The following is a 55,485-nucleotide window of genomic DNA, read 5'->3' on the forward strand; positions in this document are numbered from 1 at the left end:
GAGCAATTGCCCGCTATGCACGTCGCGCAGATAGAGATTGATGTTGAGGATGAGGTTGGAGACCTTCTGGACCACGCCGGTGATCTCGAGATCGGCACCGAGCTCGCCCGCCAGTTTCAGGTCGCAGCCGCCGCAGGCCTGAAGATTGCTGCCATGCGCCGCAGCATTGACGGGCGCGATGTCGAGAACGCGGAACTTGCCCGACTCACCCAGCTCCTTCCGAACCTGATCACCGACATGCATGAGACGCGCCTGCTCGTCAGCCCGCGGCCCGCTGACTTCACCCTGCAGGCTGGTATCGATCATCTCGAGATCGAACACCGCAAGCTTCGGCGGTTCGGCACGGGCGGTTGCCGACATCAGCAACAAGGGAACGACGAGGATCAGCAACGATCTCATGATTGTGAACCGGACGAAATTTGTAACCTCACGACGGCCGAAGGCAGGGGTTGCAAGCTAGGGCAATTCAGTCATCTTGCAAGCCAAGAGAAGGATGATGTGACGGGAGGAGTCATGTTGCGATGGCTGATCGGCACGATTGCGTTCGGCATGATCGCCTCCCGGGCGCTCGCTGCCGATCCGGTCGAAATCCATATCGGCTATCTCGGCCATGCCGGCGTCAAGTCGACGCTGTCGCTGGTCGAACAACCCGCCGACAATGACGGCCTCGCCGGCGCCCGCCTTGCGCTCGAGGACAACAATACGACCGGCAAGTTCCTCAACCAGCACTTCGTCCTCGATGAGGTCAGGCTGAAGGACGGCGACGACGTCGCCAAGGCCGCGAGCGATCTCGCCGGCCGCGACGATTACATCATCACCGACCTGCCGGCCGACGCGCTGCTCAAGGTCGCCGACACCTTGCGCGATCGGGGCACGCTGCTGCTCAATGCCGGCGCGATCGACGACCGGCTGCGCGAGCAGGACTGCCGCGCCAACGTCATCCACGTCGCGCCGACCCGCACGATGCTTGCGGACGCGCTCGCGCAATACCTGATCTGGAAGCAGTGGAAGCGCTGGCTCCTGGTGGTCGGCTCACATGATCCGGACAAGCTTTACGCCGACGCGCTGCGCCGCGCGGCCACGCGCTTCGGCGCCAAGATCGTCCAGGAACGCACCTTCGAGGATACCGGCGGCGCGCGCCGTACCGACTCTGGCGTGACCTTGATCCAGCGCCAGATGCCGGTGTTCACACAGCAGGCGCCGGCCTATGACGTGCTCGTCGCGGCCGACGAGAGTCAGGTGTTCGCGGACTATCTGCCCTACCGGACCTGGGATCCGCGACCGGTGGCCGGCTCGGCCGGCCTGGTGCCGACGAGCTGGGACGCGGCCCATGACCAGTGGGGTGCGATCCAGATCCAGAACCGTTTCGCGAAACTGAACATGCGGCACATGACTGCGCTCGACATGCAGGCCTGGACCGCGGCGCGCATGATCGGAGAAGCAACCTCGCGCACCAATTCGGGCGACCCGAAGAAGGTCGTCCCCTTCATCAAGAGCCCGGGCTTCTCGGTCGCCGCCTTCAAGGGCACGCGGCTGACCTTGCGGGACTGGAATTGGCAGCTCCGCCAGCCGATCCTGCTGTCCGACGGGCGCATGGTCGTCTCGGTCTCGCCGCAGGAGGGCTTCCTGCATCAGGTCTCCGAGCTCGACACGCTCGGTGTTGACCGGCCCGAGACGAAATGCAAGCTGCAGTGAGGGAGAACCAGGGAATGTGGCGCCGTTGTCTGCTCGCTGGAATGTTCGCGTGGCTCGCCGCGATGGCGCCGGCATCTGCATTCGTAGCCTATGTCTCCAACGAGAAGGGCAACACCGTCTCGGTGATCGACTCCGACAGCTGGACCGTGACCAAGACCATCAAGGTCGGCCAGCGGCCGCGCGGAATCGAGTTCTCGCGCGACGGCAAGTTCGTGTGGGTGGCGGTCGGCGATGACGACACCATCCAGGTGATCGACACCAAGACCCAGGAAATCGTCGACACCCTGCCCTCCGGTCCCGACCCCGAGCTGTTCACCCAGGATGCCGCGGGCAAGACCATGTATGTCGCCAACGAGAACGACAATACGGTCACCGTGATCGATCTGGCGACGCGGGCGCGGGTCGGCGACATCCAGGTGGGTGTCGAGCCCGAGGGCATGGCGGTCAGCCCGGACGGCAAGATCCTGATCAACACGTCCGAGACCACCAACATGGCGCATTTCATCGACACCGCGACGCGCAAGATCGTCGCCAACGTGCTGGTCGATTCGCGGCCGCGGTTCGCCGCGTTCAAGCGCGACGGTTCCGAATTGTGGGTCTCGTCCGAGATCGGCGGAACGGTGTCGATCATCGATCCCGTCAAGCATGAGGTGACCGGCAAGATCAATTTCGAGATTCCGGGCCTGCGCAGCGAGGCGATCCAGCCGGTCGGCATCGGCATGACGAGGGACGGCAAGACTGCGTTTGTCGCACTCGGCCCGGCCAACCGCGTCGCGGTCGTCGACGGCGCGACGCACAAGGTCATCAAATATCTGCTCGTGGGCCAGCGGGTCTGGCACATGGATTTCACGCCCGACGAAAAATACCTGCTGGTCACCAACGGCGTCTCCAACGACGTCTCGGTGATCGACGTCGCCGCCCAGAAGGTGATCAAGACCATCCAGGTCGGTGAGTTACCCTGGGGAATCACGATCGCGCCCCAATGACCGCAACCGACGCACATATCGCGAGCCAACCGTTGCCGGACGCCGCTCCCGCCGGGCAGCCGGCGCTGTCGATCGGCAATGTCAGCCACAGCTATGGTCCGCGCCGCGCGCTGATCGATGTCGACTTCACCGTCGCGCCGGCGAGCTTCACTGCGCTGCTCGGCCTCAACGGTGCGGGAAAGAGCACGCTGTTCTCGCTGGTGACGCGGCTGTTCGGCATCCAGACCGGCCGGATCAGCATCTTCGGCCACGACATCAGCCGCGCGCCGGGCGAGGCGCTCCGGCTGCTTGGCGTCGTGTTCCAGCCGCGAACGCTCGATCTCGACCTCTCGCTGACGCAGAACCTGCTCTATCACGCCGCGCTGCACGGCATCTCGCGGCGCGAGGCGCGGTTGCGCTCTGCCGAAGTGCTGGACCGCATCAAGCTTGCCGACCGCGCCGCCAGCAAGGTGCGCGACCTCTCCGGCGGCCAGATGCGGCGGCTCGAGATCGCCCGCGCGCTGCTGCACCGGCCGCGCCTGCTGCTGCTCGATGAAGCTACCGTCGGCCTCGACGTCAAGGCGCGTGCCGACATCCTCGACCATGTCCGCCAGCTCGTCACCGAGCAGGGCATCGGCGTGCTCTGGGCGACGCATCTGTTCGACGAGATCATGCCGAGCGACGACCTCGTCGTGCTGCATCAGGGCCGCATGCTCGCGCATGGCAAGGTGTCGCGCGTGATCGCCGAGGCCGGTGCCCAGGACGTCAACACCGCCTTCATGCGCCTGACCGGGACGGCGACACTCAACGGGAAGCCGGCATGACCAGCACGACCGCCACACCAGCGCGAACCGGCTTCTCGCCGTCGGAATACATCGTCTGCCTGAACGGCATCGTCTGGCGCGAGGCGCTGCGCTTCCTGCATCAGCGCGAGCGCTTCGTCTCGGCGCTGGTCAGGCCGCTGGTCTGGCTGTTCATCTTTGCCGCCGGCTTCCGCCAGGTGCTCGGCATCTCGATCATCCCGCCCTACGAGACCTACATCCTCTACGAGGTCTATATCGCGCCGGGCCTGATGGCGATGATCCAGCTCTTCAACGGCATGCAGTCCTCGCTCTCGATGGTCTACGACCGCGAGATGGGCAACATGCGCACGCTGCTGGTGAGCCCGCTGCCGCGCGGCTATCTCCTGTTCTGCAAGCTGCTGGCCGGCACCGCCGTCTCGCTGCTCCAGGTCTATGCATTCCTGGTGATCGCGTGGTTCTGGGACATCGCACCGCCGACGATCGGCTATCTGACGGTGTTGCCGGCGCTTGTGCTGTCCGGCCTGATGCTCGGCGCATTGGGCATGCTGATCTCATCGGGCATCAAGCAGCTCGAGAATTTCGCCGGCGTGATGAACTTTGTGATCTTTCCGATGTTCTTTGCATCGTCGGCCCTCTACCCGCTCTGGCGGGTGCAGGAAGGCAGCCCGATGCTTTATTATGTCTGCCAGTGCAATCCCTTCACGCATGCGGTGGAACTGATCCGCTTTGCGCTCTATGGCAAGATGAACTGGGTCTCGCTCGCGGTCGTCGGGGGCTGCACGGTGGTCTTCATGGCCGGTGCGATCCTGGCTTACGATCCATCGCGCGGCCTGGTGCGCCGCGGCCCCGGCGGAGGTGAAGCATGATCACAGCCTGGCGGATCGCAATCGGCGCGGCGTTCGCTGTCGCACTGTCGAACCAGCCGGCGCGGGCCGCGGATCCGCGCTATCCGGATTGGCCTTGCGCGCAGGCCAAGGTGCCCGAGATCTCGGTGGCTGCCGTCTGGGCCGGGCCGCCGCTCGGCGACGCCGCAAACCAGTGGAAGGACGATCCGAAGATCAACGCGCTGGTGACGAAGGTCGCGGCGCGCCGCCTTCCGCTGGAGGACGCCGAAAAGGAGATCGCCGGCTTCCTGTCGGCTGCGGCGGCGAACAAGGCGACTGCAGGAAAGCTGCTGTTTGCCGGCCTGTTCGACACACTCAACGCACAGCGTGCCTCGGTCATGAACGGGCTCGAGCGCGTGATGCGCAAGCAGCGCGAGGCCGCGGAGAAGATCCGCTCCGATACGGTCGCGCTGCAGGCGCTGCAGGACGCGACGCCCCCCGATCAGGCCAAGGTCGACGAGCTCGGCAATCAACTGGTCTGGGAAACGCGGATTTTCGAGGACCGCCGCCGCGTGGTCAAATTCGTCTGCGAGGTGCCGACCACCATCGACCAGCGCCTGTTCGCACTGAGCCGCGCGATCCAGCAGGAACTCGACTGATCCTGCGGCAAATCGCCTCTGACGTCACCAAAGTATCGCGGCGACAGCGATCCGGAACCAATCGCGCGGTTCGCCCGTTGCCTCCGACTTACCTGTGAAGTGGGAGGCTTCGATGAGAGCAGCCAAGATCGTCCTGACCGGCCTTGCGGCCGCGAGCCTGGTCACGTCAGCGGCTTTGGCCGAGCAATCCATGTCAGGAATGGTCACCAAGATTGACCGATTGGCCGGAACGATCACCATCCAGCCAATTCAAGCCGGCACCGTCGGTGCGGCCGGCGGCTCCGCTCAGGAGTACAAGGTTCCGAAGGGGCAATCACTCGAAGAGGTCCACGCCGGCGACAAGGTGACCTTCACCACCTCGGATAGCGGCAAGGCGATCGACAAGCTCGAAAAGCAAAAACCCTGATGCTTGAAACGCGCGAGCGCGGAGATCATTTCTCCCCGCTCCCGCGCGGCTCCGGCTCCGCATTCGCGAGCGGCAGCAGGGCGCGCTCCCAGCCGTCGGTTCCATCCGGATACCAGGCGACGTTGCGGTAGCCATAGGACAGCACGCGCTTGGCGGCGTTCCAGGACATCCAGCAGTTCTCCTGGCAGTAGATCACGAGCAGTGTCGAGATATTGCCGTGAGAGGCGCGGGACACACCGTCGCGCAGATACGTCTCCGTTGCGGCAGCGAGCTTGCCGTAGCCGGTATCGGGCAGCCAGATGCTGCCGGGAATATCGGGCCGCGGCTTGTCACGCCACACCGTGCCTTCAGGCAGATTGGCAGGCTTCGGCGCACGTGGCAGCACGTCGATGAAGACGCCGGACTTGTCGCGCCAGATTTTTTCGGCGTCCTCGGTCGTGAGCACCCGCGCCCCTGAAAGCGTCGCGGGCACCGGGGAACGATAGTCCTCGGTGCGATAGCCATCGGGCTCGGCAGGCTTGTCCTGCGCGAAAGCCGGTGCGAGGGCCGCGATCATCGCGGCCAGCACGCCTGCGGGCAGGCACCTCATGGCGATTTGTTGGCGGTCTCCGCGCCGATCGGCCGGTCATTCTCGTCGAGCAGCGGGACGCCATAGTCGAGCAGGATCTTGTTGATCGCGCCCTGGTTCTCCTGGATCAGGCGGTTGAGCTGCCGCTTCCAGTTCTGATCGGCCGCGCGCACGCCCATGCCGATGCGATAGATCAGCTTCGGTCCGGTGGTTTCCTTGACCAGCGGCGTGACATGCAGCGGCGGATTGGCCTTTTTGGCATAGAAGCCCGCCATCGGGCCCCACAGGATGCCGGCGTCGATCTCACCCTTGGCGAGATCGTTCATCATCGCCTCCGCCGAGGAATCGTAGCGCGTATCGATCACCAGCGGATACGGCTTCGCATTCGCCATCAGGCCCGCAAGGGCCATATTGGTCGCCGGCGGCGTTCCCGCGACGATGCCGATATGCTTGCTCCTCAACCTCTCGTCTTCCAGCGTCGTGACATCGCCGAGTTCGCTGCCAGGCTTGGTGACCAGCGCATAGGCTGTCCGGTAATAGGGATTGGTGCCCTGCACGAGATCGTCGCCCTGCGGGTATCCCATGATCACGTCGCAGCGATGCGACCCGAGCGTCATCCGCACGAAGCCGGTCGCCTGCGGAAAATACATGTAGTCGAGCTTCTTCTGCAGCTTCCCGGCGAACAGCTCGCCGAGCTTGTTCTCGAAGCCTTCGCCCTTGTCGTTGGAGAACGGCAGATTGCGGGGATCGGCGCAGACACGAAGCACCTTGGGATCGACGAGTTCGATCGAGAGCTCGCCCTGATCGTTGACCTGCGCGCGCGCAGCGTCGCGCCCGACGAGGCAGGCGACGGCGGCGACAAGCGCAAACAGGATGCGGCGGCGTCCGACAGGTCTCATCACGCGGTCTCCTCTTCACCGGATGGGTCGCCGCCATCCATCAATTGCCCTGTCGGCCATGACGTGCAACAGGAATAACCCTCCCGACAGGAACGCGTTGCTTGCTGCAATGCAAACCGGATGGTGAGGCAGTCGACCTCGCGTACCGGTGAAACTGAGGCGGAAACATGGCTCATGGCGGATCAGTGCTCGCACTCGTCCTGATGATCGGGGCGACGACCATAGCGCGAGCACAAGAGCGCGAATTGCCTGTAAGCGAAGTCGCACCGGGAATCTTCGTACACAGCGGGGTGACCGCGCTGATGACGCGGGAGAACGAAGGCGCCATCGCCAATGTCGGATTCATCGTCGGCAACGATGCGGTTGCGGTGATCGACACCGGCGGCAGCGTCCGCGAAGGACGGAAGCTTTTGGCCACCGTCCGCAGCCATACCGACAAGCCGATCCGCTATGTCATCAATACCCACGCCCATCCCGACCACAGCTTTGGCAATGCGGCTTTCGTCGATGCCGGAGTCAGCTTCGTCGGCCACAAGAACCTGCCGCGCGCGCTGGCAACACGCGGGCAATTCTATCTCGACGGCTTCCGCCGTACGATGGGCGATGCGCTGATCGACGAGGTGCGGATCATTCCGCCGACCGTGCTGGTGGAGGAGACGCTGACGCTGGACCTCGGCGGACGGCCGCTGTTGCTGAAGGCATGGCCGCCGGCCCACAGCGACAATGACCTCACCGTACTCGACGAGCGAACCAGGACCCTGTTCGCCGGTGATCTGGTGTTCCTCAGCCATATTCCCGTTGTCGACGGCAGCCTGAAGGGCTGGTTGCATGCCCTTGATCAACTGGCCGCGATCCCGGCGCGGCGGGTGGTTCCCGGTCACGGAGCCGTGAGCGAATGGCCTTCGGCGCTTGCCGATGAGCGGCGTTATCTCGAGACGCTGGCGTCGGATGTGCGCGCACTGGTCAGGAGCGGCAAGCCGATCACGGAAGCGGCCGAGCACGCCGCAGCCTCCGAGCGATCGCGCTGGCAGTTGTTCGACGACTACAACGCCCGCAACGCAACTGCAGCATTCTCGGAAATTGAATGGGAATAGCCGGTGCCTTATAGTGACCCTGCTTCTTAGGATTTGCGACCATGTTGCGACATCGCATTCGCCTGCTCTGTGCTATCGGCCTGGTCTCGATTGGGCTGGCCGCGCCCGCCGCCGGCACCGAGGCCTACGACCCCTGGCCGGGCCTCGTGCAGGACATCTTCAACAACCGTCCGATGAACGACGGCAGCGATGTCATCGGCATCGAGATGCCGGCGCGCGCAGAGGACGCCGCAATCGTTCCCGTGACGCTGCGCACCAGGCTGTCGCCCGGCGACGGCCGGCGCGTTGTGGCCATCACGCTCGTGATCGACCAGAACCCCTCGCCGATGGCCGCGAAATTCACGCTCGGGTCCGACGCCAACGTCACCGAGATATCGACCCGCGTCCGCGTCAACAATTACACCGACGTCCACGCCGTCGCCGAACTCAGCGACGGCAAGCTCTACGTCACCAAAACCTACGTGAAGGCGTCCGGCGGCTGCTCGGCGCCGGCGGCCAAGAATGCCGAGGAAGCCAAGAACCGGATCGGCCAGATGCGCTACCGCCAATTCGCAAGGCCGGAGCAAGGACCCGCGAGCAACACCCGCGAGGCCCAGATCATGATCGGCCATCCGAACAATTCCGGCCTGCAGATGGATCAGGTCACCCAGCTCTATATTCCGGCCTTCTTCATCAACGACCTGCATCTGTGGCAGGACGACAGCCTGGTGCTGGCGATGGAGGGCGGCATCTCGATCTCGGAAGATCCCAATATCCGCTTCACCTACGTGTCAGATGGTGCGAAGCACTTCCGGGCCGAGGCCAAGGACACTGACGGGCACGTCTTCCAGCATGAATGGAAGACCGACGATCCCGGGACCTGAACCAGGCTAGAAACACCGGACCTCGGCCTCGGCCTGCGCTCGCCTGAGATCGTTGAGCGCGTTCGAGGCCTGCTCGGACGAGCGGAACTGGCCGCCGAGATTCCCGCGCACCTGCGACATGCTCAAAACCGTCTCGGCCGTGACATAGCGATCATAGGGGATGATCGACGCGACGACGTCGATCGAGCAGGAGCACTGCTCGATCGACTGCCGGGTCTCGCCATTCGCCTTCATGCAGCCAAAAACATATTCGGCCCGCGCCGAGGTCGGATAGTCGTTGGCCTCCTCGGCCCGCGCGCCCATGCTCGTCGCCGCAAGCACAGCCAGGGCGGCGACAATCGGTCCTAGCATGTCAGCTCGTGCCATGGTCGTGGTTCCTCTTGCCATGCGGCAGGCTATGCTATGAGTGTCGCACAGAAAAGAAGACATTTGGAGAAGTGGCTCACAAGACAATGACAGGTTTTGCTCGCACGCTGCTCGCGATCGCTGCTTTGGCCATGATGCAGATCAGCGCCTCCTGTCGCGCGGACGTGATCCGCGTTGCAGCGCAGAAGACCGGGACGCTGGCCTGGGAGCTGGCCGTCATCCGCTCGCACGGTCTCGACAGAAAGGCCAACCTCTCGATCGAGATCGTCGATCTCGCCAGCCCCGAGGCCGGCAAGGTCGCGCTCCGCGCCGGCACCGCCGATGTTATGGTCTCGGACTGGCCGTGGGTGTCGCGCGAACGCACCCTCGGCGCGAAGCTGCAATTCTACCCCTATTCGAGCGCGCTCGGCGCCGTGATGGTGGCGGCATCGTCGCCGCTGAAAACCCTCGGTGACCTCAAGGGGCACAAGCTCGCGGTTGCCGGCGGACCGATCGACAAGAACTGGCTGCTGCTGCAGGCCGCGCTGAAGCAGGACGGTATCGACCTGAAATCGCAGTCGAGCATCGTCTATGGGGCGCCGCCTCTGCTCGCGGCGAAGACCCTCGACGGCGAGATGGACGCGACTCTCAACTACTGGAATTTCTGCGCCGCGCTCGAAGCCAAGGGCTTTCGCCGCCTCGCCACCATGGAGGACGTCCTGCGAAAGCTCGGCACCAGGGGACGCATAGCGATGATCGGCTACGTCTTCGACGAGGCCTGGGCCAATGCCAACAAGGACGCAGTCGCCCGCTTCATCGCGATGACGCGCGAAGCGAAGGAGATCCTCGCCGCGTCGGACGATGAATGGACAGCAATCGCACCGCTCACCGGCGCGCCGGACGCAGCAACCCTGCACGCCTACCGCGACCGCTATCGCGAAGGCATTCCGCGCCGCCCGATCGCCGACGAGGAAGCGGACGCACGCGTGCTCTACAAGGTGCTGGCACAGGTCGGCGGCCGCGATCTGGTCGGAGCCGCGACCGAGCTCGATCCCGGCACGTTCTATCAAGCGATTCCTGGAGACTGACGTGCTGCGCCTGCTGTCATTCGCGCTGTTCATCGCGACCTGGTGGATCGCCTCGCTCCTGGTCGGAGATGCCAAGCTGCCGCCGCCGCCCGTGGTGCTGGCGGCGATGACGGCGGAAGCCAGATCCGGCGCGCTGTTTCTCAATCTCGGCGCGACCCTGGCACGGGTTGCACTCGCCTTCACGCTCGCGATGACCCTCGGCTCGGCAATCGGCTATCTGATGGGCCGGGTGCGCCTCGCCGATCGGCTCGGCGATCCCTGGCTGATCCTGCTGCTCAATCTGCCGGCGCTCGTCGTCATCGTGCTTGCCTACATCTGGGCCGGGCTGACCGAAGTCGCCGCAATCTTCGCCATCGCCATCAACAAGCTGCCGACGGCCGTCGTCACCCTGCGCGAAGGCGCGCGTGCGCTCGACCCGGCACTGGACGAGATGGCAACGGCGTTCGCCTTTCCGCGCGGCCGCACCTTCCGCCACGTGATCCTGCCGCAGCTTGCGCCCTATATCGCGGCCGCGGCGCGCTCCGGGCTGTCGCTGGTCTGGAAGATCGTGCTGGTCGCCGAGTTGCTGGGCCGGCCGAACGGCGTCGGGTTCGAGATCGGTGTCGCCTTCCAGCTGTTCGACATCCCGCTGCTGCTGGCCTATTCGCTGAGCTTCGCGGCCGTCGTGCTCGTCATCGAAACCCTGCTGGTGCAGCCGTTTGAAACCAGGCTATCGCGGTGGCGGCTCCGTGCAGCTTGAGGTCGATATCAAGGGCAAGAGCTTCGAGAATGCCGCCGGCAAGCGCCACGACGTGCTTGATCGCATCGCCTTCACGCTGAGCGCCGGCGAGGTCGGCGTGGTATTCGGCCCTTCCGGTTGCGGCAAAAGCACCTTGTTGAAGATCCTTGCCGGGCTCGATCGCAACTATCTGGGCCGGGTTGTCCACTCGGCCGGCGCGCGACTCGGTATGGTGTTTCAGGAGCCGCGGCTGTTGCCCTGGCGCTCGGTCGAGGAGAATGTGCGGCTCGCTGCGCCTGACGTCGCTGACGGGACCCTGTCGACCCTGTTCGACGTGCTCGAACTGAGCGCCCATCGCAGCCATTTCCCCGGAGAATTGTCGCTCGGCCTTGCCCGCCGCGTGGCGCTGGCGCGCGCGTTTGCCGTCGAACCCGATTTCCTGATCCTCGACGAGCCGCTAGCCTCACTCGACAATGCGCTCGCAGGTCGCCTGCGCGACCAGATCGCAGCGCTCGTGGCCAGTCGGGCGATGATGACGCTGCTGGTCACCCATGATCTCGATGACGCGGTCCGGCTCGGCGACCGTCTGCTGTTTCTGTCGGCGCGACCGGCGCGAATCCTTCATGTCGAGACGATCACGACGCCGCGCGCTGCTCGAAGCGAGCAGGACATCGAGGCTCTCAAGTCCCGCCTCTCGCAGCTGGACCTTGCAAATATGTGAGAGGCGTTCATCCTTGCGCAAATTCCGGGGAGGTTTTTCCAATGTCGCGTGCGCTAATCGTTGCTGGAGTCCTGCTGCTTGCGATACCGGGCGCAGCCCTCGCCCAGAGCAAGGGTAAAGGCGTCCGGTTGTGGAATCTGACCAGCGCGACGATCACGGGCTTCGAACTGTCGCCGGTGGGCAAGAACGAGTGGGGTCCAAACCAGACGCTGAACGACAAGGACAAGGAGGTCGACCACGACGAGCGTCTGCGCATCACCGGCGTCGAGCCCGGCCGCTATGACGCCAAGGTCAGCTATGGCGGCTCGAAGCAGTGCTTCGTCCGCGACATCGAGATCAAGGCCGATGCCGTGTTCTCGGTCTCCGACAAGGACTTGAAGGACTGCAACAGGTAGCGGCCAATAGCGTTTTCGAGCGGATTCCGGTTCGCGTGAAGAAAACGCGTCAAGCAATGATCTGGAGCTATCGGTTCCGATTCCCTCGGAACGCTCTGGCTAGCCAGCCGGCGTATCGCCGTCCAGTCCCGCACGATCGTTGGGGTGCGGATATTCGCAACGCCACTTCACCGCGGTCCATTTCGGATGTTCGCCGACCCATTGGGCGATGTAGGGCGGCGCGGCCATCGCACATTGTTGCAGCGAGCCGTTCCAGTTGAACAACAAGTGCTGCTCCTCGCAGGTGGTGGGCGAGAGCACGGCACATACGGTGACGATCAGGTCGATCGGGTTCATGCGCAATCCTTGAAGCGTGCCCCTCGAAAGATGGTACGACGAAATACGTAGTCAGGCCATTCAGGGTTTCACAGACCATGGCGGAAGGGAACTCGTCCAAGTAGAGATATTTCCGCACCGATCAAATCGGAACGGAGCTCCGGATTCCTGTTTTGACGCTCTTGATGCGAACCGGTATCCGCTCGAAAGGGTTCTGGACTAGAAGTTCACGCCAAATACCAGGCGAGCCTGGTGACGTTCGAAATTGACGAGGTCGAGCGCGGCATTCGAACCGGCCTGCTTGCCCCAGGCCTGGACACTCCAGGTCGCCGTCAGGCGTGAGCGCTCCGAGAGCTGGAAATAGGCCGTCGGCCCGACAAACAGCGCCTGTCCGGCGAAGGCGTCGAGGCCGATGCCGTCATACTTCCTGAAGTAGCGCACCTCGCCGCCCAGCAGGATGTCCGGTCGCACGCGGGCCATCAGGCCGAACGCGGCACCAATGGTGGCGTCCTGCTCCGCGGCGCCTGTCAATGCGAGGCGCGTCCATTCCGGTTCATAGGACAGGTTGAAGGCCGCGATCGCGACATTCGGGATCACCTCGCGGTCGAAGGCAACGGTGAATTCGGTGCCATAGCTGCGGACCACAGCCGCCGTCGTCTCGTCGACGCGGTCCGCATGCGTCTCCATCGCCACCGTCATGCCGAACGGTCCCGACTCGCGCGCGAGAAAGCGATAGCGGAGGTCTAGCGCGACACCCTGCCATGACAACTGCCTGCGGTCGTCAAAACCTGGAACGCCGTTGATGTCATGCGCCATGAACGTGGTCGCCAGCTCCGCACGGAAGTTCGGCACCGGAACAAGCTCCAGCTCCAGTTCCTGGTTGAGCGCGCGATAGGTGCCGCCATTCTTGGCGAAGTGTCCGGTGGTCTGGCTCTGGAATTCACGCTCGCCGGGGTCGCCGACATCGGAGCCGATCATGAAGCCGAAGATGTGCTCGGTATCGATGTCCTCGGCTTGCACAGCCAGCGGTAGCAGCGCAGCGGTGCCGATCACCGCAGCGCACAGCTGCTTCGCCTGACGACGCATCTTGATTCCGAGAGCCATTGACCCGATGTCGACCCCGCACCGCTGCCGGGACCGCACCCTACGGCAAACCGGCACAGGTTCGCAAATCGCCGCGATCGCGAGACGCTTTCAGCGCGAGCGGTGTGTCGGTTCGAACTATGTGTCAGTGCGAGTGATGTCTATGGCACAAATTCAAGGCGGGACGCCTGCCGCGGCTCGATGCAGCAAGCTGCACGAGCCGGGCAGATCGCCTCAAGTCACTTGCGCGCTGCGCAGGCGTACATGTTGATTTCCATGCCCACCGGCACTTCGACGATCTTCGGAGTTTTCCAGGTCATTCGGGTGCTCCCAAGCAATTTGGCGCGAACCCCGCGCCGGCCCGGAAGCTAGGGCCGCCTCCGGCGCAGCGCAAGTTGGCGTGCCCAAGGCCGACTTCCCTGCTGGACATGCCAGTTTGCCGGACGGCCCTCCGGCATTCGCCTGGATTCAGGCCGGCCAGGAAAGCCGGACATTGTTAAATCTGGGCTTTTCGCAGCGGCGATCCCGCAGAGGATCTTCACCAGACCTGCTCATTCCAGCCGCGTCTTGCCCAAGAGGGAAATCGCAACTTTTTTTCTCAAGGGCCGCGCCAGCGCTCTGAAACCCGGCTCCCGAGGGGCTGGGGCGCTTGGGGCACTATTTGAGCAGCCGCAACAAAGCCCGGCCGGCACGTGAATTCAATTCCTTCGCATCCAGCGTTCCGTCCTTGTCAGGATCGGCGGCATTGAAGCGCTGTTGGACGACCGCAAGATATTCGTCGAGAGTGAGGGTGCCGTCGTGATCGGGATCGGCAGCCGCGAGTTCCTTTGCGGTCAGCCGCCCTCTCAGTTCGCGCACGTCAAGCGTGCCGTCATGGTCGGGATCGAGCTTTGCAAACAGATCAGCCGCCGCCTTCTTGGCTTCGGCGAGATCGACCGTGCCGTCATTGTCGGGATCCAGCGCCTTCAGTGCGTTGCTGCGGTGGGAGGCCGCCAGAGCGGGACCGGACAGAACGGCCACGGCCAGGGTCAGAGCGAGCGATCGGCGCGATATCATCGTTTTCTCCCCTTTGCGGCTCCGACAAAGACGGAGCTGCCTGCAAGTCATGACCGACCATAGCAGTTTCAGCGAACGGTGGAATGCCCGGATCCTTGTCGGGATTCGGGTGGATGTGCGCGGCGCCTGTGGTGATGTCTGGCTTCCGACGATTGCATCGCACCATGAGAAGGAGCGACCGATCATGCGCCGCATTGATCACAAGGCCTTTGAGCTGATGTTGAAGAGCGCCGCTATGGGAGCCTGCTTCGCGGCGCTCTGCCTGATCGCGTCTGCGTCTGCCCAGAACGGTCAGTCCGCGCCATCCACGAATGCAAGCGTCCGGCAAGGCACGCTCACCGGCAAGGAGCGGCTCGGCCGCAAATGGACCGACGAGCAGCGCATCGACAATTGCAAGGTGCCGCCGGACAAGCGGGGCTCCAGGCCGCGGCCGAGCGATTGTCAACGCGCACCGTCGAGCTGACCGGCCGGGCATCGGCACGACTGACATGAAATCGCCGGCCCTCGCTGCATCACAAGAACTCGCTTGCGGATGTAGCGTGTAAACGCAAGCCGGCGCAGACGGCCATCGTTGGCGTTGGGTATGCCACGTTGCACTAAGCTGTGGATGGGTTTGCAAAAAATCGAACGCATCAGGCTGCCTATTCCGGTGGCAGCACTTCGCTCGCGTTTTCGTGTTGACGCGTTTTGGTTTCAAGACGATGGTTGCGCCTGCAACGTCAGGATAGGCGTGCAAAAAGGGTCCATTGGGAGGAGCTGATGAAACGCATTGCGCTGGCCGCAAGCCTCGTAATTCTTGCATCCTATGGTGCAAGCGCCCAGACCACCGAACAGTTGGTCAAGGGTGCGACTGATACATCGAACGTTCTTAATTACGGCATGGGCTACAATCTTCAGCGCTTCTCGACGCTGAACCAGATCAACAGGGACACCATCAAGAATCTGGTGCCGGTCTGGAATTACAGCCTCAATGACGACCGCAGCGAGGAATCGCAGCCGCTCGTCTATCAGGGCGTCATCTACGTCACCACGAATAGCGCCACGATCGCGATCGACGCCAAGACCGGCAAGCAGATCTGGAAAACCAAGGTCGAGTATCCCCCGGAGACGCCGCGAATCGTGTGCTGCGGCATCATCAACCGCGGCGCCGCGCTCTATGACGGCAAGGTGTTCCGTACCACGCTCGACGCCAATGTGATCGCGCTCGATGCCAAGACCGGCAAGGAGCTGTGGCGCCAGAAGGCCGCGGACATCAAGGAAGGCTACTCGATGACGGTGGCGCCGCTGGTCGCCGACGGCGTCGTGATCACGGGCATTTCGGGCGCCGAGTTCGGCACCCGCGGCTTTATCGACGGCTGGGATCCGGCGACCGGCAAGCAACTCTGGCGCACCTTTTCGATTCCGAGCCCGGACGAACCGGGTGGCGACACCTGGAAGGGTGACACCTGGAAACTCGGCGGCGGATCGACCTGGATCACCGGCTCCTACGACGCCGAGCTGAACACGGTCTATTGGGGCATCGGCAATCCCGGGCCGTTCAATGCCGCGGTCCGTCCCGGCGACAACCTCTACACCTGCTCGGTGCTCGCGCTCGATCCGAAGACCGGCAAGATCAAGTGGCACTACCAGTTCTCGCCGAACAACCCGTTCGACTATGACTCGGTCGCCGAAATGGTCCTTGCCGACATGAATGTCGAGGGCAAGCCCACCAAGGTGCTGATGGATGCCAACCGCAACGGCTTCTTCTATGTGCTCGACCGCACCAACGGGAAGCTGCTCGCGGCCAATCCCTACGTGAAGGTCAATTGGGCCAGCGGCATCGACATGAAGACCGGCCGCCCGATCGACACCGACGTCGTCAAGGATGCACGCGACGGCAAGAAGGTCACCGTCTATCCGTCGATCCTCGGCGGCAAGAACTGGGAGCCGATGTCGTACAATCCGCAGACCGGCCTCGCCTACGCGAACACGCTCGCGTTCGGCGGCAAATACAAGGCGGAGCCCGCGACCTACAAGCAGGGCGAATGGTATCTCGGCATGGACCTGACCGATCCCTGGGAATGGGGTGATGGCCCGCGCGGTCACCTCAAGGCGATCGATCCCATGACCGGCAAGGCCAAGTGGGAAGCGGCGAGCGATATTCCCCGCTTCTCCGGCGTACTGTCGACCGCAGGCGGCGTCGTCTTCACGGGCGCGTTGACCGGCGAATTCGAAGCCTTCGACGCCGACAGCGGCAAGAAGCTCTGGCAGTTCCAGACCGGATCGGGCATCGAGGGCCAACCGGTGACCTGGCAGCAGGACGGCGTGCAATATGTCGCCGTCACCAGCGGCTATGGCGGCGTCTATTCGCTGTTCTCGGGCGACGAGCGGCTTGCCAAGGTGCCCCCTGGCGGCTCGCTCTGGGTCTTCGCGGTCAAGAACTGAGCCTGGAGCAGACGTGACTGAACGAATGATCTTGGTGACGGCGGCGATCTTCGCCGCCGTCACGACGGCTTCGATCACGCTGATCCCGGCCGTCGCACAGCAATCCAGCGCCAACGAGCTTTCAGGCCAGATCGACCAGGGCAAGACGACCTACGCGAAGAACTGCTCGCACTGCCATGGGCCGAACCTGATCAACTCCGGCACCATCACACCGGACCTGCGCGCGTTCCCCGACGACAAGACCCGCTTCGTGACGACGGTCAAACAGGGCAAGAACGGCAAGATGCCGCCCTGGGCCGACATCCTGAGCGAGCAGGAGATTGCCGACGTCTGGGCGTTCGTGTCGAGCCGGAGGAATCCATGAAAGCCTTGCTGACACTTGCGGTCGCCGCGCTCTTGCTCGCGCCGGCAATCGCCACGACGGCGCGGGCAGCCGACGAGCCGCTGAAGGTCTGCCTCGACGAGGACTTGCCGCCGCTATCGGCGCACCATCGCGGCAAGCCGGATGCCGGCTTCGATGTCGCGCTGGCGCAGGCCGTCGCCGAGAAGCTGGGCCGCCCGCTCAAGATCCAATGGTTCGAGAGCAAGCTCGATGAGGATTCGAGCCCATCGCTGGAGGCCAATGCGCTGTTGTCGGACGGCCGCTGCTCGCTGGTCGGCGGCTATGCCCTGACCAGGGACTCGCTGGTTGCGCCCGGCGTCAAGACGGCAAAGCTGCCGGACTTCGACGGCGCCACCCGCGACGATCACCGCCGCCGCATCCCGGTGGGCGTGCTGATTCCGAGCCAGCCCTATGTCTACTCGCCGATGACAATCGTCCTCGGCCCCAAGGCCAAGGATCGCAAGGTCTCCGACATCGGCGATCTGGCCGGTCTTCGGATCGCGATCGAGAGCGGCACGCTTGGCGATGCCATCCTGATGACCTTCGACAAGGGAAAGCTGATCGACGACATCACCCACCTCGTCCCGGGCCGCAGCGACCTGCTGGGGGAACTGGATCGCGGCGAGTTTGACGCGACCTTGCTCGACCTGCGGCGGTTCGATGCCTATCGCATGAACCACGCCGACACCAAGATCACCGCGTCCGGCTACTATTATCCGATCGGTGCCAACAGGGGCTACGTCGCCCTCGACAGCGACAGGACGCTGCTGGACGCCGTGAACAAGGTGCTCTCGGATATGCAGTCGGCGGGCACGGTTGCCCAGCTTGGCCAGGCGGCCGGCCTCACCTACCTCGCCCCACGGGAGCCGATCATCCTGGGTGACGTCTGGCCGAAGATCCTGAACCGCTGACGCCGGCAGGCTACTTCAGGTAGTTCGCGAGGCTGAGGCCCTGGATCCTGGCGATCGCCGAATAGGACGCCGTGAGCTGGGTCTGATAGGCCGACAATTGTGCGGTCACGGCGGCGACGTCGACATTGGTGAGATCGCCCCCCAGTGTCTGGGCAAAAGTCTGGTAGTCGCTCTGGTCCGCACTCGCCGATTCGATTTGCGATGCCGAGGTCGAGATCTTCGACTGCACCGTGGACACCGCATCGAGCGCGCTGCTGGCGAGATTGAGTGCCGACGTCAGATCGCTGGACGACAGCGTCGAGCTGTTGCCGACGTATTTCAGCAGCCGCATCACCTGCTCGAACGCCGAATTGTCGGCATTGACGCCGTAGGCGACGCTTTGGCTGTCCGAGACACGAACCGAGGCGATTTCGCTGTCGCCCTGATAGTAGCTGGTGTCGGGCGTCGTCAGCGAACCGGTCCCCGTGTCATATCCCGTCAGATCGACCGGCGCCGTCCCGGTTTTCGCGCCGCCGAAGACATACTCGCCGTCATACTGCGTATTGAGCAGCGATCCCACCTGCGACAGCGCCTGCTGCGCGTAGGTGATCACCGACGAAGTCGCCGTGCTGCTGCCGACAGAGGCCGCGCTGAGCTGCGAGCGAAGCTGGGTGATGATATTGGTCATCGACCCCACCGCCGAGTACATCACCTGCACCTTGCTGTCGGCAATGCTTGCGGCGTCGATGTAGGACTGCGACCGCGTCACCGAAACCTGGAGGTTGACCACGCGGCCGGCATCGGCGCCGTAGCCGGCAAAATCCTGCGACTTCTGCCCGGAGGATTCCTGCACCTGCTCGTTCGCCATGACGGCCTGCACACGTAGAGCGCTTGCGATCATCTGATCCGACAGCGCAAAAGTGGCGATACGCATTACCATGACCGTAACCTCAATCTCGGCCTATGCTGACTGCATCGCAGTCATCAGCGACGTGAACATGGTGTTGATCACCTGGATCAGCTCGGAAGCAGCCGAATACTTGTTCTGCAGCGTGCTCAAGTTCGCGGTCTCTTCGTCGATGTTGACGCCGGTCTCCGACGACAGTGAGTTCGCATAGGTCGATTGCGCGGTCTGCCTGGCGGTGTAGGTCGACGACGCCTGGGTGGCCTTGCTGGCGATATTGGCCACAATCGCGGCTGCATAATCCGTGAACGAACCGGTCGTGGCACCCAGTCCGCCGGCCATGGCAAAGTTCGTCGATCCCGTCAGCGTGCTTTGCAGAGTGTTGACGATGGTCGCGGAGCCGGACGACAGCACCGAGCTTCCGACCGTCAGAGTGGCGGACGAATCGAGCGTTGCCGTCGGCAGCCCCGCCGCACCGCTGAGGATGTCGCCGCGAACCGCGATATCGGAGGCGCCGGTCCCCGTCACGAGGTCGTTGAGGCCGAAATAATCCGACATGCCTTCGCCCGAGCTGCCGACCGAGCTCGTCATCTCGTTGATCGAGATGCCGTTGCCCGACCCGGTCGCTGAGATCGTCAGATGCCCGCTGGAATCGATCGATGCCGACACGCCCGAGATTCCGTTGATCGCGGTCACGAGGGCACCGACCGTCGTGTAGGACGCCAGATTGAGGTCCTGATAGGAAACGAGGTTGCCGTTCTGGTCAGCCACCGCGATGCGCACCGTGCCGGTCGCCGACAGCGGCGCGGAGCTGCTCGTCGTCGCCGTTCCGGTGAGGGTGGCCGGCGGCGGCACCGACGTACCCTGGTTCGATACGGCGTTCACGCTCGCGGTGAGCTGCTGGGCCAGTTCGTCGAGCTGGGACTGCGCGGCCGGCAGCGTCTGGTCGCGCAGGGTGATCAGGGCGCCGACATTGCCGGAGGTGATCTGGGAGGTGACGTCAACGCCGTTCACGGTGATGCCGCTGAAGCCGCCCGAGCTGTAGGTGGTCGACGCCGTGACATTGGAAGCCGGCGTGTAGCTCAGCGGGTGCGCGGTGCTGTCGACCAGCGCCTGTCCGGTCGAGGTATAGACCTGAAGGTCGCCGCTCGACGAGGTGAAGTAGCTCACGTTCATCTGCGTCGAGAGGTCCTGCAGCGCAGAGTTGCGCTCGTCCTCGAGGTCGGCGGTCGATTGCCCTGCTGCAGCTTCCTGCTTGATCTGCGCGTTCAGGCCGGCGATCTGCTGCAGGTCCGAATTGATGTCGCTGACCGACGATGCGATGTCCTGGTCGGCGTTGGAACGCAGCTTCTGGATGCCGCTCGAAGTCTGCTGCAGCTGGGCGGTTACGGCATCGAGCGCACTGACCGCGTTGGCTTGCAGCGACGCGCTGTTCGGCGTGCTTGCCAGTGACGACAGCGCCGACTCGAACGACGCCAGCGTGTTGGCAAGCGATGTTCCCGTGGTGGAGCTGCTGGCGCTCGATGTGTTGCCGTAGAGCTGCTCGAGCTGGGTAAGGTAGTTGTTGGCCGTGTTCGCCGAGCCGAGGTCGGAGGTTGCGCCGACCAGCGACTTCAGGAGCAGCTTGTCGACGGTGCTGGTAATCCCCGTGACGGTGACGCCGGTGCCGACGCCGCCGGTAACGTTGCTGATCTGGTTGGCAGTCTTCTGGGTGTAGCCCTTGGTATCGGCATTGGAGATGTTCGCCGAGGCCACGCTGATCTGCACCTGCGTGGCCGCGAGCCCGCTGAACGCGATGCTTTGTGCAATGTTGAGCGACGACACGGCTGACTCTCCCTGACGCCGTCCGGCTCAGGCCTGGACGTTGGTGCCGTAAGACATCGCTGACGTGACGCGGCGGCCGCCGGCCCCGTAGGGCGATACGTTGGCGATCTGCTCGCGGATCGCCAGCATGATGGCCTCGATCCGGCGGTTGCTGGCCTCGATCGCCGCGCGCAGCCGCAGGACATTCTCGTCCATCGCCGCGCGCAGCCGCAGGATCCGCTCCATCAGCTGCTCGCGCAGGACGCGGTCCTGGACGTGGAGGTTCATGGCCTTGCCGACCGCTTCCGCGACGCTTTGCTCGAACAGGTTGGCCAGCCGGTTCTTCTCGTCGACATGCTTCAACCTCGACGCGGGCAGGCCCATGGCGAGTTCGACGTTCTCCTCGTTGACGATGGCGATCAGGCCGTCGATCAGCGCAATCAGGGCTCGCGCACGCTCGTCATTGGCGGCGGGATTGATCTTGGTGTTGTTTGCCGGTGTCATGGTATCGCTCCCGTTGAGTGCTAGTGTCCGCGACGCATGGCGCGGACCGCCTGGACGCCGCGCCCGTAAGCGGTGATGGCTGTTGCCCGGAACATGGCCCGGTTGATTTCCTCGTCGAGCTGCGCGCATTCGCGCATCAGGAGATCCCGCAGCGTCTGGATGTCGTCGAGCAGCGCACAAAGCTGCGCCCGATCATCGGCCCGTACCGTGCTCGCGCGCGCCTGAAGGCGCTTGAGCCTGAGCTGCAACTGGCGGCTCTTCTCATTCCTGGCGCGGACCGTCATGCCTGCACCGCCTGGATCAGGGTCTGGAACATCTTGTCGACCGTCGTGATCACCTGTGAGGCTGCCGAGTAAGCCTGCTGCGAGGAGATCATGCTGGAGAACTGGCCGCTGGTGTCGGTCGTGCTCGATTCCAGCTCGCTGCCGTAGATCGTCCCGGCGCCATTGGTGCCCGAGGTCTGCAGCACGGCATTGCCGGAAGCTGCCGTCGAAGTGTACATGCCGTCGCTGCCTGCGGTGAGACCATTCGGATCGCTGAAGGTCGCGACCGCGATCTTGTAGATCGCAATGGTCTCACCGTTTGAGTAGGTGGCGTCGACCACGCCGCCCTTTCCGATCGAGACGCTGCTCAACTTGCCGAAGGCGAGGCCGTCCGAATTGATCCCCGTGACGTCGACCGAAGGCGTTGCTTCGCCGGAGGCGTATTGGGTCAGCCCGTCGGTCTTGCCGCTCGTCCCGAGGTCGAGCGTGATGGTGCTGGCGGCGGCCCCATCGGTCCAGCTGCCGACCGTGACGGTCGGCGAGGCCGGTGACGTCGAGGCGAGCGAGCCATCGCTGTTGAAATTGATCGTGACGGGGCTGCTGGTGGTCGTACCGGTCGTCGTGCTCGAGTTCGAAGCCAGTGTCGGATTGCCGAAGGTCGCGGTCCAGGTATTGGCGGCCGTCTTGTCCCATGTGATCTGGATCGAATTCGCTGTTCCGAGCGAGTCGTAGACTGTCATCGAGCTGGAGAAGGTGGCGCCAACGGCGGCGTCCGACGGCAGGTTGGCCGCGATCGTCGTCTTGGTGGTCGGGCTGGCGCTGGTCGCTGCCGCCTGCGTGTTGATCGGCGCAAGGCTCGCAGCCGATGCGTTGCCCACGATGTTGCCCTGGGAATCGGTGCGCCAGCCCTCGAGGTAGTTTCCGTTGTTGACGAGGTAGCCGTTGTTGTCGGTGGTGAACGCACCGTTGCGCGTATAGGAGGTGGTGCCGCCGGACGTCGCGTCGCTCGTCACGAAGAAGCCCGAGCCCTGGATCGCGACGTCGGTGGCGTTGGTGGTCGCGGACAGCAGGCCCTGCTGGGTGATATTGGCGCGGCCCGAGACCGTGACGCCGCCGGACGTGTAGGACGTGGCGCTGTTCGACGCCGTCACCAGGTCCTCGAACATCGCCGACGTGGTCTTGTATCCCGTGGTGTCCGCGTTCGAAATGTTGTCGGAGATCATCGCGAGCGATTGGCTCTGCGAATTGAGCGCCGAGATCGCCGAGGAAAGGGCACCAGTCAAACTCATGATAAAACTCCGGATGCGATCAGGACAGAACGCCGATAATGTTGGAGGCGCTGATGGGAACGCCGTTCACGAGCAGGTTCGGCGACGAACCGGACGCATCGATCCCGGTTACCTTTCCAGTCATCGTGGTGTAGTTGACCAGCGAATTGCCGGCGGAATCGGTCGCGGTCACCTGGATCGTGTATTGGCCGCCGTCGCTGAGCTGGGTGCCGCTCGTCGTCTGACCGTTCCAGGTGAAGGTGTTGGAGCCTGCATTTCCGGTTCCGGAGCCGCTCCACACGACGTTGCCGGATGAATCCTGGATCGAGATCGAGACGTTGGAAGCGGCCGACGTGAGCGAGTAGCCGAACGTCGCCGAGCCGCCGGTGAGTTCCGCCGTATTCGTCTTCGCTTCGACCGTGTGGCCGATGTAGTTGACCGAGTTGAGCGTGACGAGGCTCGAGAACGAGCTCGCCAGCGACGTCATGCTGCTGTTGATCGACTGCTGCTCGTTGAAGTTGGCGTAGGAGGTGAGCTGATTGATGAAGTCGGTCGTGCTGGTTGCGTTCAGCGGATCCTGGTTCTGCAACTCACTGACGAGCAGATTGAGGAAATCGGTCGAGGTCAGCCCCATCGACGAATTCGTCGAGGACGACGAAGTGGTGGATGAAGTCGCAGCTGACGTGGCCGAAGATACGGTCATGACAAGACTCTCTTCGTCGCGGGTTGCGCGACGGAACGCGTTGGAACATCGTGGTCGTGAAGGTCGTTTGCAGATGAAACGGATGACGCGCCGATTTCAGGCGCGGATTCACGTTTGCGGAATCATTTGACTAGGCGGCAGAATTTGCCGCGCCGACGATACGGCGGGAGCGCTCACGCCATGTCGCTGCGCGCGGCGGCCAGGCCGCCGGGCGATCGTCAGCAATGAAATCCGGGCAATTAGAGCGAAAAGCTGATCGGCGCGTCCGGCTCGTCCAGCAGCCCGGGCGGCGCGAGCGCCGGCAGCAGCCAGAGCGCCAGCAACAGCGCGGGCAGGACTTTTCCGGCCGGCACGGCTTCGTCAGAAGCTCTCGCGGCCTTCGGCTCGTCCGCAACGGCGCCCGGCTGCTGGGGCCCTGGGGGCTCTTGCTCTTGGGGCTCTTGGGGCTCTTGGGGCAATTTCGCAGCTGCCGCCGCGATGCGGTCGACAAGACCGGCAGGAGCACGAACGGGTGGGCCCTTGAGCGCCTGGCGAAGTGCGCTAGCCTCCTCGTAGAGCGTTCGCGCCTCTGCCGAGGACGCCAGAAGCTGCACGGCAGCCAGGCGCTGATCGTCGGGCCAGAGGGAGAGGTCCTCCCCCAGCCGGTCGATCAGGTCCTCGAACGTCGCAATATCCATCCCGCGCGTAGATCCCGCCTCGCCCCCGAGGCTGTCATAAAGCATTCGCGGGACGGCGGAAATCAATTTCCGCCGCGAAGGCATCAGGCCAAACATGGTGTCCCCGGCCGCAACTTATGCCCCCAAAGAGGCCCCCAAACTGCTCGGCACGGCGGCTCCGGGGCGCGGTCCGCTTGGCCCCCGGGGCCGAATGGGCTCAGCGCCGGCCGGCTGATTCGGCCGCCTTGGCCTTGCCGGCCTGCCCGGTCGTCGCCTCGACATGCTTCCAGGCGTCGCGGAGCTCGGCGAGGCTGGCGATGATGCGGCGGAAGCTCTCTTTCGCGTGCGGCCGGCCGTAGGAGCGCAGGCAGGCAATGATCAGCGCGTTGTATGTCTTGTAGAGCCGGTCCGCCAAAGCACCGCCGCGGTTGAAGTCGAGATTGTGGCTCAACCCGCGCAGGATCGCGGTCGCCCGCGTCAGGTAGCCATGGCCCTCCTCGAAGCGCTGCGCCTCATGCGCCTCCTGGGCCTTCTGCAAGAACGTGATGGCACCGTCGCAGAGCATGATCACCGCTTTGAGCGGCGGGACCGCCGCCGCGGCCGTTCGATAGGCGTTATTGGCAAGATAGGCCGTCGAGTTCTGTGTCATCCGTTACTTGATCCCGCATTAAGCAGTGCTTTGAGGTAGTCCAGCGTGTTGTTGGCGCTCTCGATGGCCGCCTGGTCGTTCGCGTATTCGTTCTGCAACTGGGTCTGGTAGGTCTGGGCGTCGGTCTGGATGGTCGTGACCTGGTCCTGCATGTCGCTGTCTTGGGATTGCAGGTTGGTGATCAGGTCCTGCAAGGAGCCGGAGCTGGTCGAGGAAGCCTCATTCGCAATCTGGAAGATCTGTGAAGCGAGCCCCGATGTCGAGGTGACGTTGATCGTTTGCGACGTCGACCCCGTGTAGGTGAAGGCCATGCCGGCGTAAACCGTCCCCGGGTTGCCGACGATGCTGTCGCCCATCACCGAGAACTGCGAGCTGTCGCCGTTGACGGACGCCGACGTCAGATTGCCGCTGGAATCGACGGTCAAGTCGAGCGCGAAGGATTGTGGCGAGGTACCGGTGTTGACGACGCTGAGCTGGCTCGACGAGGTGGTCGTCTGCGCGGCCAGCAGCTGGGTCACGCCGCTCAGGTTCGTCGTCAGCACGGTGGACAGCGTGCCCGTATCAAGCTGCAGCTCGTTGTTCTCGTTGAACGACAGGCCAAGGTCGGCCATGGTCATTCCCCCGACCGATCCGCTGAGCACCTGCTGGAGCTGCGTCATTATCTCGCGCATCGTGCTGTCGCCGAACAGCACGGCGCTCGACGAGGCGGTTCCGTCCGAATTCTGCGCGGACTGCGCGATGACCTCGTCACGAAACGCATTGTAGTTCGTGACGAAGGTCTGCAGCGCGGAGGTGATCTGGCTGGTGTCGGTGCCGATGCTGATGTTCAGCGTCGTGCCGCTTGGCGTCGACTGCAGCAGATCGAACGTCACTCCCGTGAGAACGTCGGAGACATCGTTGGTGTTGCGCGTCAGCGAAATGCCGTCGAGGGTGAATTCGGCGGACTGCGCCTTCTGCAGCACGTCGGTGAACGCACCCGTGCTGTCGGTGACGCCGAGCTTGTTGAGGATGTCGTCGCCGGACGTCGATGAATAGGTGATGTCGGCCGCATCCTGCGTCCCGGTCAGCACCATCTGGTAGGAGCCGCTCGACACCTCGATGACGGAGGCCTGGACGTTCGTCGTCGAGCTTTGCGCATTGATGGTGTCGGCGATGTCCTGCAAGGACATGCCGCTGGTGATCGTGATCGCGGAGCTGGTGCCGCCTGCCAGCCCCAGTGAGAACGTTCCGGAATAGCCGAGCGCGGTCGTCGAGCTCGATTGCGCGGAGCCCATCACCTTCTGCGCGGTCGCAAGCTGGCTGATCTGGAGGGTGTGGTCGCCGGTGGCGGATCCGCTGTTGACGCTCATCGACAGCGCCGAAGACGCGCTGAGATCACCGGTTGAGGAGATCGTCGCCGAGCGCGTCGCAAATGCGTTGGTCGCGACCGAGTTGATGATCGACGTGCTCAGCGACTCCAGCCCGGTCGAGAGAGTCGAAAGATCGGTCTGCAGCGTCTGATACGCCGTGACCTTGGCCTCGTTCGCGGTGATCTTGGTGGTGATCGACGTCGCCTGCGCCAGCTTGGCGTTGACCTCAGCCTGGATCAGCGTGGTCCAGTCGATGCTGGTCGAGTTGGTCGTGCCGGTCGTGGTGACCGTATCCGAGGAACTCGGCGACGTGGAGCTCGAAGAGGACGTGCCCGTGGTGGCGCTGCTTACCGTCATGTCAACACATCCGCATCATGGAAATCGGGCCGGCACTGGCCGGCCCGATCATTGCCTTCCGGATTAGCCGAGCAGCTTGAGCAGGTACTGCGGCATCTGGTTCGCCGCCGTTTCCGCGGAGACCGCGGCCTGGGTCTTCACTTCGGCCGAGGACAGCGTCGCCTGCTCGGAGGCGATATCAACGTCCATGATCGCCGAGTTCGCCGACTGCAGGTTCTGGGTCTGGGTCGAGATCGAGCTGGCGCTGAAGTTGAAGCGGGACTCCTGGGCACCGATCGTGGCGCGGGCGGCCGAGACGCTGTTGATCGCGGTGTCGAGGGCCGACAGCGCGCTGGTGGCGTCCGACAGCGAGGAGACGTCGAGCGAGGTCAGGCCGAGCGAGGACGAGGTCAGGGTCGTGAGCGTGATGGTGATGGTGTCGCTCGCGGTCGAGCCGACCAGCACCGCAACACCCGACGAGAACACGCTCGTGCCATCCAGCAAGCTCTGGCTGGAGTAGCGGGTACCCGAAGCGATGGAATCGACTTCCGACGTGAGCTGCGAGAATTCCGAGTTGATGTAGGCGCGGCTGGAGTCGGTCACAGTGCCCGAGGCAGACTCGGAGGCCAGCGACTTCATGCGGGCGAGGATGTCGGAGATGTTGGACGCGCCGCCGTCAGCGGTCTGCAGGATCGAGGTCGCCTGCGACGCGTTGGTCGCGGCCTGCTGCAGCGTGGTGATGTCGGACGAAATGCGGGTCGAGATCGCGAGGCCGGCGGCGTCGTCGGAAGCCGCGGTAATGCGCGAGCCGCTCGACAGCTTCGCCAGTGCGCTGGTTTCCTGCTGCGAGTTGATGTTGAGATAGCGGACTGCTGCGTTGGCCGCTGTGTTGGTGGAAATTGCGGGCATGTATAGCTCCTGTGCTGATGGGCATGGCATGCCGCATCGTGAAAGAAGAAGAGAGATGACGCGGATCCAGCCCCCGTCCGCTCGATCAAACGAGACGGCCGTCGGTGGTCAGGCGCGAAATCTTCAGAAGCCGGATTTTATGGTTAGGAATCGGTAAATGCGTCGCGGAGGTCCCGCTCGTGCCGTCGCAGCATCTCTCGGAGCTGTTGCCGACCGCGCTTCAACAGCGATTCCACTGCGGCAACGGTGGTGTCCATGACCTCGGCGATCTCGCCGTTGCTCATGTTCTCGTGGTAGGAGAGGATCACCGCGACACGCTGCTGCTCGGGCAGCCGCTGCATCGCCACCTCGAGAAGATTGCCGATCTCGTTGCGCTCGATGACGCTGGAGGCGTCGAGCTGGGTGTCGGCGACTTCAGGAACCGCATCGACATTCTCGGTGCGCGGCTTGCGGCGCAGGTCGATACAGCGATTGCTGACGACGCGATAGAGCCAGGTCGAGAATTTGGCGCGGCCATGCTGCCAGCGGCCGCGATGCGTCCACACCTTCAGCATCGTGTCCTGCACCACGTCCTCGGCGTCGGCGGCACTGCCGACGATGCGCAGCGCGATCGCGTAGGCGCGGTCGACATGACGTTCAACAAGAAGGCGGAAAGCCACCTCGTCGCCGGCGGCGAGGCGATCGAGCAATTCCTTGTCTTCGTCCTGGATCTCGACGGTGTCGAGCGGGCCTGCATCGGCGACGGTCGGAACGTCTGTCCAGGGAGGAGTCGCTTCGATCGGCGCAACCGCGGCCGTAGCGGCCTCGATCTCGGCCGTGGCACTCATATCAAGCGCGTAGCTCATCCCGCACTCTCCAACCAACGCCGCTGGCACACATCCCATACGGCTTCTGATGGTTGAACGGAGGGATCGGACATTCCAGGCGGACTTTTTTTGTTATTTTTCAAATACTTAGCTGGATTTTTTTGCCTACCGCCCGGCAAAAGATGCCGCCCCGCCTGGGCGCGGTGAAAAAATCGGCATGGTTCGGAGCAGTCGTTCAGCATCGCCTCGCATTCCCGCGGAACAATGATCTCGCCGGAAAACGCTGTTGTCACACGAACTAACGCCACACGAACACATGCATGCATCTCGCATACGGATGATCGGTCAGCACGTGGTCGCGATCTTGCTTTCGACGATCGCGACTAGGCAATTTTTTCCGAATCACCAAATCGACGTTATCGATTTTTTTGAATCTGTCAGTCGCGAAGCGCGCGTTTTGGAATCGCGCGTCAACTTTTTTGGTTAAGCGCGCCTGAATTGCCGCATGCGAGCGTTCTACGCATGAGGGCACGCGGGATTTCTGGACATGACGATCATGATGGCCGACGCATCGCGTCGCGCGCGAAATGTTTCTGCGTGTTCGTTCGATGTTTTCGATACATTTCTGTTCCGCGCCTGCACGACGCCGGACGGCGTATTTGAAAGGGTTTTTCAGCTTTCGAACATTTCCGAAAAATTTCCAAATATGTCCGACAGTTTCGTTCAACATCGAATCCAGTCGGAAACGCGCGCGCGCAAGCAAGCCAAGGAGCAGCGCGGCTCGACTGAAGTCCACATCTCTGAAATCTATAAATGCTTTCCGTTCAGGCTGTTCGGCCTGACGCGCGACGCGTTGGAGGATCTCGCCGGACTCGAATTCGCGGCCGAGCTGGAGCTGTGCCGCGTCAATCCGGAAATGGTCCAGCAATACTTGGACATGAAACGAGGCGGTCATCGCGTCGGTTTCATTTCCGACACCTATTGGAATTCCGAGCAGCTCGCGCAGCTGTTGCGCGCCGGCAGCCCCGGCCTGGTCTGGGATTTCCTGTACGCATCCTGCGACCACGGCAACAGCAAGAGCGAGAAGCTGTTCGGTACCTATCTCGCCGAACAGGGCGTCGACGCCGCAAGCTCCTTTCACATCGGCGACAACGACAATGCCGACATCAAGGGTGCGCGCCGCTACGGCATCCGTCCGCGCTACTACCCGCAGGCCAGCGCGGCATTGGCCTCGAAGCTGCAGCGCGAGACCTCGATCTTCGAGCTGCTGTGTCCCGGCCGGCCGTCGCGGCTCGATCATGGCGCGCGCACCTTGCGGCGCGCGGTGGCGGCGCAGAGCGCGGAGCGCTCGCCGGGCTTCCATCTCGGCGCGACCGTGCTCGGCCCGGTGATGACCGCTTTCGATGCCTTCATCGAGGCGCGGCGCGCCGCCCTGGCCGCGCAAGGAGCGCGCGTGTCAGTCGGCTTTCTCGGCCGCGACGGACTTCTGCCGCACCTCATCTGGCAAGACGCTCACAACCAAAGCGGCGTCTATCTCGAGGTCAACCGTCGAGTCAGCCTGGTCGGCTCGGCCGATACGCTGGAGCCGCTTTGCGACCTGCTGGGCCGGGTCGGCAAGATCGACGCGCCGACATTCGTCGACATCGTCAAGGTGCAGCCGCCGGCGGTGATGGCGTTCTTCGCGAAATATCCCGACGGCATTGCCAGCGGCCGCGAACTCGCCGACGCCCTGCCCGACCTGATGGGCGCGCATGAGATCATCGACATTGCCGCCGGCGTGCGCGCTCGGCTGCTCGGCTATCTGCGCGCGAAGATCCCGGATTTCGACAGCTGCACCGACCTGATCCTTGTTGATCTCGGCTATTCCGCCAGCGTGCAGAAGTCCCTGCGCCGCATCTTCGATTGCGAGGGCATCCGCATCCGCCTGCACGGCGCCTATCTGCTCACGCTCGACGATGCATTCGACGACATCGTCGACGACGACACGGCAGAGGGCCTGATTTCCGACCGCGTGATCACCCCGCACGTCAAGCGCATGCTGATCCGCAACGTCGCCTTGCTGGAGCAGCTCTGCTGCTCTGCCGAGGGATCGGTCCGCGACTATCGCGACGGCGAGGTGTTGCGCGAGGACGACCAGCGCCCCGCGGGGCAGCTGGCGCTCGCCACCGAGGTCCAGTCCGGGGCGCGAGCCTACGCATCACGCGCCGGCGACCTTGCGCCGCGCTACGCCCTGCAACCCTATCGCGAGCCGGACACCGCCGCGCGCTGGGCCACTGCGGTGCTCGGCCGCTTCCTGCTGCTGCCCGATGACGACGAGCTGGTTCTGCTCAGCGGCTTCAAGCATGACGTCAATCTCGGCACCCAGGCGCTGGCAGCGATGCTGGACGGCAACTTTGTCAACGACCAGATCATTGCGCGCGGCATCGGCAGCGCCTGCACGGCGCCCGCACCGCCGATGTGGCTTGCCGGCAGCTTTTCGCTGCTTTCGCCTGCGCATGCCTACCTCTATGTGCTGTTCGGCACCAACCGTCTGCCCGCCAACGTGTTCGGCGAAGCGCAATGCGGCACGTTGCAGGTCGGGCTGTTCAGAAGGGATGGCCAGGCTTCGCTGGAGACCATCAGCGTCCATCACTCCGGGCTCGGCGAGCTTCGCCTGCGGATCCCGCTGTCGCGGCGCATGGGTGTGACGATGATCGCAGTACCGCTCGCAAAACTCATGCGCCAGGGAATGCTCCATGGTGTCGTCGTCCAGTCCGGCGAGACCACCGGCGATGCGGCGAAAAGCCCGGATGTGCGGTCGATCGGCGACGAGCGGCTGATCTATGCCGGCCTCGAGCGGAACGGCCGCCACTTCCACGCCTCCAGCGAGGAAGGAACGCTGCTGATCCCGGTCGACGCCTGCGCGGACGACGTCGCGATCTACTCGGTTGCGCTGACATCGCTCAACCATGACCGCATCCTGACCATCGACGACCATGGCGCGACCGGAGGCCCGGCCGCGACCCTCGCCTGGCGGAAGACCGACTTCGCCAGGTGAATTATCGCCTGATCCAGCTGCCCCGATCGTAGAAGGTTAACGAGGGGTAGCGCGGGCATGACATCGGCTGACACGGCGCAAGCGGACGGCTTGCAGACCAATCTCGACCACTTTCTGGCATCGAACGGTATCAAGCTGAACGCGGTCCAGCGCCGACGTGTCGGTTGGCTGGTGCACCGGCTCGGCAACGCCGTCCTCAGCCAGGGCGGCTCCGTCCCGGTCCGCGATAGCGGCGTGATCGTCGTCGTCGAGCCGCCAAGCGGCCCCGCGGCGGAGACGCTCTATAGAACGCTTCGCACCGGTTGTGCGGTCGTCATTCCCTTCGGCGAGAACCCGGCCTTCGACTTCCTCAAATCCAAGTTGACCGACTTCGGCACGATCGGACCGGGCACCGACGGCCCTCACGAGATGTGGTGGGGCGGGGTCAATTGGCGTGCGCTCGGGACAGGCAAGGCGTTTCTGACCGACGCCCCGTTGCGTGTCATCTCCTGCTATCCCCGAGGCCGGGGCGACGAGCAAGCGCAGCGGCTTCGCGACCAGCTCGCGGAATATCGGATCACCTGTGACATCGCGGCGGTCGACACTGCCGACGACGGATGCATACACGCATCCGAAAAGGCAGCCTTCGTGCGGCAGATGTGGCAACAGCACCGCGAGCCGCTGCTGTTCATCGAGGCGGACGCCGTTCTTACCGAGGCGCCGATGCTGCCGTCCAACCTCGATTGCGACCTCGCGCTTCACAAATGGAACCGGTGGGAGATGTCGGCGCGCACCCTTTATGTGGGGCGCTCCGCCGCGGCCGAGGCGCTGCTGCACAATTGGCACCACATCGCGACCGCCTATCCATCGGTCTGGGAGGGTTACCTGCTCGACCAGGCATGGTGCCTGACGTCATCGCAGATGCCGCTCGACACCGTATGGCTGCCGCGCTCATATCATGCGCCGACCGAGGACACCGGCACGCCGCGGCATACGACGATCGTTCACGATCTACCGGCCGACAACGCCGATCTCGGGCCGGACGCGGAATTCGGCATTGCCATGCGAACCGCACGGCGCGCCGGCCGCAGCGGCGGTCGCGACTCCATGATCGTGGTCAAGTCGCAGGCAATGACGAGCGATGCGATCACCGTGATCATGCGCGATATCGCCTCGAGCGACGCACGCGAGATCGCGGCCAGCATCGAAGCCGTGACCGGCGCGTTTGCCGCCGACTGTGGCGGATTTGGCCGGCTCGAGCTGTCGCTCTGCCCCTGGCAGGACGATATCCGCGCCGCCAAATCGGCAGCCAAGAGCGCGAACAACCGGATCATCGAGATTGCGCCGTGGCAGACGCTGCCGGCCGATCTGTTCCGGACCATCGGGCAATCCCGGGATGCCGGGAGCGTCGTCGTGATGGCAGGCCATCGCGGCTGATTACGGTCGGGAACGAAACAGGGAAGGACAGCACACCATGAAGACCATCATCCTTCTCACCGGCGTCGCCGATCAGCAGCTGGCGCTGGGCGCGCTGCTCAAGACGCACAATCCGGCTTTGTCGTTCCACGGCGCCGTGACGGCCGAAGACCTCGCCGCGATCGGGCCAGAGGTGCTGCGCGAGGCCAGGTTGCTGGCGTTCACCACCGGCGTGATCGTGCCTGCCAGCATCCTCGCGGCGCTAGGCCACGGCGCCTACAATTTCCACCCCGGCCCGCCGCAATATCCCGGCTGGGCACCGGCGCATTTCGCGCTCTATGAAGGCTCGCGCATGTTCGGCGTCACGGCGCATGCAATGGCCGCGCGGGTCGACTGCGGACCGATCATCGGCGTCGAGTCCTTCATCATCCCCGACAAGATCAGCGTGCGCGGACTGGAGCAGATGGCCTACGTGCGGCTGGCCCATTTGTACTGGCGGATGTCGCGCGATCTCGCCTGCAATGTTTCGCCCCTCGCCGAACTGCCGATCGCCTGGTGCGGGACCAGGAGCACGCGGCAGATGTACCGGGAGATGTGCGACCTTCCCCCCGGCATCGGCCCAGCAGAGCTGGCGCGCCGGGTCCGTGCCTTCCACGACGATTTCCGCGGCATCCCACTGACCTACAGCCTGCACGGCATCCGCTTCGAGCTCGCGACAGCAGCTGCGCAGGCGACCGCCGAGCCGGAGGTCGCCTCACCGCCGCTCGCCGCGGCATCCTGAGACGCAGCGCCCTTCGGCGCAGAACGGCAGCCGTCCTGCGCCAAGGCCAGCCTCAGCCGGCTCGAGCGACGCGCTTCGATTTCTCGGCCCCGACGAGCGGCTTCTCGAGACCGGAATTGATCCCGAGCCGGTCGAGCAAATCGGTGTCGCGATCGCGTTGCGGGTTGCGCGTGGTCAGGAGCACGTCGCCGATGAAGATCGAATTGGCGCCGGCGAGGAAGCAAAGCGCCTGCAGTTCATCGGTCATGTATTGGCGTCCGGCGGACAGCCGCACCACGCTTTGCGGCATCAGGATGCGGGCAACCGCGACGAGACGCACCACCGAGATCGGATCCGGCCGCTCCGCGGTGTCGTTGACCGGGACGCCCTTGACCTCGTTCCAGAGATTGATCGGCACGCTCTCGGGATGTGCGGGCATGTTGGCGAGCAGCACGAGCATGCCGAGCCGGTCGGTGACCCGTTCGCCCATGCCGATGATGCCGCCGCAGCAGACCTTGATGCCGGCCTCGCGCACATGGCCGAGCGTGTCGATGCGATCCTGCAGCGTCCGCGTGGTGATGATCTTGTCGTAGTGCTCCGGCGAGGTGTCGACGTTGTGATTGTAGAAGTCGAGCCCGGCCTCGCGCAGCCGGGTCGCCTGGGGCGGCGTCAGCATGCCCAAGGTCACGCAGGTCTCCATGCCGAGGCCCTTGACGGCGCTGACCATCTCGCAGACCTGGTCGAGATCTCGATCCTTCGGATTGCGCCACGCCGCCGCCATGCAGAAGCGTTCGGCGCCGGCGTCCCTGGCGCGCTGCGCGGTCGCGATCACATCCGCCTTGTCCATCAGGCGCGTCGCCTTCAATCCGGTCTCGTAATGGGCGCTCTGCGAGCAGTAGCCGCAATCCTCCGGGCAACCGCCGGTCTTGATGCTGAGCAGGCTCGCGGTCTCGATATGGTTGGGATCGAAATGGGCGCGATGGATCGTCTGCGCGCGAAACATCAGGTCGGAGAACGGCAGGTTGTAAAGGACCTCGGCCTCGGCGCGCGTCCAGTCGTTGCGGACGGGCCCGGACTTGCCGGCACTGCCCCGATTTGCCCCTTCAGTATCGATCATCACGCTCATTTCTCCGATGTTCGGCATTCATGCACCCGGCACCCCAATTCGCCGAGCCACGTCCATTGACCGGGAGATATGCGTCCATTCCAAGGCGCGAGTCCATCCGCGCTGTGGGGACCGGCACCCGCGCCAGGCGAGCGAGCAACGCGGCGACCGGCGGCGACATCGCGACGACATAGCCGCCGATCGCGACCAGCGCCATCTGCATGGTGAAGGGAATCAGATTCCAGAACCCGTCGCCAAAGGCGCGACTGACGGCGAGCGGCGAGCCGCCATGCAGGATCGCGCCGGCGGCCACCGCGATGACCGCGATCAGGACAAACACGTAAGCATCCGGAAACCAGCGTTCGGCGAACGACACCAGGGCCCGCGAAAATCGCGCCACGATGTTGTCCGCGCCAGGTTTTCTCCGGCCGATTCGACCCCAAGCCGAAATGCGCTGATGCGCTCGAAGGAAAATGCCCGCGAGCCGCTGCGTCAGGCGCGCGGCTGAGGTCGATCGGTCGATCCTCGAACGACGAGCTCCGGCCGGAGCACGACGTGCCGGATCTCGGCCGAGCCGCTCTTGATCCTCTCCGCAAGCATCCTGGCGGCGATCCGTCCCATCTCCCGGTGTTCGATGCGCACCGTTGTGAGCGGCGGCGAGACGACGTCCATCAGCGGCATGTCGTTGTGACCGACGAGCGAGACGTCCTCCGGACAGCGCAGTCCGCGCGTTTTCAATGCATCGAGGACGCCGAGAGCAAGGAGATCGTTCGCGGCGGCGATTGCGGTGATGTCGTCCGCTCCGTCGAGCAGATGCCCTGCTGCTTCTGCGCCGGCTTCGCGCGTATACACCGTCGCCTCGCGGACCACGCCGATCAACCCGTGCCGGGACATTGCGCGCTCGAAACCGTCGCGGCGCAATGCACCGGTCGATGTCGACAATGGGCCCGCGACATGAGCAATTCGCCGGTGTCCGAGTTCGACGAGGTGATCGACCGCCAGGCGCATTCCCATGTCGTCGTCGGACACGACAGAGGGGACACGATCCCGCGCCTCGGATCGATTGACCAGGATCACCGGAAGCCCGCGGTCGATGCAGAAGCCGACAAGTTCGTCGTCCTGCGACACGGTCGCGAGGATCAGGCCATCGACACGCTGGCTGAGGAGCGTCTCGACGAACGTAATCTGCTGGCACGACGAGTTGCCCGCGTCAGCCACGATCGGCGCGTAGCCCTCCGCAGAAAGCGCTTCTGCGATGCCCCCCAGAATCGGCGCGAACACCGGATTCGCAATATCGGGCAGCAGGACGCCGATGAGATCGGATCGGCCCAGACGAAGGTTCGCAGCCAGACGATTGGGCCGATAGCCGAGCGCCTCGGCTTGCGTGGCTATGCGCGTGGCCACGTCGTCAGCGACCAGATGCCGCTTCTTGGGATCGAGCGCGCGCGACACCGTGGACGGATGGACCCCGGTCGCGTCGGCGATTTGCTTGATCGTGGCGGCAGGCCGATTCACCCAGCGATTCCCATCATTTATCCCGATTCTGGAACACAGGTTACATCATCCCTTGACTTTATGCAATCGTTTGCAATATAGACTGCAATCGATTGCATAAGGCCGCAATCGATTGCAGGGAGGCCACAGAATGACGACTGGCATTATCGAGAAAGTGGAGGACGTGACCCCGGCCGTGTTGCGGGCGATGTCCGGCGCAGACAACGCGCGGCTCCGGACCGTGATGGAAGCCTTCGTCAGGCACATGCACGCTTTCGCCCGCGAGGTGAAACTGTCCGAGGCCGAGTACGATCTCGGCATCGACGTCCTGAACCGGATCGGACAGGCTACTCACGACAGCCACAACGAGGGCATCCTGTTCGCGGACGCGATCGGTTTCTCGACGCTCGTCTGTCTGTTGAACAACGGAAACGCCGGCGCGACCGAAACGGCCGCAGCGCTGCTTGGTCCGTTCTGGCGGGCCAATTCCCCGAGGACAGCAAACGGCGGATCAATCGTTCGATCGCCGACACCCGGCCCCGAACTCTTCGTGGCGTGCGAGGTCGTGGACGTCGCGGGGAAACCTCTCGCCAATGTCGAGGTCGACGTTTGGCAGTCCTCACCGGTCGGTCTCTACGAAAACCAGGACGATACGCAGGCCGACATGAACCTGCGCGGCAAGTTCACCACCGACGCTGCAGGACGCTTCTCCCTGAGATCGGTCAAGCCGGCCGGCTATCCCGTGCCCACTGACGGCCCCGTCGGTGACATGCTGCGAGCCCAGAACCGGCATCCTTACCGGCCGGCGCACATTCACTTCCTCGGCTTCAAGCCCGGCTACAAGACCCTGATCACCCAGGTCTTCGTCGACGACGACCAGCATCTCGAGAGCGACGTGGTGTTCGGCGTCACGCGCGCGCTCGTCGGTGACTATCGCCGGCATGATGATGGCGAGCGACCTGCCGCCGACGTACGTGCGCCCTGGTACACGCTGAACTACCGGTTCGTCATGGAAGCCGGCGAAGCGATCCTCCCCAAACCACCGATCAAGTGAGCGCGACCATGACTCAGTCCATGGACGGAAAGGTGGTCCTCGTCGTGGGTGGATCCGGCAGCATCGGCGCCACGTCCGCCAGGAAATTTGCCGAACTCGGCGCGCGGGTCGCGGTCAGTCACCGCGACGTTCCGGGGGAAGCCGCCGCGGCCGCGAAGGTGATGCAATCCCTACCTGGAGAGGGCCACGCCGCGCTGATCGCCGACGTGTCGCGGACCGATACGTTGAAGGCTTTGCGCATCGAGATCGAAAGCCGCTTTGGACGCCTCGATGTCCTGGTCAACGCTGCTGGCTTCACCAGGCCAGTACCGCACGCCGACCTCGAAGCCCTGGATGACGACCTCATCGACAGGATGTTCGAGGTCAATTGGCGCGGACAGTTCGCGACCATCCGCACCTTCACTCCACTCCTGAAGGCCTCGGGAGACGGCTTGATCGTTTCGATCTCGTCGATCGCCGGCACCAATGGCATCGGCTCCTCGATTGCCTATTGCGCGGCCAAGGCGGGCATCGACGTCATGACCAAGTCGCTGGCCCGTGTGCTTGCACCTGAAGTCCGCGTGCTCGCAGTCGCCCCCGGCGTGGTCGACACCAACTTCGTTCCCGGACGCGGCGCCGACTTCAACACCAGGACCGCGGCAACCACACCGCTGAAGCGGATCGCGACCGCGGACGACATCGCCTCGGCGATCCTCGCCTGCGCCACTCAACTCGGCTTCGCTACCGGCACGACCTTCGTCGTCGACGGCGGCCGCTTGCTCTGAGGAAAACCAATGCGATCTCCCCAAGACAAGGTCATCATCACCTGCGCGGTGACCGGTAATCTGACGACGCCGGACCAGACGCCGCATCTGCCCGTCACACCCCGGCAAATCGCCGACGCCTGCCTCGGCGCAACGGACGCAGGCGCCGCCATCGTCCATATCCACGTCCGCGATCCCCTGACCGGGCGCCCTTCAATGCTGCTCGATCACTATGTCGATGTCGTGCAGCGCATCCGCGCCCGCAATCCCGAACTCATCCTCAATATCACGACGGGACCCGGAGGGCGCTTCGTGCCGTCGCCGAACGATCCGAGGGTCGCGGCAGAGGGCACCACCTTGATGGTGCCGGAGAAGCGGGTCGAGCACATCGCCGTGCTGAAGCCGGATATCTGCACTCTCGATCTCAACACCATGAACTCCGGACCTGAGGTGGTGATCAATACCCCGTCCAGCGTGCGCAGAATGGCCAAGGTCATCGCACAAGCGGGGGTCAAGCCGGAGATCGAGTTGTTCGATTCCGGCGATATCGCCTTGATGCGCGATCTGCTCGCCGACGGCACGCTGCAGGGGCCGATCCTCTGCTCGTTCGTGATGGGCGTGCGCTACGGTTTTCAGCCCGCTCCGGAAACGGTGCTGTATGCGCGGAACCTGCTCCCGCACGACGCCGAATTCACCGCCATCGGAATCGGCAAGGCGGCGTTCACGGCGGTCGCACAATCCTATCTGGCCGGCGGCCATGTTCGTGTCGGCCTCGAGGATGCGGTCTATCTCTCCCGTGGGCAGCTCGCGACCTCCAACGCCGAGATGATCGCCAAGGCGCGCCGCATCGTCGAGGATCTCGGGGGCATCATCGCAAACGTCGGGGAGGCACGCCGTATTGTCGGCCTGCCGCACTCGGCCAAGAGCGCGGCCTAGGATGCCGAGATGAACATCATGACCGAACCGAAAGCAATCGTCGAAGCGACCAGCGTGCGGCTCAATGCCAGGGCGGCCGATGCCGCATCGATTTCGCCCATCATCGAGCGCCTGCCTCTTTCGCGACGACCGGACGAGGTCGTGGTCGCCGTCGATGCCGCCGGCGTCAACCCATCCGATGTCAAGGCCGCGACGGGCCTGATGCCCTATGCGGTGTTTCCCCGCACCCCCGGTCGCGATTTCGCCGGACGGGTGATTGACGGGCCGCGCGAATGGGTCGGCAAATCCGTGTTCGGGACCTCCGGCGACCTCGGCATCCGCCGTGACGGCACACACGCCTCGCACCTCGTCGTCGAAATGGAGGCGCTGGTGGAAAAGCCTGCCGGCATCTCGATGAATGAAGCCGCCGGAATCGGCGTGCCGTTCGTCACCGCGATCGAAGGCTTCCGCCGGTCCGGCATGCCGAAACCCGGCGAGCATGTCCTCGTCATGGGTGTCAACGGCAAGGTCGGACAGGCGGCCGTGCAACTTGCGACCTGGCTCGGCGCCAACGTGATCGGCGTGGTGCGGAAGGACGAAGCCTACGATGGGCACAGCAACGCACCGATCGACATCATCAATTCCGCCACAACAGACGTCGCGAAGCGCGTGCTCGAACTAACCGGCGGCAAGGGCGCCGATATCGTCTTCAACACGGTCGGCGATCCCTATTTTCACGATGCCCATCACGCCCTGGCGAAGGCCGGGCGGCAGATCCTGATTGCGGCGGTCCACAAGCTCGTGACGTTCAACATCCTGGAGTTCTACCGCGGCCGACACACCTATGTCGGGATCGACACCCTCGCCTTCTCCTCGGTCGAGAGCGCCGACGTCCTGCGCAGTGTGCTGCATGGTTTCACAGGCGGGCTCCTTCGCCCTTTCCCGGTCAGGGACAACTCGATCTATCCACTCGCCGACGCCAAGGCAGCCTACGCCGCCGTAACCGGATCGGCGCGCGACCGCATCGTGCTGCGCCCGTGACCCTTTCCGCCCAGCCCTTCAGCCCTGCCGGCGCAGGAAGCCGGTGATCGTCACCTTCTCCCAGATGCCGGCCGATGCAAACGGATCGGCGCGGTTGAACGCCTCGACCTCGGCGCGGCCGAGTGCCTCGATCAGGAACATGCTGCCGATCATCGTCTCACCGTCGTCGGAGACCAGCGGGCCGGACATCACGATCTTCACCCCGAAGCGCGAGGTGTCGCTGAGGAAAGTCTTGTGCGCATCGTAATTGGCAAGCCGGGTCGGGAGCGCGCCAACACGGTCGATGGCATGAATGGCAAACAGCATGAAAACTCCGGTCAGAAAACGGCACGACCGCCACAAACGGCCGTGGCCGGGTTCGATGAGCGCAGTTGCACCGATCAGGCCGTCGCTTTCGTCGCAACCGGCGGCTCGCCCGACCAGGCGCGCGCGATCAGGTCGCGGATGGCGTTGCGCTCGAGCGGGCGCGGATTCCAGTAGGCGTTGGTCACGGCAAGGTCGGCCGCCTTGTCGATGCCGCTCTCGGGCATGCCGATATCGCGCAGTGCCAGTTTTGCGTTCAGGTGCCTGGCGAGATCGTAGAGCCCCTGCGCCGCATCCGCCGCGCCGATCGCGCGCGAGATCCGCTCCATCGCCTCGGGCACTGCGGGCGCGTTGTAGGCCAGCGCATGCGGCAGCACGATCGTGTGTGTCTCGGCGTGCGGCAGATCAAATGTGCCGCCGAGCGTGTGGCAGAGTTTGTGATGCAGCGCCATGCCGACGGTGCCGAGGCATACGCCGCACAGCCAGGCACCGTAGAGCGCGTCACCGCGCGCGGCACGATCGTCAGGCCTCGCGGCAATGGCGGGCAGCGCGCGCGCAAGGGCACGGATGCCTTCTTCCGCCATCAGCGTGGTGACAGGATTGGTATCGCGCGCATAGAGCGCTTCGACTGCGTGGGCAATCGCGTTGATGCCGGAGGTGACCGTGAGGCCCACGGGCAGCGTCAGTGTCAGATCGACGTCGTAGATTACCGTCTCCGGCAGCACTGCCACGTCGCGTATCGTGGTCTTGGCTGCGTCCCTGGTTTCGCCGAGGATCGGGGTCATCTCCGAGCCGGCATAGGTGGTGGGGATGCAGAGTTGGTTCACACCGGTGCGCAACGCCAGCGCCTTGCCAAGCCCCGTCGTCGATCCACCTCCGAGAGAAATGACGCAGTCAGCATCGCACGCCCGCATCGTGGCCAACGCCTGCTCCGTCACCTCGACCGGCGTATGCATCGTGGCGCCGGCGAAGATGCCGGCATAGAGCGGGCCCAACGTCGTGCCGAGCCTAACGCCCTGGGCTTCCTGCTGCGGCGTGGTCAGCACAAACGCACGCCTTGCGCCGAGCCGCTCGAGTTCGGCCTTGGCGGTACCCAGCGTCCCGGCGCCGAACACGACCCGGCAGGGTAGATTCTCGAAAGTGAACGAACCGATCATGCGCCGGTCTCATCTCGGATGGGATAATCGACCTGGAAGCGGCCGATCCGCAAGTCGCCAAGCTCCTCCCGCACGCGCAAATGTTCGGGGTGGGTGGCATAGGCCTTCAGCGCCGCGCCGTCAGTGAATTCCGAGAGCAGAACGACGTCGCAGGCATAATCGACATCGCTGACATCGAGGCCAACCTCAATATGGGTGAGTCCGTCGATCCGGCCTTTCAGGCCCTCGAACAGGGTTTTGACCTTGATCCGGGCCGCCATGCGCTCCTTGGGCGTCTCCCCGCGCAGTCGCCACATCACGATGTGCTTGATTGGGCTCGACATTTCCCTGACTTCCTCGCCCACCATTGTTGGCTCGGTCCATTTTGTCTTGCGCATATCGGAAATAAAGACCACATTTTGCAAGTCTCTTTTCCAGATTGAGGAAAAATGGACCGTCTGCTCCAGCTCGAGGTCTTCTCGAGAACGGCCGAGCTTGGCAGCCTCTCCAGGGCCGCCGAGAGATTGCGGATGTCGAATGCAGCCGCGAGCCGGCATTTGAGCGCGCTGGAAGAACGGCTGGCGGTCCGCCTGATCGAGCGCAACACGCGCCGGCAATGGCTGACGGAGGCAGGGCAGGAATTCCTTCAGCGCTGCAGCACGCTGCTCAACGAGCTCGCCGAAGCCGAGGACGCCGTGAGTGACCGCGCCTTGTCGCCGAACGGCATGCTGCGCGTCACCAGTTCGCTGTCATTTGCGATCATCTATCTGGCGCCAATGTTGCCCGCACTTCGCGCGCTCTATCCCAATCTGAGCGTCCAGATCATCGCCGCCAACCGCTATCCCGATTTCATCGAGGCCGGCATTGACGTCGCGATCCGCACAAGGGAACAGGAGCCGGACTCGAACATCATCGTCCGGCGCATTGGCCAGACCAGGCGCGTACTCGCGGCGGCGCCGTCCTATCTGGCGAGCCACGGCCGGCCGGAACATCCCGCCGATCTCGCGCGCCACAATTTGCTGATCTACAACCTGGCGAACGATCCCTACTCGCTCCGGCTCAGCAAGGGTCAGGCCAAGCAGACAATCCGCATCACGCCTGCGCTCGACAGCAATGACGGCCAGGTGATACGCGGCGCGGCGTTGGGCGGGCTCGGCATCCTGATCCAGCCGCTCTATATCGTGCAGGACGACATTTCCGCCGGCAAGCTCGTGCCGGTTTTAATGGACTGGGCGCTGCCGCCGCTCACGATGAACATCGCCTACCAGAACCGCACGCGGCTCCCGGTGAAGATCAGGGTGTTCACCGATTTCCTGTTCAATCATATTCGCAGGAACTCCGATCCGGGAATCTGGATTGCGCCGAAGGAATAGACTGCGGACGCTCGCACCGCTGCACATTCAGTTGCCTGAACGCGGCGGCCAAAGCCTTCGGCAAGTGCGGCATCCTGCGATGATGTGCGCACCGGTTGCCATGGAGGCCGCTTCACCTCTGCGGCCGGATCTGCTCATACAGCACCCGCACGCGAATGGTGCCGTGAATGGCCCTCAGCTCGGCCAGCAGTTCCTCGCCCTCGCCGCCGACAACGTCGGTCTCGAGCACGACATAGCCGACTTCCGGATCGGTCTGCAGGTATTGCGCCAGGATGTTGATCCCGTGCCGGGAGACCGCGTCATTGACCTGACGCATCACGCCGGGAACGTTGCGGTGAACATGGATGAAGCGCGTGCCGGTCGGCCGCGCCGGCAATTGCACCTGCGGAAAATTGACCGCGCCCAAGGTCGAGCCGACATCGGAATAATCGATCAGCTTGCGGGCGACCTCGCCGCCGATGCGATCTTGCGCTTCCTCGGTCGAACCGCCGACATGCGGCGTGAGGATCACGTTGGACAGGCCCTGCAGCGGTGAAGCAAAGCGATCCTGGTTCGACGTCGGCTCGACCGGAAACACGTCGACCGCAGCACCTGCAAGCCGGCCGTCACGCAGGGCGCTTGCCAGCGCATCGAGATCGACCACGGTGCCGCGCGAATTATTGATCAAATAGGCCTCCGGCTTCATCAGCCGAAGCTGCGTCACGCCAATCATGTTGGCGGTGGCCGGCGTCTCCGGCACATGCAGTGAAACGACGTCGCTGGCCGCGAGCAAATCGTCCAGCGTCTCGACCGGCTCGGTGTTGCCGTGGCGCAATTTGTCTGTGTGATCGAAATAGATCACGCGCATGCCCATGGCTTCCGCGAGATTCGACAGTTGCGAACCAATGTTGCCGTAACCGACGATGCCGAGCGTCTTGCCCCGCACCTCGCGGCTGCCCTCGGCGGACTTGTCCCAGCCGCCAGCATGAGCAGAGATCGAACGTGGAAATATCCGGCGAAACAGCATGACTATCTCGGCTATGGTCAATTCAGCCACGCTGCGGGTGTTGGAGTATGGGGCGTTGAATACGGGAATTCCGAAGCGTCGCGCGGCGTCAAGATCGACCTGATTGGTGCCGACGGAAAAGCAGCCAACCACCATTAGCCGGTCAGCGGCCTCCAGAAGCTCCGCGGTCAACTGCGTTCGCGAGCGGATTCCCAACATATGGACGCCGGAAAGTGCCTGCTTGAGTTCGCCGGGACCCAGCGCCTTGGGCAGACGTTGCAGCTCGGTATAGCCATTGGCCTCGAACATGCGTACCGCCGAATCGTTCACGCCCTCGAGCAGCAGCACGCGTATCTTGGTTTTGGGAAGGGACAACATCGTCGAGACTGGCCTTCGTCGTTCCAGGGTTCGCTCTCGCAAGAGCTACCATGGGCAACCTCGAACAGCCACGTGTTAATATGTGACAAGGCCCGGGCCATTGACCCGACCGATTTGAACCGCCCGGCCACCTTCGACTAAGGCGCGAAGGCCGAGCGGCGTCCCGGCGGACCGGGCCTCCAACGGGAGGCCGGGCCTATCGTTCTCGCAACGATTCCTGCTTGTACCTCGCCAGCGGCGAGAGCAGGTAGCTGATGATCGTGCGTTTGCCGGTCCTGATCTCGACCGTCACTGCCATGCCGGGGCCGAGCTTGAGGATCTTGTCCTCGACCTGCATAAACGCGCGATCGAGCGAAATGCGCGCGGCATATTCGAGCTCCTGGCCCTTCGGCTCACTGCTGCTCTGCGACTCGCCGGACGCCGGATTGTTCGACCCGCCCTGTTGCCTGTCACGTGTGATGGCATCCGTCGACACGCTGAGCACCTCCCCATGCAGCAGCCCATAGCGTGTGAAGTTGAAGGTATCGACCTTGATCTCCGCGTTTTGTCCCGGATGGACGAACCCGATGTCGCGGTTGGAAAGCATGGCCTCGATCTCGAGATGGCTCTCGCTCGGAACCACCACGGCCAGTGCCTGGGCCGGCGTCACCACGCCTCCCACCGTGTGCACGGCAAGTTGCTGCACGACGCCATCGACCGGTGCGGTCAACTGCTGGAGTTTCGTGCGTTTCTCTGCCTTGATCACCTCCTGCTGGGCACTCGCAGCCTTCTGCTCGGCCTTCGACAGTGCGTCATAGATCGCACGACGATACTCCGCAGCGGTCCTATCCCGGGTTTCCTTCAGAAGAGCGATGGCCGCATCGGCTTCGTGCAACCGGCTCTGCTGCAGGTTGAGATCCTGCTGGAGCCCGACCAGCTCCTGATACTCGGAGAGATAGACGACCTTCGAAGCAAGCGCCTTGTCGACCAGAGTCTTGCGAATGTCGACACGCTCCTGCAGCACAGGGATTGTCGCCTGCAACTTCGCGACACTCGCCATCGTGGTCGCCCGCTCCGCCTCTTTCTGGCCCTGCTGGCGCTCGATCTCGGCGAGCTTCGCGTTCTGTTCGGCGCGCTGGCTGATCAAGAACTGACGATGCATCTCGATCTCCGCGGCGCTGGCGCTCTGCGGCGGCCGGAAGGCGGCAAGCGGCTCGTCCGCCAACGCCGCACGAAGTCGCGCGACGTCGAGCTCGGCAGCCAGATGGTCGCTCTTCTGCCGCTCCTGATCGGCCTCGGTCATCGTCGGGTCGAGCTCGATCAGGACGTCGCCGGCCTTCACGCTCTGTCCGTCGCGAACGTGGATCGCACGGACGACGCCTGTCTCGAACGGCTGGATCAACTTGGTGCGCCCACCCGGCACGACCTTTCCCGTTGCGGTGGCGACAATGTCGACGCTGCCGACTGACGCCCAAACCAGCGCCACGCAGAAGATCGCGATGATGCACGCAGCGATCGCGCGCCCGACTGGCGATGGCGGCCTCTCGGTGATCTCGAGCGCGGCCGGCAGGAACGCAATTTCCTGCGCGCGGCGACGCTCGGGCCGAGGAAATGGAACGATGTTTCGACCAGGGGACGTCATGGATGATGGATACCGGCTTGCAGGTAGTGAAGGTTTGCGTAACGCCCGTTGGTGCGGATCAACTCCTCATGGCTGCCGTCCTCGACGATGCGGCCATGCTCGATCGTAATGATCCGGTCGGCCTGGCGCACGGTCGAGAGCCGGTGAGCGATTACGAAGACGGTCCGGCCCGCGGAGATACGTTTCATGTTCTGCTGGATGGCGCGCTCGCTTTCGTAGTCCAGGGCGCTGGTGGCCTCGTCGAAGATGAGAATGCGCGGATCGCTGACGAGCGCGCGAGCAATCGCAATACGCTGCCGCTGCCCGCCGGAAAGGCTGCTGCCGCGTTCACCCACGACTGTGTCATAGCCCTGGGGCAGCTCGAGAATGAAGTCATGGGCGCCGGCGAGCGTCGCCGCCTCGATGACCCGCTCCATCGACATGGCGGGATCGGCGAGCGCGATGTTCTCGCAAATCGAGCGATTGAAGAGCACGTTCTCCTGCAGCACGACTCCGATCTGGCGTCGAAGCCACGTCAGATCCACCATCGCCAGGTCAACGCCGTCGACCAGCACACGTCCGCTCTCCGGCACGTAGAGGCGCTGTATCAGCTTTGCGATGGTGCTCTTGCCCGAGCCCGAGGAGCCGACGATGCCGACGACCTGACCGGGCTCGACGCTGAACGATACGTCGTGCAGCACCTCGGGGCCGTCGATGCGGTAACGGAACTTCGCATGTTCGAACGTCACCTGCCCGCGGATGGGCGGAAGCGCGGCGCGAGCACGGCTGAAGCTTGGTTCGGGAATGGTGTTGAGGATGTCGCCGAGGCGATCAATCGACAGGCGGGCTTGATGGAAATCCTGCCAGATCTGCGCCAGCCGCAGCACCGGCGCGCTCACGCGCGCTGCCAGCATGTTGAACGCCACGAGCTCTCCGACCGTCAGGTCGCCGCCGATCACCAGCCTGGCGCCGAAATAGAGCGTTGCCGCGACGACCAGCTTGTTGATCATCTGGACCGCCTGGCTTGCAGTGTTGTTCAAGCTGAGCACGCGAAAGCTGGCGTCGACGTAGGCCGCAAGTTGCTCCTCCCAGCGGAGCTGCATCTGCGGTTCGACAGCCATGGCCTTCAGCGTCTCGACGCCGGTCACGCTCTCGACCAGAAAAGCCTGGTTCTCGGAGCCGCGATTGAACTTCTCGTCAAGGCGGCGTCGAAACAGCGGCGCGGCGCCCGCGGAAATGCCGATATAGAACGGGAACGATGCCAGCACGATCACCGTCAGGGTCGTCGAATAGTAGAACATCACCGCCAGAAACACGACGGTGAACAGGAGATCGATGACAAGCGTGAGTGCCGAGCTCGTCAGGAACTGGCGGATATTCTCGAGCTCGCGCACGCGCGCAACCGAATCGCCGACGCGGCGGGTTTGAAAATACGCGATCGGCAGCGCCATCAGGTGACGAAACAGCCGGGCGCCAAGCTCAACGTCGATACGGTTGGTGGTGTGCGCAAACACATAGACACGCAGCGTGCCGAGAACGGCTTCGAATACCGTCAGCACGACGAGACCCGTGACCAGGACATCGAGCGTGCTCATGCTTCGATGCACGAGCACCTTGTCGATCACCACCTGGAAAAACAGCGGGGAGATCAGGGCAAAGACCTGCAGGAAGAACGACGCGACCAGCACCTCACCGAGAAGTCGGTGATACTTGTGGACGGCACCGAGAAACCAGCTGATATCGAATCGACGTGACAGGTCGGTCAGCGCCGCCCGCCGCGCCATCAGGATGATGTCGCCGTTCCAGATCGCCTCAAGTTCGGCTTGAGTCATCGTCTCGGGTTGCGGCGACAATGGGCGCTGAACGAGAAGCTTGTCGTCGATGACCTTGCCCAGAATCAGGAAACCACCGTCGCGCAGCAGGGCAATTCCCGGCAACGGCGTTACCGCAAGCCTGTTCCAGTTCGACCGCTGCACCTGGGCCTTGAGCCCGAATTCCTTGGCGCAGCGCAGGATTTCGGTGGCGCCGACCCGCGCCGTGCCCAAGCGGTGCCGAATTTGACCGGGATCTGCCGCGATGCCGTGGCAGCGCAGCAATATGGCCGCGGCAATCAGCCCGGACTCGTCGCCACTCTCAGGTTGGGTGCTCGCCGCCTGGAATTCGGCGTTCGCCTGTGCCGCAGTATCGCTTCGACCGCCGACACCCGCGCGCGCCAGGAGATCGCGCATACGCATGACGTTATCGCGCACACGCATGAAATCGCGCACACGCATGAAGATGTCGCCGGCACGCCGCGCCAGATCATGCCCGTTGAAACCGAGGCCGGCGAGGAAATGAAGCGTCCGGCTTGCGAGATTCTGGGATCCGGCCAAGATCAGGCGGCCATCCCAGATTTCCTCGAATTCTGCCCGGGTCAGCGTTTTCGGATGCGACGCGGCCGGATGCAGCACGAGTGCCTCCGTGTTGTCGACCCTGCCGAGAAGCAGAAATCCGCCGTCACGGAGCGAGGCGATCCCGGGCAGCTGGATGCTCGCAAGCCGCGGCCAATGCGTCGTGTGCGACCGGACCTTGACCCCGAGTTCGCGGGCGCAGCGAAGCATCGTGCGGATGCCGAATTCGGCGTTCCCAAATCGATCCCTGAGCTGGTCGGGCTCCGCGTTTACGCCATGGAGGCGCAGGAACAGAGCAAGGGCTCGAGGCCCGAGATCTGCGGCGTTGTCATTCCCGTACTGCATCGCCATTCTGGCTTGTAACCTTTCGCGGCTACCTCGCCGCGTTGGACGTCCTTCTCATGCATTTCCTGAATCGACATTCGGCACCCGGGCGGCAAGCGCCCGGATACCGACGCGGATCAATGTTGCGGGCGGGTCAGGACCCCATCATGAGCGAAGCCTTCCCCATGCGAAATCGCAGCTTCGATCTGACCATGATCGAGCCGACCGGTGTTGCTGGCCAGATGCTGGTTCAGCAGGGCAAAGCCATGGTTTACCAGGCTAGATGTCGCGCCTGGGGCGGTCGTGGGCGCAGGATCCGTCACGGTAATGGTCTGTGATGCGGAACTCGCAACGGTGCCGGTGACGGAATCCTTCCCGGTTGCGGTCAGGGTGAGCGTCGCGACCGGAGTGCCGGAGCCCCGGTAATACGAATGCAACGTCAGTCCGCTGTTGACCTCCGCGGCCGTCAAGGTGACGTTTGTTCCGCTGAACGTACGACCATCGAGCTTATCGGTGATCGTTTCATAGCTCGGCAAGCCCTTGATGTTGACCGTTACCACATCGTGGGGATCCGTCGTTGACACGTGCGTCCCAAGGCCGACCGTGCCGCCTCCCTCGGTGACCGTGAGCGTCTTGTCCGCGATTGTAAGGACGGGGAGCGGCGAGGTAGGCGAAGTTGCGGAGGTCACGGAGAGTGCATTCGCCGCCATCAGCCCGGTCGATGTCTTCACCGCGAGCCCGGGGAATGTCTTCACCGCGCCCCAGAGGTGTGCCGGGGTACCCAACAAATCCTTGATGCTGGCACCGTTCGGCAGATTGACCCCGGTGATGGCGAGTGCCGAGGTGCTTTTGTCTGTCGATTTCACCGTGGTGCGGAAAGTGAGCACGTTGGTTCCGGAGCCGCCCACATAGGTAGCGGTACCGCCATCGTTCAGAGCCAGCGTCGGCGTGCCGGTCACCTTCATCGTCTCCCAGAACCTGAGAGCCAGCGTGATGGTGTTTCCGACGACCTCAGTACCAGTCTTGGGCAACGCGGTGACACTCGCCACCGCCGGATCGGTCGGGTCGACCTTCAGACCGGTGAACGTCTTCACCGCGCCCGACAGCTTTGCCGCAACGCCCGACGAATCCTTGATGCTGGCACCGCTCGGGAGATTGACCTTGGTGATGGCGAGCGCCGAGTGGGCGGTGTTGTTCGAGGCTATCGTTGTGCGGAAGGTCAGCGTGCCAGTCCCCGACCCGCTCAGATAGGTCGCGATGCCACCGTCGTTGAGCGACAGCGTCGGCTTGCCGGTCACCGTCACCGCCTTGTTGAATGCAAGAGTTAGCGTGACGGTGTTTCCGACGAGCGCTGTGCCGGTCCCGGGCACCGCAGTGGCCTTCGTCACCGCCGGCAGAGTCGTCGTCACCACCGGCGGCGGCTTCGTCACCACCGGCGGCGGCGTCGTCACCGGCGGCGGGGTCGTCGGGTCGATCTTCAGACCAGTGAACGTCTTCACCGCGCCCGACAGGCTTGCGGCGACACCAGAGAGATTCTTGATGCTGGTGCCGGTTGGGAGATTGACCCCGGTGATGGCGAGCGCCGAGGTGGCGGTGTTTGTCGAGGCCACAGTGGTGCGGAAGGTCAGCGAACTTGTCCCCGAACCGCTCACATAGGTAGCTGTGCTGCCGTCGTTCAGCTTCAGCGTCGGCGTGCCCGTCACTTTCACCGCCTCGTTGAAGGCGAGCGACAATGTGATCGTGCTACCGGCGGCCTCAGTGCCCGTTCCCGGAGAGGCCGTGGCTTTCGTCACCGCGGGCTGGATCGGTGCTGGCAGCGGGGTCGAAGACACGGGCGGAGTCGTTACCGGAGGAGTCGTTACCGGAGGGGTCGTTACCGGAGGTATTGGTTTACTACCTACCCCCGTCCACCCGACCGCTGTCGAGCCAGTGACGAGCGTCAAATTGCGAAAGTCGGCTGTCACAGTCTGGTTAGGACCTGCGTTCCGATAGAGGCCTTCTTCCCAATAAGTGGAAGCCCCATAGCCCAGCGGGCCCGAATAGTTGACCACCTTGGTGCCGTTGACCGAGAGGCTCAGGTAGCCGGCGCTGGTATTGCTGACATTGGCCTGGATATCGATGTTGTAATACTGTCCGGGCACAATCGGGTTCGGGTCCGTCCACAGCGTCAGCATATGGAGGTCAGGGGACCCGTTGCTGGGATTCCCGCCGGGGAGCGCATAGCGCGCGACAAGCTGCAGATGATTGCCGTCAAGTTGCATCGCGAATGGAGGCGAGGTATGCACACTGGACCCGAGAGCCGGATCGTCATTGTGCATTTCGCCAACAACGAACCAACTTGCCGTGTTCGTAAACGACCCGTCGGATCCATTCGGCTGGACCATGAATTGATAATCGATACCGATGGGAGTTCCGGGCTTGATGAGCGGATCGGCGGCGACCTCGTCGCGATCCACCGATGACGAATCGAACCAGGCATAGTCACCGGGCTTAAGTTGGAATTGCAGCGTCTGGGCATCGGGGCTGCTCAGGCTGTAGCTCCTGCCTGCCCCCTGAACCTCGTAGGAATCACCACCGATGGTAAAGCGAGTTCGCGGAGAGGGCGTAAACGACGCAATCGTGCCGGTCGTATCCAATTCGGGCCTCCATCGAGCAACTTAGCTGCTTCTCTTTGAGGTTGAGAAAATGTAATTCCACTGCCGTGCATCACGAAGGCGCGCGACACACCGCATGCCCGCAGCGGTTGGCTCCGCGAGCACATTCCAAAGCTTCCCAGTCTCGGACTGCGAGCCGACTTCAATACAGCGGGAATCGGGCCCCCCCGACTGCTGAGTCGGTTGGTTAATGAGCAAAAATGGCGAAAAAACTTTCAAAGTGTGATTTAAGTATACCTGAATAGCGCCGATATTCGCCAATTCACGGCGAGCCGAGCCAGAACGTGCCTAACCGACCAGTCGAGGTCTCCAGCTCGACCTTTCCGTCGGATTGCGCCCGCTAGAAGCTATCAATCGGGGCGCCGTTGGCGCGTGATCTCGTTACCTCGCGGCGCAATCCGAACCGGCGCCTGTGTTGCCCGGCAACCTAAGCGATCTGGCGGCTGCAACTGAGCGCTCCTGTGCTGCCAGCGAGGTCTTTGTGGAGCGATCCTGTCGCCCGAACCAATGAGCGGCCCCGGTCGCTCGTCTTCCCCAGCAATAGCGAATGTGGGGCTTGGCGTCCGCGTTGCGGACCGGAGAGGCTCGTTCATCACCGGTGTACTCACAATTGGGTAGCCACTCGGCCCCCAGCAGCAATCCTTTTGCTTGCAGTCGCTCGCATCGCCTCAAGGCTATTGTACCGGAGGAAGGCGGGTGAAGTGCGATGAAAATTGCTGTGTTCGGACTTGGTTACGTCGGCTTGACCGCGGCCGCTTGCCTTAGCAGGCAAGGCCACGAGGTCGTCGGCATCGACGTCAGTGATGAAAAGGTGGCGATCGTCAATGCCGGTAAATCGCCGATCACGGAGCCCGGCCTCGACCAGCTTGTCGAACGTGCTGTCAGGCGAGGTTTGCTGAGCGCGACGAAGGATGCGACCCCGCATCTCGACAGTTGTGCCATGGCGCTCGTCTGCGTGGGGACGCCCAGTGCGCCCGACGGATCTCACAATATGAGCTTCGTCGTGGAGGTTTCCCACCAGATCGCGGAGCTCATCGGCTCCGCTCGCACAACGGCGCTGACCATCGTGTTTCGCTCCACGATGCGGCCCGGTACGATCGAAGAACTGGTGCTCCCGATTTTCGAGAACGCGTTGCGCGAACGGATGGATCTGGTCGAGCTCGTCTACAATCCCGAATTCCTGCGCGAGTCGGTCGCCATCGAAGACTTCTTCAATCCGCCGAAGATCGTGATTGGGACGAAGGACGGAAGACGGTGCGAGGCACTTGACGAATTAAACGCAGAAATCAAGGCGCCCGTCTTCTACACGACTTATCGTGCAGCCGAGATGACGAAGTTCGTCGACAACACGTTTCACGCCGTAAAGGTTGCCTTTGCCAACGAAGTCGGTCGCGTTTGCGACAAGCTAGGCATCAGTGCGACCACAGTTCATAAGATATTCATCTCCGATACGAAGCTCAACATCTCGCCCTATTACCTGAGGCCGGGTGGCGCGTTCGGAGGCTCCTGCCTGCCGAAGGACGTTCGCGCACTGCAATACATCGCAAGCGACGTCGGAGCACACACTTGCCTGGTGGATTCGGTTCTGAGGTCAAACGATGAGCACAAGAACTTCCTGTTCGAGAATTGCGTGAAGGCAGTCCCGGCGGGCGGTCAGGTGCTCATGCTGGGACTTTCCTTCAAGGATAACAGCGACGATCTGCGCGAGAGTCCCAATATCGACCTGGCTCGAAAATTCCTTCAGTCGCACATCGGCTTGTCGATCTACGATCCCCACGTCGAACCGTCAAAATTGCTGGGTCAGAATCTTGGCTATGCATTCTCCAATTTGCCCGCACTTCGCAAACTGCTGATCTCAAAGTCGGTAGCCGAGTCCGAGCTGTTCGACCTTGTCATAGATAACCGAGGATGGGCGAAAAACATGGCATTGCGCGCCAGGCGGGTGATCGATGTTGACACCCTATCGTGACGGTGACGATGCAACCATCCAGCCCGATCAAGCGGGGGTTGCGAACCTATTCAAGTCGACTGGCGCCAACGGCGAGCTGTGTGAATTGGCGAGTCCGGATGCCGTTTCTGCGGGATTGGCTGGCGCGGCGCCGGTGGCGCAGCCCCGGCTCAATGCTGCGGTTCGCCGCCGGGTGCTCATCATCGTCGAGAATCTTCCGGTACCGTTCGATCGACGGGTCTGGTCGGAAGCCGCCACGCTGTCGCGGCATGGCTATGAGGTCTCCGTAATCTGTCCCAAGGGACCGCGCGCAACGGCTTCATTTGAAGTCATCGACGGAATTGCCATCTATCGCCACTGGCTGCCGAGAGAGAGAGGCGGGTTGTTAGGCTATCTCGCCGAGTACAGCGCCGCGTTATTTTGGGAGTTCGTGCTGAGCCTGAAGATTCTCGCGACGCGCGGGTTTGATGTCGTGCACGCGTGCAATCCGCCGGACCTCATCTTTGTGGTTGGTGCATTTCACAAGCTTCTATTCGGCAAGTCCTTCATTTTCGATCAACACGACATCAACCCAGAGCTCTACGAGGCCAAATTCGGGCGACGTGGCTTTCTGTGGCGGGTGATGGTCCTGCTTGAACGGATTACGTTTGCACTGTCCGACGTATCGATAGCGACCAATCACTCATATCGCACCATTGCCCTTGAACGAGGGCGGATGGATCCGGACCGTGTGTTCGTTGTGCGCTCGGGTCCAAACCTTTCACGCGTTCGGCCGCTTCCGCCGAATCCCGTCTGGAAGAAGGGGCGGAAATTCCTCGTCGGATATGTGGGTGTTATTGGAAGGCAGGAGGGGCTCGATCTGTTGCTGGAGTCGATCCGGCACATCCGCAGGAAACGAAACCGCGACGATGTTCAGTTCGTAGTTGTCGGGAGCGGACCGGAATTGGATGAAGTCAAGGCACTTGCAACGACCCTTGAACTGGACGACGTAGTTACGTTCACCGGCCGCGTGGATGATACGACACTGTTCACCATACTCTCGACGGCAGACGTCTGCGTCAATCCGGATCGCCCCAACGCGATGAACGACAAGTCAACGATGAACAAGATCATGGAGTACATGGCTCTGGGTAAGCCCATTGTTCAGTTTGACCTCACCGAAGGACGCGTTTCGGCCGCAGAGGCATCCCTCTACGCAAAGTGCACGGACACTGCCGAGTTCGGCGACAAGATATTGGAACTTATCGATGATCCCGTCCGCCGCAACGCTATGGGCGCGTTCGGCCGGAACCGAGTCTACGGCAAACTCGCCTGGGACCACGAGGCGGCCAAGCTTTTAAGTGCCTATGAAAAAGTATTCGAACTTAGAGAAGTTGCTGAGCAGGCGACCGAGCCTGCCTAGCTTCGTAGCGATCCCGAGAGCAAGCATGAGCACACCAGGACGTTCATATGTCGGCCACCTGATTGTCGTCCGAATAGCGTAGCCATGTGCGGAATATTTGGATGGGTTCTTGGGGCCGGAAAGCATCAGGAACGCAAGACCCTGATCGGCCTTACCGACCTGATGTTTCACCGAGGACCGGACGGCTCGGGCTACTGGCTTCACAAAACAGCCGACGAGCGATTTCAAATCGGCCTCGGTCACCGCCGGCTTTCGATCATTGACATTGGTGGCGGCGCCCAACCAATGTCGAGCGAAGACGGCCGCTTCACTTTAATCTTCAACGGCGAAATCTACAACTACCTCGAACTGCGTCAGGAGCTCGCATCCCTCGGCCATCGCTTCCGCACAGACTCAGACAGCGAGGTGCTTATCGAAGCGTATCGCGCCTGGCAACTCGATGCCGTTCGCAAATTTCGCGGCATGTTCGCCTTTGCGCTGTGGGATGAAGCATCGCAGCGGCTGATACTTGCCCGCGATGCTTTCGGCAAGAAGCCACTGTTTCTTTCCGAGATGAAGGAGGTTCTTCTCTTCGCATCGGAGATCGCGCCACTCGTTCAGTTTCCGGGATTTGACCGAACGTTCGATTCCGAGGCCCTCGGCCACTATCTTCTCAATCGCTATGTTCCGGGTCCTTCGACGTTTTTCCGCGGAGTGAAGAAGCTGCAGCCCGGTCACTATGCTGTATGGGAAAGCGGAACACTAAAAACGACACGCTATTTTACGCCCCCGGTTGCGACGACGGTGCCGGCGGTCAAGACGTTCGGTGATGCAGTTCGCTTGTTTGACGAGACATTCGACGAGGCCGTGCGAATTCGCATGCGCAGCGACGCGCCATTCGGCGCCTTTCTTTCCGGTGGCATCGACTCGTCGGCGGTCGTGGCAACCATGGTCAAGCACAGCGCGGAGCCTGTGCGAACTTTCTCGGTAGGCTTTCAGGAAGCGGAATATTCGGAGCTCGATCATGCACGAGCCATTGCACGCCGGTTTGGTACGAATCACAACGAAATATTCGTCGAACCCGACTCCTTCATGGAACACTGGTCAACCGCCGTCCTGCGCCGCG

Annotated in this window: 57 protein-coding genes and 1 pseudogene (2 of these 58 running past the window's edge); 27 read left to right on the forward strand and 31 right to left on the reverse strand. The window is 63.3% G+C overall.

What is annotated here, in order from left to right; genetic code table 11:
* Positions 1-399: the 5' portion of a DUF3280 domain-containing protein gene (locus JQ586_RS19705; protein WP_249147793.1), read on the reverse strand. The gene continues 117 nt to the left of window position 1, outside the view; the window shows 399 of its 516 coding nt (coding positions 1-399); the start codon lies at positions 397-399; its stop codon lies off the left edge, out of view.
* A gap of 114 nt (positions 400-513) precedes the next feature.
* Here JQ586_RS19705 and JQ586_RS19710 point away from each other — a divergent pair, with 114 nt between their 5' ends.
* From JQ586_RS19710 to JQ586_RS19735, 6 genes are all read left to right on the forward strand, one after another.
* Complete coding sequence (locus tag JQ586_RS19710) at positions 514-1,695, forward strand: ABC transporter substrate-binding protein (protein WP_212396267.1); 1,182 nt, start codon at positions 514-516, stop codon at positions 1,693-1,695.
* Positions 1,696-1,709: 14 nt separating this feature from the next.
* Entirely contained in the window at positions 1,710-2,681 is a 972-nt protein-coding gene (locus JQ586_RS19715; protein ID WP_212396268.1) for a YVTN family beta-propeller repeat protein, read from the forward strand.
* Positions 2,678-3,484: an ABC transporter ATP-binding protein gene (locus JQ586_RS19720; protein ID WP_249147795.1), complete on the forward strand. Its 807-nt coding sequence runs from the start codon at positions 2,678-2,680 to the stop codon at positions 3,482-3,484. The genes JQ586_RS19715 and JQ586_RS19720 overlap by 4 nt, the downstream gene beginning before the upstream one ends.
* A complete protein-coding gene (locus JQ586_RS19725) occupies positions 3,481-4,329 on the forward strand; it encodes an ABC transporter permease (RefSeq protein ID WP_212396269.1) in 849 nt (282 codons plus the stop codon). The genes JQ586_RS19720 and JQ586_RS19725 overlap by 4 nt, the downstream gene beginning before the upstream one ends.
* Complete coding sequence (locus JQ586_RS19730) at positions 4,326-4,946, forward strand: hypothetical protein (protein WP_249147796.1); 621 nt, start codon at positions 4,326-4,328, stop codon at positions 4,944-4,946. The genes JQ586_RS19725 and JQ586_RS19730 overlap by 4 nt, the downstream gene beginning before the upstream one ends.
* 112 nt (positions 4,947-5,058) lie before the next feature.
* Positions 5,059-5,352 (forward strand): copper-binding protein, encoded by a 294-nt coding sequence (locus JQ586_RS19735; protein ID WP_212396270.1) that lies wholly within the window; start codon positions 5,059-5,061, stop codon positions 5,350-5,352.
* Between the two features lie 25 nt (positions 5,353-5,377).
* Here JQ586_RS19735 and JQ586_RS19740 read toward each other — a convergent pair whose 3' ends face one another.
* Together JQ586_RS19740 and JQ586_RS19745 are read right to left on the reverse strand one after the other, a co-directional pair.
* Entirely contained in the window at positions 5,378-5,941 is a 564-nt protein-coding gene (locus tag JQ586_RS19740) for a PQQ-dependent catabolism-associated CXXCW motif protein (RefSeq protein ID WP_212396271.1), read from the reverse strand.
* Positions 5,938-6,819 (reverse strand): substrate-binding domain-containing protein, encoded by an 882-nt coding sequence (locus tag JQ586_RS19745; protein ID WP_212396272.1) that lies wholly within the window; start codon positions 6,817-6,819, stop codon positions 5,938-5,940. The genes JQ586_RS19740 and JQ586_RS19745 overlap by 4 nt, the downstream gene beginning before the upstream one ends.
* A gap of 167 nt (positions 6,820-6,986) precedes the next feature.
* Here JQ586_RS19745 and JQ586_RS19750 point away from each other — a divergent pair, with 167 nt between their 5' ends.
* Both JQ586_RS19750 and JQ586_RS19755 read left to right on the forward strand, forming a co-directional pair.
* Complete coding sequence (locus tag JQ586_RS19750) at positions 6,987-7,913, forward strand: quinoprotein relay system zinc metallohydrolase 2 (protein ID WP_212396273.1); 927 nt, start codon at positions 6,987-6,989, stop codon at positions 7,911-7,913.
* A 41-nt stretch (positions 7,914-7,954) separates the two neighbouring features.
* Complete coding sequence (locus tag JQ586_RS19755; protein ID WP_212396274.1) at positions 7,955-8,776, forward strand: quinoprotein dehydrogenase-associated SoxYZ-like carrier; 822 nt, start codon at positions 7,955-7,957, stop codon at positions 8,774-8,776.
* Positions 8,777-8,782: 6 nt separating this feature from the next.
* Here JQ586_RS19755 and JQ586_RS19760 read toward each other — a convergent pair whose 3' ends face one another.
* Positions 8,783-9,127 carry a hypothetical protein gene (locus JQ586_RS19760; RefSeq protein WP_212396275.1) on the reverse strand — a complete coding sequence of 115 codons (345 nt, stop codon included), beginning with the start codon at positions 9,125-9,127 and terminating at the stop codon, positions 8,783-8,785.
* 101 nt (positions 9,128-9,228) lie between these two features.
* On the opposite strand from JQ586_RS19760, the gene JQ586_RS19765 reads away from it, so the two are divergent.
* Genes JQ586_RS19765 through JQ586_RS19780 form a run of 4 tightly spaced genes read left to right on the forward strand, consistent with a single transcriptional unit; the run spans position 9,229 to position 12,043 of the window.
* Entirely contained in the window at positions 9,229-10,209 is a 981-nt protein-coding gene (locus JQ586_RS19765; protein ID WP_212396276.1) for an ABC transporter substrate-binding protein, read from the forward strand.
* 1 nt (position 10,210) lies between these two features.
* Positions 10,211-10,948: an ABC transporter permease subunit gene (locus tag JQ586_RS19770; RefSeq protein WP_212396277.1), complete on the forward strand. Its 738-nt coding sequence runs from the start codon at positions 10,211-10,213 to the stop codon at positions 10,946-10,948.
* On the forward strand, positions 10,938-11,648 hold the full coding sequence (locus JQ586_RS19775; RefSeq protein ID WP_212396278.1) for an ABC transporter ATP-binding protein: 711 nt from the start codon (positions 10,938-10,940) through the stop codon (positions 11,646-11,648). The genes JQ586_RS19770 and JQ586_RS19775 overlap by 11 nt, the downstream gene beginning before the upstream one ends.
* 41 nt (positions 11,649-11,689) lie before the next feature.
* Positions 11,690-12,043, forward strand: a complete 354-nt coding sequence (locus JQ586_RS19780) for a hypothetical protein (RefSeq protein WP_212396279.1) — start codon at positions 11,690-11,692, stop codon at positions 12,041-12,043.
* A gap of 99 nt (positions 12,044-12,142) precedes the next feature.
* Here JQ586_RS19780 and JQ586_RS19785 read toward each other — a convergent pair whose 3' ends face one another.
* The 4 genes from JQ586_RS19785 to JQ586_RS19800 form a co-directional block, all read right to left on the reverse strand.
* A complete protein-coding gene (locus JQ586_RS19785; protein WP_212396280.1) occupies positions 12,143-12,379 on the reverse strand; it encodes a hypothetical protein in 237 nt (78 codons plus the stop codon).
* A gap of 198 nt (positions 12,380-12,577) precedes the next feature.
* Complete coding sequence (locus JQ586_RS19790) at positions 12,578-13,462, reverse strand: hypothetical protein (RefSeq protein ID WP_249147799.1); 885 nt, start codon at positions 13,460-13,462, stop codon at positions 12,578-12,580.
* A 218-nt stretch (positions 13,463-13,680) separates the two neighbouring features.
* Entirely contained in the window at positions 13,681-13,761 is an 81-nt protein-coding gene (pqqA, locus tag JQ586_RS19795) for a pyrroloquinoline quinone precursor peptide PqqA (RefSeq protein WP_035721241.1), read from the reverse strand.
* Between the two features lie 337 nt (positions 13,762-14,098).
* Positions 14,099-14,497: an EF-hand domain-containing protein gene (locus tag JQ586_RS19800; protein WP_212396281.1), complete on the reverse strand. Its 399-nt coding sequence runs from the start codon at positions 14,495-14,497 to the stop codon at positions 14,099-14,101.
* A gap of 184 nt (positions 14,498-14,681) precedes the next feature.
* Here JQ586_RS19800 and JQ586_RS19805 point away from each other — a divergent pair, with 184 nt between their 5' ends.
* The 4 genes from JQ586_RS19805 to JQ586_RS19820 all read left to right on the forward strand — a co-directional run bounded on the left by JQ586_RS19805 (position 14,682) and on the right by JQ586_RS19820 (position 18,214).
* On the forward strand, positions 14,682-14,960 hold the full coding sequence (locus tag JQ586_RS19805; RefSeq protein ID WP_249147800.1) for a hypothetical protein: 279 nt from the start codon (positions 14,682-14,684) through the stop codon (positions 14,958-14,960).
* 296 nt (positions 14,961-15,256) lie between these two features.
* Complete coding sequence (locus JQ586_RS19810) at positions 15,257-16,921, forward strand: methanol/ethanol family PQQ-dependent dehydrogenase (protein ID WP_212396282.1); 1,665 nt, start codon at positions 15,257-15,259, stop codon at positions 16,919-16,921.
* Between the two features lie 25 nt (positions 16,922-16,946).
* Entirely contained in the window at positions 16,947-17,285 is a 339-nt protein-coding gene (locus JQ586_RS19815; protein WP_212396338.1) for a cytochrome c, read from the forward strand.
* Positions 17,282-18,214, forward strand: coding sequence for an ABC transporter substrate-binding protein (locus JQ586_RS19820; protein ID WP_212396283.1), 933 nt, complete (start codon positions 17,282-17,284; stop codon positions 18,212-18,214). Before JQ586_RS19815 ends, JQ586_RS19820 begins: the two co-directional genes overlap by 4 nt.
* Positions 18,215-18,224: 10 nt before the next feature.
* On the opposite strand, the gene JQ586_RS19825 is transcribed toward JQ586_RS19820, so the two are convergent.
* From JQ586_RS19825 to JQ586_RS40540, 12 genes are all read right to left on the reverse strand, one after another.
* On the reverse strand, positions 18,225-19,133 hold the full coding sequence (locus JQ586_RS19825; RefSeq protein ID WP_212396284.1) for a flagellin: 909 nt from the start codon (positions 19,131-19,133) through the stop codon (positions 18,225-18,227).
* 21 nt (positions 19,134-19,154) lie between these two features.
* Positions 19,155-20,921 carry a flagellar hook-associated protein FlgK gene (gene flgK / locus JQ586_RS19830; RefSeq protein ID WP_212396285.1) on the reverse strand — a complete coding sequence of 589 codons (1,767 nt, stop codon included), beginning with the start codon at positions 20,919-20,921 and terminating at the stop codon, positions 19,155-19,157.
* 27 nt (positions 20,922-20,948) lie between these two features.
* Positions 20,949-21,404 carry a flagellar protein FlgN gene (locus JQ586_RS19835; RefSeq protein WP_212396286.1) on the reverse strand — a complete coding sequence of 152 codons (456 nt, stop codon included), beginning with the start codon at positions 21,402-21,404 and terminating at the stop codon, positions 20,949-20,951.
* 20 nt (positions 21,405-21,424) lie between these two features.
* On the reverse strand, positions 21,425-21,688 hold the full coding sequence (locus tag JQ586_RS19840) for a hypothetical protein (RefSeq protein WP_212396287.1): 264 nt from the start codon (positions 21,686-21,688) through the stop codon (positions 21,425-21,427).
* Positions 21,685-22,956, reverse strand: coding sequence for a flagellar hook protein FlgE (flgE, locus tag JQ586_RS19845; RefSeq protein WP_212396288.1), 1,272 nt, complete (start codon positions 22,954-22,956; stop codon positions 21,685-21,687). Before flgE ends, JQ586_RS19840 begins: the two co-directional genes overlap by 4 nt.
* Positions 22,957-22,975: 19 nt before the next feature.
* Positions 22,976-23,638: a flagellar hook assembly protein FlgD gene (locus JQ586_RS19850; protein ID WP_212396289.1), complete on the reverse strand. Its 663-nt coding sequence runs from the start codon at positions 23,636-23,638 to the stop codon at positions 22,976-22,978.
* Between the two features lie 239 nt (positions 23,639-23,877).
* On the reverse strand, positions 23,878-24,411 hold the full coding sequence (locus JQ586_RS41330) for a hypothetical protein (RefSeq protein WP_312016985.1): 534 nt from the start codon (positions 24,409-24,411) through the stop codon (positions 23,878-23,880).
* 100 nt (positions 24,412-24,511) lie between these two features.
* Positions 24,512-24,943, reverse strand: coding sequence for a flagellar export chaperone FliS (gene fliS, locus JQ586_RS19860; protein WP_212396290.1), 432 nt, complete (start codon positions 24,941-24,943; stop codon positions 24,512-24,514).
* Positions 24,940-26,649: a flagellar filament capping protein FliD gene (gene fliD / locus JQ586_RS19865; protein WP_212396291.1), complete on the reverse strand. Its 1,710-nt coding sequence runs from the start codon at positions 26,647-26,649 to the stop codon at positions 24,940-24,942. Before fliD ends, fliS begins: the two co-directional genes overlap by 4 nt.
* Before the next feature lie 63 nt (positions 26,650-26,712).
* Complete coding sequence (locus tag JQ586_RS19870) at positions 26,713-27,537, reverse strand: flagellin (protein ID WP_212396292.1); 825 nt, start codon at positions 27,535-27,537, stop codon at positions 26,713-26,715.
* Positions 27,538-27,680: 143 nt separating this feature from the next.
* Positions 27,681-28,382, reverse strand: coding sequence for an RNA polymerase sigma factor (locus tag JQ586_RS19875; protein WP_212396293.1), 702 nt, complete (start codon positions 28,380-28,382; stop codon positions 27,681-27,683).
* A gap of 259 nt (positions 28,383-28,641) precedes the next feature.
* Positions 28,642-29,298 carry a hypothetical protein gene (locus tag JQ586_RS40540; protein ID WP_249147801.1) on the reverse strand — a complete coding sequence of 219 codons (657 nt, stop codon included), beginning with the start codon at positions 29,296-29,298 and terminating at the stop codon, positions 28,642-28,644.
* Between JQ586_RS40540 and JQ586_RS19880 the strand changes: the two genes are divergently transcribed.
* Genes JQ586_RS19880 through JQ586_RS19890 form a run of 3 tightly spaced genes read left to right on the forward strand, consistent with a single transcriptional unit; the run spans position 29,281 to position 33,556 of the window.
* Complete coding sequence (locus JQ586_RS19880) at positions 29,281-31,380, forward strand: hypothetical protein (protein ID WP_249147802.1); 2,100 nt, start codon at positions 29,281-29,283, stop codon at positions 31,378-31,380. The genes JQ586_RS40540 and JQ586_RS19880 overlap by 18 nt on opposite strands.
* Before the next feature lie 57 nt (positions 31,381-31,437).
* Complete coding sequence (locus JQ586_RS19885; RefSeq protein WP_212396295.1) at positions 31,438-32,796, forward strand: hypothetical protein; 1,359 nt, start codon at positions 31,438-31,440, stop codon at positions 32,794-32,796.
* Between the two features lie 37 nt (positions 32,797-32,833).
* A complete protein-coding gene (locus JQ586_RS19890; protein WP_212396296.1) occupies positions 32,834-33,556 on the forward strand; it encodes a formyltransferase family protein in 723 nt (240 codons plus the stop codon).
* A 52-nt stretch (positions 33,557-33,608) separates the two neighbouring features.
* Here JQ586_RS19890 and bioB read toward each other — a convergent pair whose 3' ends face one another.
* The 3 genes from bioB to JQ586_RS19905 all read right to left on the reverse strand — a co-directional run bounded on the left by bioB (position 33,609) and on the right by JQ586_RS19905 (position 36,155).
* On the reverse strand, positions 33,609-34,652 hold the full coding sequence (gene bioB, locus JQ586_RS19895) for a biotin synthase BioB (protein WP_249147803.1): 1,044 nt from the start codon (positions 34,650-34,652) through the stop codon (positions 33,609-33,611).
* The gene (locus JQ586_RS19900; RefSeq protein WP_409411002.1) at positions 34,639-35,040 is read right to left on the reverse strand and encodes a TIGR00366 family protein; all 402 of its coding nucleotides are present in this window, start codon (positions 35,038-35,040) and stop codon (positions 34,639-34,641) included. The genes bioB and JQ586_RS19900 overlap by 14 nt, the downstream gene beginning before the upstream one ends.
* A 92-nt stretch (positions 35,041-35,132) precedes the next feature.
* Positions 35,133-36,155 carry a LacI family DNA-binding transcriptional regulator gene (locus tag JQ586_RS19905; protein ID WP_212396297.1) on the reverse strand — a complete coding sequence of 341 codons (1,023 nt, stop codon included), beginning with the start codon at positions 36,153-36,155 and terminating at the stop codon, positions 35,133-35,135.
* 130 nt (positions 36,156-36,285) lie between these two features.
* On the opposite strand from JQ586_RS19905, the gene JQ586_RS19910 reads away from it, so the two are divergent.
* The 4 genes from JQ586_RS19910 to JQ586_RS19925 are packed head-to-tail and all read left to right on the forward strand — an operon-like array spanning position 36,286 to position 39,887.
* Positions 36,286-37,188 (forward strand): dioxygenase, encoded by a 903-nt coding sequence (locus JQ586_RS19910; RefSeq protein ID WP_212396298.1) that lies wholly within the window; start codon positions 36,286-36,288, stop codon positions 37,186-37,188.
* A gap of 8 nt (positions 37,189-37,196) precedes the next feature.
* On the forward strand, positions 37,197-37,952 hold the full coding sequence (locus JQ586_RS19915) for an SDR family NAD(P)-dependent oxidoreductase (protein WP_212396299.1): 756 nt from the start codon (positions 37,197-37,199) through the stop codon (positions 37,950-37,952).
* A gap of 9 nt (positions 37,953-37,961) precedes the next feature.
* On the forward strand, positions 37,962-38,867 hold the full coding sequence (locus JQ586_RS19920; protein WP_212396300.1) for a 3-keto-5-aminohexanoate cleavage protein: 906 nt from the start codon (positions 37,962-37,964) through the stop codon (positions 38,865-38,867).
* 9 nt (positions 38,868-38,876) lie between these two features.
* Positions 38,877-39,887, forward strand: coding sequence for a zinc-binding alcohol dehydrogenase family protein (locus tag JQ586_RS19925; RefSeq protein ID WP_212396301.1), 1,011 nt, complete (start codon positions 38,877-38,879; stop codon positions 39,885-39,887).
* A gap of 18 nt (positions 39,888-39,905) precedes the next feature.
* On the opposite strand, the gene JQ586_RS19930 is transcribed toward JQ586_RS19925, so the two are convergent.
* The 3 genes from JQ586_RS19930 to JQ586_RS19940 all read right to left on the reverse strand — a co-directional run bounded on the left by JQ586_RS19930 (position 39,906) and on the right by JQ586_RS19940 (position 41,670).
* Positions 39,906-40,193 (reverse strand): YciI family protein, encoded by a 288-nt coding sequence (locus JQ586_RS19930; protein WP_212396302.1) that lies wholly within the window; start codon positions 40,191-40,193, stop codon positions 39,906-39,908.
* A gap of 74 nt (positions 40,194-40,267) precedes the next feature.
* On the reverse strand, positions 40,268-41,347 hold the full coding sequence (locus JQ586_RS19935; RefSeq protein WP_212396303.1) for a maleylacetate reductase: 1,080 nt from the start codon (positions 41,345-41,347) through the stop codon (positions 40,268-40,270).
* The gene (locus JQ586_RS19940; RefSeq protein WP_212396340.1) at positions 41,344-41,670 is read right to left on the reverse strand and encodes a Dabb family protein; all 327 of its coding nucleotides are present in this window, start codon (positions 41,668-41,670) and stop codon (positions 41,344-41,346) included. The genes JQ586_RS19935 and JQ586_RS19940 overlap by 4 nt, the downstream gene beginning before the upstream one ends.
* A gap of 105 nt (positions 41,671-41,775) precedes the next feature.
* On the opposite strand from JQ586_RS19940, the gene JQ586_RS19945 reads away from it, so the two are divergent.
* A complete protein-coding gene (locus JQ586_RS19945; RefSeq protein ID WP_212396304.1) occupies positions 41,776-42,699 on the forward strand; it encodes a LysR family transcriptional regulator in 924 nt (307 codons plus the stop codon).
* 112 nt (positions 42,700-42,811) lie between these two features.
* Here JQ586_RS19945 and serA read toward each other — a convergent pair whose 3' ends face one another.
* The 5 genes and pseudogenes from serA to JQ586_RS19965 all read right to left on the reverse strand — a co-directional run bounded on the left by serA (position 42,812) and on the right by JQ586_RS19965 (position 51,012).
* Positions 42,812-44,062 carry a phosphoglycerate dehydrogenase gene (gene serA, locus JQ586_RS19950; RefSeq protein ID WP_212396305.1) on the reverse strand — a complete coding sequence of 417 codons (1,251 nt, stop codon included), beginning with the start codon at positions 44,060-44,062 and terminating at the stop codon, positions 42,812-42,814.
* A 196-nt stretch (positions 44,063-44,258) separates the two neighbouring features.
* Complete coding sequence (locus tag JQ586_RS19955) at positions 44,259-45,683, reverse strand: HlyD family type I secretion periplasmic adaptor subunit (RefSeq protein ID WP_212396306.1); 1,425 nt, start codon at positions 45,681-45,683, stop codon at positions 44,259-44,261.
* A complete protein-coding gene (locus JQ586_RS19960; protein WP_409334488.1) occupies positions 45,680-47,896 on the reverse strand; it encodes a type I secretion system permease/ATPase in 2,217 nt (738 codons plus the stop codon). The genes JQ586_RS19955 and JQ586_RS19960 overlap by 4 nt, the downstream gene beginning before the upstream one ends.
* Before the next feature lie 192 nt (positions 47,897-48,088).
* Positions 48,089-48,403, reverse strand: a pseudogene (locus JQ586_RS41560) (cysteine peptidase family C39 domain-containing protein); the annotation flags it as partial.
* 110 nt (positions 48,404-48,513) lie between these two features.
* Positions 48,514-51,012 (reverse strand): heparin lyase I family protein, encoded by a 2,499-nt coding sequence (locus JQ586_RS19965; RefSeq protein WP_212396308.1) that lies wholly within the window; start codon positions 51,010-51,012, stop codon positions 48,514-48,516.
* 724 nt (positions 51,013-51,736) lie between these two features.
* On the opposite strand from JQ586_RS19965, the gene JQ586_RS19970 reads away from it, so the two are divergent.
* From JQ586_RS19970 to asnB, 3 genes are all read left to right on the forward strand, one after another.
* Positions 51,737-52,999 carry a nucleotide sugar dehydrogenase gene (locus tag JQ586_RS19970; protein WP_212396309.1) on the forward strand — a complete coding sequence of 421 codons (1,263 nt, stop codon included), beginning with the start codon at positions 51,737-51,739 and terminating at the stop codon, positions 52,997-52,999.
* A complete protein-coding gene (locus tag JQ586_RS19975) occupies positions 52,980-54,380 on the forward strand; it encodes a glycosyltransferase family 4 protein (RefSeq protein ID WP_212396310.1) in 1,401 nt (466 codons plus the stop codon). The genes JQ586_RS19970 and JQ586_RS19975 overlap by 20 nt, the downstream gene beginning before the upstream one ends.
* 84 nt (positions 54,381-54,464) lie before the next feature.
* Positions 54,465-55,485, forward strand: partial view of an asparagine synthase (glutamine-hydrolyzing) gene (gene asnB, locus JQ586_RS19980; protein WP_212396311.1) — the 5' portion only. 854 nt of this gene lie beyond the right edge of the window; 1,021 of the gene's 1,875 nt are visible here — the first part of the coding sequence; the start codon lies at positions 54,465-54,467; its stop codon lies beyond the right edge, outside the window.

Origin of the sequence: Bradyrhizobium jicamae, assembly GCF_018130215.1 — a bacterium.
GTDB lineage: Bacteria > Pseudomonadota > Alphaproteobacteria > Rhizobiales > Xanthobacteraceae > Bradyrhizobium > Bradyrhizobium jicamae_A.

Excerpts from the sequence above, each read along its gene's own strand:
- JQ586_RS19835 (WP_212396286.1), bottom strand. The coding sequence starts at position 21,404 with ATGACACCGGCAAACAACACCAAGATCAATCCCGCCGCCAATGACGAG.
- JQ586_RS19955 (WP_212396306.1), bottom strand. The coding sequence starts at position 45,683 with ATGACGTCCCCTGGTCGAAACATCGTTCCATTTCCTCGGCCCGAGCGT.
- JQ586_RS19765 (WP_212396276.1), top strand. The coding sequence starts at position 9,229 with ATGACAGGTTTTGCTCGCACGCTGCTCGCGATCGCTGCTTTGGCCATG.
- JQ586_RS19735 (WP_212396270.1), top strand. The coding sequence starts at position 5,059 with ATGAGAGCAGCCAAGATCGTCCTGACCGGCCTTGCGGCCGCGAGCCTG.
- JQ586_RS19840 (WP_212396287.1), bottom strand. The coding sequence starts at position 21,688 with ATGACGGTCCGCGCCAGGAATGAGAAGAGCCGCCAGTTGCAGCTCAGG.
- JQ586_RS19945 (WP_212396304.1), top strand. The coding sequence starts at position 41,776 with ATGGACCGTCTGCTCCAGCTCGAGGTCTTCTCGAGAACGGCCGAGCTT.
- serA (WP_212396305.1), bottom strand. The coding sequence starts at position 44,062 with ATGTTGTCCCTTCCCAAAACCAAGATACGCGTGCTGCTGCTCGAGGGC.
- JQ586_RS41330 (WP_312016985.1), bottom strand. The coding sequence starts at position 24,411 with ATGTTTGGCCTGATGCCTTCGCGGCGGAAATTGATTTCCGCCGTCCCG.
- JQ586_RS19880 (WP_249147802.1), top strand. The coding sequence starts at position 29,281 with ATGAAACGAGGCGGTCATCGCGTCGGTTTCATTTCCGACACCTATTGG.
- fliS (WP_212396290.1), bottom strand. The coding sequence starts at position 24,943 with ATGACACAGAACTCGACGGCCTATCTTGCCAATAACGCCTATCGAACG.
- JQ586_RS19890 (WP_212396296.1), top strand. The coding sequence starts at position 32,834 with ATGAAGACCATCATCCTTCTCACCGGCGTCGCCGATCAGCAGCTGGCG.
- JQ586_RS19885 (WP_212396295.1), top strand. The coding sequence starts at position 31,438 with ATGACATCGGCTGACACGGCGCAAGCGGACGGCTTGCAGACCAATCTC.
- JQ586_RS19810 (WP_212396282.1), top strand. The coding sequence starts at position 15,257 with ATGAAACGCATTGCGCTGGCCGCAAGCCTCGTAATTCTTGCATCCTAT.
- JQ586_RS19910 (WP_212396298.1), top strand. The coding sequence starts at position 36,286 with ATGACGACTGGCATTATCGAGAAAGTGGAGGACGTGACCCCGGCCGTG.
- JQ586_RS19785 (WP_212396280.1), bottom strand. The coding sequence starts at position 12,379 with ATGAACCCGATCGACCTGATCGTCACCGTATGTGCCGTGCTCTCGCCC.
- JQ586_RS19755 (WP_212396274.1), top strand. The coding sequence starts at position 7,955 with ATGTTGCGACATCGCATTCGCCTGCTCTGTGCTATCGGCCTGGTCTCG.
- JQ586_RS19975 (WP_212396310.1), top strand. The coding sequence starts at position 52,980 with ATGTTGACACCCTATCGTGACGGTGACGATGCAACCATCCAGCCCGAT.
- JQ586_RS19960 (WP_409334488.1), bottom strand. The coding sequence starts at position 47,896 with ATGCGTATGCGCGATCTCCTGGCGCGCGCGGGTGTCGGCGGTCGAAGC.
- JQ586_RS19970 (WP_212396309.1), top strand. The coding sequence starts at position 51,737 with ATGAAAATTGCTGTGTTCGGACTTGGTTACGTCGGCTTGACCGCGGCC.
- JQ586_RS19760 (WP_212396275.1), bottom strand. The coding sequence starts at position 9,127 with ATGCTAGGACCGATTGTCGCCGCCCTGGCTGTGCTTGCGGCGACGAGC.
- JQ586_RS19750 (WP_212396273.1), top strand. The coding sequence starts at position 6,987 with ATGGCTCATGGCGGATCAGTGCTCGCACTCGTCCTGATGATCGGGGCG.
- JQ586_RS19715 (WP_212396268.1), top strand. The coding sequence starts at position 1,710 with ATGTGGCGCCGTTGTCTGCTCGCTGGAATGTTCGCGTGGCTCGCCGCG.
- JQ586_RS19875 (WP_212396293.1), bottom strand. The coding sequence starts at position 28,382 with ATGAGCTACGCGCTTGATATGAGTGCCACGGCCGAGATCGAGGCCGCT.
- JQ586_RS19920 (WP_212396300.1), top strand. The coding sequence starts at position 37,962 with ATGCGATCTCCCCAAGACAAGGTCATCATCACCTGCGCGGTGACCGGT.
- fliD (WP_212396291.1), bottom strand. The coding sequence starts at position 26,649 with ATGACGGTAAGCAGCGCCACCACGGGCACGTCCTCTTCGAGCTCCACG.
- JQ586_RS19720 (WP_249147795.1), top strand. The coding sequence starts at position 2,678 with ATGACCGCAACCGACGCACATATCGCGAGCCAACCGTTGCCGGACGCC.
- JQ586_RS19780 (WP_212396279.1), top strand. The coding sequence starts at position 11,690 with ATGTCGCGTGCGCTAATCGTTGCTGGAGTCCTGCTGCTTGCGATACCG.
- bioB (WP_249147803.1), bottom strand. The coding sequence starts at position 34,652 with ATGATCGATACTGAAGGGGCAAATCGGGGCAGTGCCGGCAAGTCCGGG.
- JQ586_RS19730 (WP_249147796.1), top strand. The coding sequence starts at position 4,326 with ATGATCACAGCCTGGCGGATCGCAATCGGCGCGGCGTTCGCTGTCGCA.
- JQ586_RS19935 (WP_212396303.1), bottom strand. The coding sequence starts at position 41,347 with ATGATCGGTTCGTTCACTTTCGAGAATCTACCCTGCCGGGTCGTGTTC.
- JQ586_RS19805 (WP_249147800.1), top strand. The coding sequence starts at position 14,682 with ATGCGCCGCATTGATCACAAGGCCTTTGAGCTGATGTTGAAGAGCGCC.
- JQ586_RS19850 (WP_212396289.1), bottom strand. The coding sequence starts at position 23,638 with ATGACCGTATCTTCGGCCACGTCAGCTGCGACTTCATCCACCACTTCG.
- JQ586_RS19915 (WP_212396299.1), top strand. The coding sequence starts at position 37,197 with ATGACTCAGTCCATGGACGGAAAGGTGGTCCTCGTCGTGGGTGGATCC.
- JQ586_RS19930 (WP_212396302.1), bottom strand. The coding sequence starts at position 40,193 with ATGCTGTTTGCCATTCATGCCATCGACCGTGTTGGCGCGCTCCCGACC.
- JQ586_RS40540 (WP_249147801.1), bottom strand. The coding sequence starts at position 29,298 with ATGACCGCCTCGTTTCATGTCCAAGTATTGCTGGACCATTTCCGGATT.
- JQ586_RS19815 (WP_212396338.1), top strand. The coding sequence starts at position 16,947 with ATGATCTTGGTGACGGCGGCGATCTTCGCCGCCGTCACGACGGCTTCG.
- JQ586_RS19800 (WP_212396281.1), bottom strand. The coding sequence starts at position 14,497 with ATGATATCGCGCCGATCGCTCGCTCTGACCCTGGCCGTGGCCGTTCTG.
- JQ586_RS19870 (WP_212396292.1), bottom strand. The coding sequence starts at position 27,537 with ATGCCCGCAATTTCCACCAACACAGCGGCCAACGCAGCAGTCCGCTAT.
- JQ586_RS19825 (WP_212396284.1), bottom strand. The coding sequence starts at position 19,133 with ATGGTAATGCGTATCGCCACTTTTGCGCTGTCGGATCAGATGATCGCA.
- JQ586_RS19820 (WP_212396283.1), top strand. The coding sequence starts at position 17,282 with ATGAAAGCCTTGCTGACACTTGCGGTCGCCGCGCTCTTGCTCGCGCCG.
- JQ586_RS19740 (WP_212396271.1), bottom strand. The coding sequence starts at position 5,941 with ATGAGGTGCCTGCCCGCAGGCGTGCTGGCCGCGATGATCGCGGCCCTC.
- JQ586_RS19745 (WP_212396272.1), bottom strand. The coding sequence starts at position 6,819 with ATGAGACCTGTCGGACGCCGCCGCATCCTGTTTGCGCTTGTCGCCGCC.
- JQ586_RS19790 (WP_249147799.1), bottom strand. The coding sequence starts at position 13,462 with ATGGCTCTCGGAATCAAGATGCGTCGTCAGGCGAAGCAGCTGTGCGCT.
- flgE (WP_212396288.1), bottom strand. The coding sequence starts at position 22,956 with ATGAGTTTGACTGGTGCCCTTTCCTCGGCGATCTCGGCGCTCAATTCG.
- JQ586_RS19725 (WP_212396269.1), top strand. The coding sequence starts at position 3,481 with ATGACCAGCACGACCGCCACACCAGCGCGAACCGGCTTCTCGCCGTCG.
- JQ586_RS19710 (WP_212396267.1), top strand. The coding sequence starts at position 514 with ATGTTGCGATGGCTGATCGGCACGATTGCGTTCGGCATGATCGCCTCC.
- JQ586_RS19940 (WP_212396340.1), bottom strand. The coding sequence starts at position 41,670 with ATGTCGAGCCCAATCAAGCACATCGTGATGTGGCGACTGCGCGGGGAG.
- pqqA (WP_035721241.1), bottom strand. The coding sequence starts at position 13,761 with ATGACCTGGAAAACTCCGAAGATCGTCGAAGTGCCGGTGGGCATGGAA.
- JQ586_RS19925 (WP_212396301.1), top strand. The coding sequence starts at position 38,877 with ATGAACATCATGACCGAACCGAAAGCAATCGTCGAAGCGACCAGCGTG.